50 protein-coding genes (1 of these 50 running past the window's edge) are annotated in these 55,957 nt (G+C 67.6%); 27 read left to right on the plus strand and 23 right to left on the minus strand.

Annotation, left to right across the window (positions count from 1 at the left end; genetic code table 11):
- Positions 1–32: 32 nt before the first annotated feature.
- Positions 33–2,198: a cyanophycin synthetase gene (gene cphA, locus P7644_RS03920; protein WP_404301705.1), complete on the minus strand. Its 2,166-nt coding sequence runs from the start codon at positions 2,196–2,198 to the stop codon at positions 33–35.
- 235 nt (positions 2,199–2,433) lie between these two features.
- On the opposite strand from cphA, the gene P7644_RS03925 reads away from it, so the two are divergent.
- The 3 genes from P7644_RS03925 (at position 2,434) to P7644_RS03935 (ending at position 5,832) form a co-directional block, all read left to right on the plus strand.
- A complete protein-coding gene (locus P7644_RS03925; protein WP_404301706.1) occupies positions 2,434–4,740 on the plus strand; it encodes an ABC transporter ATP-binding protein in 2,307 nt (768 codons plus the stop codon).
- A 13-nt stretch (positions 4,741–4,753) separates the two neighbouring features.
- Positions 4,754–5,236 carry a DUF1854 domain-containing protein gene (locus tag P7644_RS03930; protein ID WP_404301707.1) on the plus strand — a complete coding sequence of 161 codons (483 nt, stop codon included), beginning with the start codon at positions 4,754–4,756 and terminating at the stop codon, positions 5,234–5,236.
- A gap of 152 nt (positions 5,237–5,388) precedes the next feature.
- A complete protein-coding gene (locus P7644_RS03935) occupies positions 5,389–5,832 on the plus strand; it encodes a hypothetical protein (protein ID WP_404301708.1) in 444 nt (147 codons plus the stop codon).
- A 65-nt stretch (positions 5,833–5,897) separates the two neighbouring features.
- Here the strand turns inward: P7644_RS03935 and P7644_RS03940 are convergent, their stop codons facing one another.
- The 3 genes from P7644_RS03940 to P7644_RS03950 are packed head-to-tail and all read right to left on the minus strand — an operon-like array spanning position 5,898 to position 9,103.
- Positions 5,898–6,806, minus strand: coding sequence for a 5'-nucleotidase (locus tag P7644_RS03940; protein WP_404301709.1), 909 nt, complete (start codon positions 6,804–6,806; stop codon positions 5,898–5,900).
- Positions 6,807–6,809: 3 nt separating this feature from the next.
- Positions 6,810–8,039, minus strand: a complete 1,230-nt coding sequence (gspF, locus tag P7644_RS03945) for a type II secretion system inner membrane protein GspF (protein ID WP_404301710.1) — start codon at positions 8,037–8,039, stop codon at positions 6,810–6,812.
- 32 nt (positions 8,040–8,071) lie between these two features.
- Positions 8,072–9,103 (minus strand): LLM class flavin-dependent oxidoreductase, encoded by a 1,032-nt coding sequence (locus tag P7644_RS03950; RefSeq protein ID WP_404301712.1) that lies wholly within the window; start codon positions 9,101–9,103, stop codon positions 8,072–8,074.
- 142 nt (positions 9,104–9,245) lie between these two features.
- Here P7644_RS03950 and P7644_RS03955 point away from each other — a divergent pair, with 142 nt between their 5' ends.
- Positions 9,246–9,755 (plus strand): CZB domain-containing protein, encoded by a 510-nt coding sequence (locus P7644_RS03955; RefSeq protein WP_404301713.1) that lies wholly within the window; start codon positions 9,246–9,248, stop codon positions 9,753–9,755.
- 7 nt (positions 9,756–9,762) lie between these two features.
- On the opposite strand, the gene P7644_RS03960 is transcribed toward P7644_RS03955, so the two are convergent.
- The 10 genes from P7644_RS03960 to gspG are packed head-to-tail and all read right to left on the minus strand — an operon-like array spanning position 9,763 to position 18,963.
- Positions 9,763–11,163 (minus strand): GspE/PulE family protein, encoded by a 1,401-nt coding sequence (locus P7644_RS03960; RefSeq protein ID WP_404301715.1) that lies wholly within the window; start codon positions 11,161–11,163, stop codon positions 9,763–9,765.
- Between the two features lie 10 nt (positions 11,164–11,173).
- Positions 11,174–13,513 carry a type II secretion system secretin GspD gene (gene gspD / locus P7644_RS03965; RefSeq protein WP_404301716.1) on the minus strand — a complete coding sequence of 780 codons (2,340 nt, stop codon included), beginning with the start codon at positions 13,511–13,513 and terminating at the stop codon, positions 11,174–11,176.
- Positions 13,514–13,517: 4 nt separating this feature from the next.
- Positions 13,518–14,324 (minus strand): type II secretion system protein N, encoded by an 807-nt coding sequence (gene gspN / locus P7644_RS03970; RefSeq protein WP_404301718.1) that lies wholly within the window; start codon positions 14,322–14,324, stop codon positions 13,518–13,520.
- Positions 14,325–14,348: 24 nt separating this feature from the next.
- A complete protein-coding gene (gene gspM, locus P7644_RS03975) occupies positions 14,349–14,861 on the minus strand; it encodes a type II secretion system protein GspM (protein ID WP_404301719.1) in 513 nt (170 codons plus the stop codon).
- Positions 14,858–16,090, minus strand: a complete 1,233-nt coding sequence (gene gspL, locus P7644_RS03980) for a type II secretion system protein GspL (RefSeq protein ID WP_404301721.1) — start codon at positions 16,088–16,090, stop codon at positions 14,858–14,860. Before gspL ends, gspM begins: the two co-directional genes overlap by 4 nt.
- Before the next feature lie 34 nt (positions 16,091–16,124).
- Positions 16,125–17,108 carry a type II secretion system minor pseudopilin GspK gene (gene gspK, locus P7644_RS03985; RefSeq protein ID WP_404301723.1) on the minus strand — a complete coding sequence of 328 codons (984 nt, stop codon included), beginning with the start codon at positions 17,106–17,108 and terminating at the stop codon, positions 16,125–16,127.
- Entirely contained in the window at positions 17,105–17,785 is a 681-nt protein-coding gene (locus P7644_RS03990) for a prepilin-type N-terminal cleavage/methylation domain-containing protein (protein WP_404301725.1), read from the minus strand. The genes gspK and P7644_RS03990 overlap by 4 nt, the downstream gene beginning before the upstream one ends.
- The gene (gspI, locus tag P7644_RS03995) at positions 17,785–18,156 is read right to left on the minus strand and encodes a type II secretion system minor pseudopilin GspI (protein ID WP_404301727.1); all 372 of its coding nucleotides are present in this window, start codon (positions 18,154–18,156) and stop codon (positions 17,785–17,787) included. Before gspI ends, P7644_RS03990 begins: the two co-directional genes overlap by 1 nt.
- Positions 18,153–18,611, minus strand: coding sequence for a prepilin-type N-terminal cleavage/methylation domain-containing protein (locus P7644_RS04000; RefSeq protein WP_404301730.1), 459 nt, complete (start codon positions 18,609–18,611; stop codon positions 18,153–18,155). Before P7644_RS04000 ends, gspI begins: the two co-directional genes overlap by 4 nt.
- On the minus strand, positions 18,586–18,963 hold the full coding sequence (gene gspG, locus P7644_RS04005; protein ID WP_404303110.1) for a type II secretion system major pseudopilin GspG: 378 nt from the start codon (positions 18,961–18,963) through the stop codon (positions 18,586–18,588). Before gspG ends, P7644_RS04000 begins: the two co-directional genes overlap by 26 nt.
- A 126-nt stretch (positions 18,964–19,089) precedes the next feature.
- On the opposite strand from gspG, the gene P7644_RS04010 reads away from it, so the two are divergent.
- Complete coding sequence (locus P7644_RS04010; protein WP_404301731.1) at positions 19,090–19,536, plus strand: type II secretion system protein N; 447 nt, start codon at positions 19,090–19,092, stop codon at positions 19,534–19,536.
- A gap of 3 nt (positions 19,537–19,539) precedes the next feature.
- Here P7644_RS04010 and P7644_RS04015 read toward each other — a convergent pair whose 3' ends face one another.
- From P7644_RS04015 to ilvA, 3 genes are all read right to left on the minus strand, one after another.
- Positions 19,540–20,118 (minus strand): histidine phosphatase family protein, encoded by a 579-nt coding sequence (locus P7644_RS04015; protein ID WP_404301733.1) that lies wholly within the window; start codon positions 20,116–20,118, stop codon positions 19,540–19,542.
- Entirely contained in the window at positions 20,115–20,921 is an 807-nt protein-coding gene (locus P7644_RS04020; protein WP_404301735.1) for an adenosylcobinamide-GDP ribazoletransferase, read from the minus strand. Before P7644_RS04020 ends, P7644_RS04015 begins: the two co-directional genes overlap by 4 nt.
- A gap of 183 nt (positions 20,922–21,104) precedes the next feature.
- Positions 21,105–22,670 carry a threonine ammonia-lyase, biosynthetic gene (gene ilvA, locus P7644_RS04025; RefSeq protein ID WP_404301737.1) on the minus strand — a complete coding sequence of 522 codons (1,566 nt, stop codon included), beginning with the start codon at positions 22,668–22,670 and terminating at the stop codon, positions 21,105–21,107.
- A 277-nt stretch (positions 22,671–22,947) separates the two neighbouring features.
- On the opposite strand from ilvA, the gene P7644_RS04030 reads away from it, so the two are divergent.
- The 13 genes from P7644_RS04030 (at position 22,948) to P7644_RS04090 (ending at position 39,134) form a co-directional block, all read left to right on the plus strand.
- Positions 22,948–23,397 carry an OsmC family protein gene (locus tag P7644_RS04030; RefSeq protein ID WP_404301739.1) on the plus strand — a complete coding sequence of 150 codons (450 nt, stop codon included), beginning with the start codon at positions 22,948–22,950 and terminating at the stop codon, positions 23,395–23,397.
- A gap of 278 nt (positions 23,398–23,675) precedes the next feature.
- A complete protein-coding gene (locus tag P7644_RS04035) occupies positions 23,676–24,716 on the plus strand; it encodes a porin (RefSeq protein WP_404301741.1) in 1,041 nt (346 codons plus the stop codon).
- A 479-nt stretch (positions 24,717–25,195) separates the two neighbouring features.
- Positions 25,196–26,581 (plus strand): group II intron reverse transcriptase/maturase, encoded by a 1,386-nt coding sequence (gene ltrA, locus P7644_RS04040; RefSeq protein ID WP_404303111.1) that lies wholly within the window; start codon positions 25,196–25,198, stop codon positions 26,579–26,581.
- A gap of 234 nt (positions 26,582–26,815) precedes the next feature.
- Positions 26,816–28,030: a porin gene (locus P7644_RS04045; protein ID WP_404301743.1), complete on the plus strand. Its 1,215-nt coding sequence runs from the start codon at positions 26,816–26,818 to the stop codon at positions 28,028–28,030.
- A gap of 151 nt (positions 28,031–28,181) precedes the next feature.
- Positions 28,182–29,762 carry an ABC transporter substrate-binding protein gene (locus tag P7644_RS04050; RefSeq protein ID WP_404301745.1) on the plus strand — a complete coding sequence of 527 codons (1,581 nt, stop codon included), beginning with the start codon at positions 28,182–28,184 and terminating at the stop codon, positions 29,760–29,762.
- A gap of 132 nt (positions 29,763–29,894) precedes the next feature.
- Positions 29,895–30,878, plus strand: a complete 984-nt coding sequence (locus P7644_RS04055; RefSeq protein WP_404301746.1) for an ABC transporter permease — start codon at positions 29,895–29,897, stop codon at positions 30,876–30,878.
- Position 30,879: 1 nt separating this feature from the next.
- Positions 30,880–32,100 (plus strand): M20 aminoacylase family protein, encoded by a 1,221-nt coding sequence (locus tag P7644_RS04060; protein ID WP_404301748.1) that lies wholly within the window; start codon positions 30,880–30,882, stop codon positions 32,098–32,100.
- 79 nt (positions 32,101–32,179) lie between these two features.
- Positions 32,180–33,091: an ABC transporter permease gene (locus P7644_RS04065; protein WP_404301750.1), complete on the plus strand. Its 912-nt coding sequence runs from the start codon at positions 32,180–32,182 to the stop codon at positions 33,089–33,091.
- 6 nt (positions 33,092–33,097) lie between these two features.
- Positions 33,098–34,072, plus strand: coding sequence for an ABC transporter ATP-binding protein (locus tag P7644_RS04070; RefSeq protein ID WP_404301752.1), 975 nt, complete (start codon positions 33,098–33,100; stop codon positions 34,070–34,072).
- Positions 34,073–34,209: 137 nt separating this feature from the next.
- Positions 34,210–35,199 carry an ABC transporter ATP-binding protein gene (locus P7644_RS04075; protein WP_404303112.1) on the plus strand — a complete coding sequence of 330 codons (990 nt, stop codon included), beginning with the start codon at positions 34,210–34,212 and terminating at the stop codon, positions 35,197–35,199.
- A gap of 56 nt (positions 35,200–35,255) precedes the next feature.
- Entirely contained in the window at positions 35,256–35,750 is a 495-nt protein-coding gene (locus P7644_RS04080) for a YbhB/YbcL family Raf kinase inhibitor-like protein (protein WP_404301753.1), read from the plus strand.
- Positions 35,751–35,885: 135 nt separating this feature from the next.
- On the plus strand, positions 35,886–37,790 hold the full coding sequence (locus tag P7644_RS04085) for an MFS transporter (protein ID WP_404301755.1): 1,905 nt from the start codon (positions 35,886–35,888) through the stop codon (positions 37,788–37,790).
- A 168-nt stretch (positions 37,791–37,958) separates the two neighbouring features.
- Entirely contained in the window at positions 37,959–39,134 is a 1,176-nt protein-coding gene (locus P7644_RS04090) for a diguanylate cyclase (RefSeq protein ID WP_404301756.1), read from the plus strand.
- On the opposite strand, the gene P7644_RS04095 is transcribed toward P7644_RS04090, so the two are convergent.
- The gene (locus P7644_RS04095) at positions 39,125–39,970 is read right to left on the minus strand and encodes a MurR/RpiR family transcriptional regulator (RefSeq protein ID WP_404301757.1); all 846 of its coding nucleotides are present in this window, start codon (positions 39,968–39,970) and stop codon (positions 39,125–39,127) included. The two genes, P7644_RS04090 and P7644_RS04095, sit on opposite strands and share 10 nt — an antisense overlap.
- 102 nt (positions 39,971–40,072) lie before the next feature.
- Here P7644_RS04095 and tal point away from each other — a divergent pair, with 102 nt between their 5' ends.
- Complete coding sequence (tal, locus tag P7644_RS04100) at positions 40,073–41,023, plus strand: transaldolase (RefSeq protein ID WP_404301758.1); 951 nt, start codon at positions 40,073–40,075, stop codon at positions 41,021–41,023.
- Complete coding sequence (pgi, locus tag P7644_RS04105) at positions 41,020–42,624, plus strand: glucose-6-phosphate isomerase (protein ID WP_404301759.1); 1,605 nt, start codon at positions 41,020–41,022, stop codon at positions 42,622–42,624. The genes tal and pgi overlap by 4 nt, the downstream gene beginning before the upstream one ends.
- Before the next feature lie 133 nt (positions 42,625–42,757).
- On the opposite strand, the gene groL is transcribed toward pgi, so the two are convergent.
- The 4 genes from groL to metK all read right to left on the minus strand — a co-directional run bounded on the left by groL (position 42,758) and on the right by metK (position 47,318).
- Positions 42,758–44,404, minus strand: a complete 1,647-nt coding sequence (groL, locus tag P7644_RS04110) for a chaperonin GroEL (protein WP_404301760.1) — start codon at positions 44,402–44,404, stop codon at positions 42,758–42,760.
- A gap of 97 nt (positions 44,405–44,501) precedes the next feature.
- The gene (gene groES, locus P7644_RS04115) at positions 44,502–44,792 is read right to left on the minus strand and encodes a co-chaperone GroES (protein WP_404301761.1); all 291 of its coding nucleotides are present in this window, start codon (positions 44,790–44,792) and stop codon (positions 44,502–44,504) included.
- A gap of 150 nt (positions 44,793–44,942) precedes the next feature.
- Complete coding sequence (locus P7644_RS04120) at positions 44,943–46,019, minus strand: bifunctional nicotinamide-nucleotide adenylyltransferase/Nudix hydroxylase (protein ID WP_404301762.1); 1,077 nt, start codon at positions 46,017–46,019, stop codon at positions 44,943–44,945.
- A gap of 117 nt (positions 46,020–46,136) precedes the next feature.
- Entirely contained in the window at positions 46,137–47,318 is a 1,182-nt protein-coding gene (gene metK, locus P7644_RS04125) for a methionine adenosyltransferase (protein WP_404301763.1), read from the minus strand.
- Between the two features lie 137 nt (positions 47,319–47,455).
- On the opposite strand from metK, the gene P7644_RS04130 reads away from it, so the two are divergent.
- Positions 47,456–48,322, plus strand: a complete 867-nt coding sequence (locus P7644_RS04130) for a lysophospholipid acyltransferase family protein (protein ID WP_404301764.1) — start codon at positions 47,456–47,458, stop codon at positions 48,320–48,322.
- The gene (locus P7644_RS04135; RefSeq protein WP_404301765.1) at positions 48,319–49,188 is read left to right on the plus strand and encodes a lysophospholipid acyltransferase family protein; all 870 of its coding nucleotides are present in this window, start codon (positions 48,319–48,321) and stop codon (positions 49,186–49,188) included. The genes P7644_RS04130 and P7644_RS04135 overlap by 4 nt, the downstream gene beginning before the upstream one ends.
- 40 nt (positions 49,189–49,228) lie before the next feature.
- On the opposite strand, the gene yihA is transcribed toward P7644_RS04135, so the two are convergent.
- Positions 49,229–49,942, minus strand: a complete 714-nt coding sequence (gene yihA, locus P7644_RS04140; RefSeq protein WP_404301766.1) for a ribosome biogenesis GTP-binding protein YihA/YsxC — start codon at positions 49,940–49,942, stop codon at positions 49,229–49,231.
- An 83-nt stretch (positions 49,943–50,025) separates the two neighbouring features.
- On the opposite strand from yihA, the gene P7644_RS04145 reads away from it, so the two are divergent.
- The 5 genes from P7644_RS04145 to P7644_RS04165 form a co-directional block, all read left to right on the plus strand.
- The gene (locus P7644_RS04145) at positions 50,026–50,646 is read left to right on the plus strand and encodes a c-type cytochrome (protein WP_404301767.1); all 621 of its coding nucleotides are present in this window, start codon (positions 50,026–50,028) and stop codon (positions 50,644–50,646) included.
- Positions 50,647–50,774: 128 nt separating this feature from the next.
- Positions 50,775–52,952: a cytochrome c biogenesis protein ResB gene (locus P7644_RS04150; RefSeq protein WP_404301768.1), complete on the plus strand. Its 2,178-nt coding sequence runs from the start codon at positions 50,775–50,777 to the stop codon at positions 52,950–52,952.
- On the plus strand, positions 52,949–54,283 hold the full coding sequence (gene ccsB / locus P7644_RS04155) for a c-type cytochrome biogenesis protein CcsB (RefSeq protein ID WP_404301769.1): 1,335 nt from the start codon (positions 52,949–52,951) through the stop codon (positions 54,281–54,283). The genes P7644_RS04150 and ccsB overlap by 4 nt, the downstream gene beginning before the upstream one ends.
- A gap of 90 nt (positions 54,284–54,373) precedes the next feature.
- Positions 54,374–55,369 carry a protein-methionine-sulfoxide reductase catalytic subunit MsrP gene (gene msrP, locus P7644_RS04160; RefSeq protein ID WP_404301771.1) on the plus strand — a complete coding sequence of 332 codons (996 nt, stop codon included), beginning with the start codon at positions 54,374–54,376 and terminating at the stop codon, positions 55,367–55,369.
- On the plus strand, positions 55,369–55,957 hold the 5' portion of the coding sequence (locus P7644_RS04165) for a sulfite oxidase heme-binding subunit YedZ (RefSeq protein WP_404301772.1). It continues 35 nt past the right edge of the window; only the first 589 of its 624 coding nucleotides appear in the window; its start codon is at positions 55,369–55,371; the stop codon falls past the right edge of the window. The genes msrP and P7644_RS04165 overlap by 1 nt, the downstream gene beginning before the upstream one ends.

A 55,957-nucleotide genomic window follows, 5' to 3' on the forward strand; every position in this document is an offset into this window, starting at 1 on the left:
CAATAGCTATATTATTAATAGCAATTGTGGCGTTATGCCTGGTATTCGAAGGTCTTGATGCCGGCGGCGATCAGGTCCGGCGCTATGTCCATGGACCAGGCCGCGGCGATCGCCGCCAGCAGCGCCGGCGTATCCGGCTGCTGGCCGCCGGCCAGGCTCAAGGCGGCCAGCGTGCCCAGCACGCGCTCGCTGGTGCCCGTGGCCAGGATGACCTGACCGCCGCGCACGAACACGGCGCGGCCCTCTGCTTCGGCGCGGTGGGCGGCAATGGCTGCGTTGTCGGCGCTGGTGGAGTACAGCAGCACCTCGCCGTCGCACAGGGCGCTGAGCTCGGCCACCTGGGCGATGTCGGCGTTGAGCACGCCCGCGCCCTCGTCCAACACCACGTCGATCTGGGTACGCAGCACGCGTGTCATCCTGGCCTGCTCCAGCACGTCGTGGTCCGCCAGGCCCTCGTAGCCGTCCATGTCGGTCACCACGCCGACCAGGCAGCGGTCGTAGGCCAGGCCTTCTTCGAGGATGGAGCGCGCCGTGGTCTGGATCACCGCGGCCTGCGCCAGGCGGTTGGTCAGCAGGCGGTGCGCGCCGGCCCAGTTGGCGGTGTTGCTTTTCTGCGTCTGACGGTTGGCCAGAAACATGCCCTCGCTGCTGGCCACGCCGGTGAGCCTGCCTGACAGCTGCAACAGCCAGCCGACCAGGCGTGCGATGAAGGCGTTGTGCCGCGTGCCGACTATGCCCACCAGCGGGATGCGGCCGGCGCCCGGGCCGTCCTCGCGCGGGAACAGGTGATCTGCAATGGCCATGCCCACGGGGCGCGGCGCGCCGCTGGTGGGTTTCAGGTGCATCAGCAGGCCGGGGCCGGCGTTCACTTCCAGGATGGCGCCCTGGCCCTGCAGGGGCTTGGAGACGTCCTTCAGGATCATGTCCATGCCGGCGATGTCCAGGCCCACGATCTTTGCCGCCAGGGTGGCGTAGTAGGCCACGTCGGGGTGCACGTCGTCGGTGCAGTCGATGGCCATGTTGCCGTTGCGCTGCAGCAGCACGCTCTGGCCCTTGGCGATCACGCTGTCGGGTGTGACGCCCTGGCGCTTGAGCTCCAGCTGCACGGCGCCTTTTTCCAGGTCGATCCAGTCCAGCGGGTATTCCTGCTCGGGGCCGCGGCGCGGATCCTGGTTCAGCACGGCCACCAGCTCGGCGAGCGTGGCCTGGCCGTTGCCGTGCACGCTCACGGTCTCGCCCTTGGTGGCGGCGACCAGCTTGCCGCCCACGACCAGCAGGCGGTGCTCCACGCCGTCGATGAATTTCTCGACGATGACCTCCGAGCCCTCGGGCTCGGCCAGCGCAAACGCCGCCTTGATGTCGGCCTCCTTCGACAGCTCCAGCGTCACGCCGCGCGCGTGGTTGCCGTCGGACGGCTTGACGGTGACGGGAAAACCGATCTCCTGCGCCACCTCCCAGGCCTCCTCGGCGCTTTTCACGATCTGGCCCTCGGGCACGGGCACACCGCAGGCGGCCAGCAGGCGCTTGGTGAAGTCCTTGTCCTGGGCGATGCCCTCGGCAATGGCGCTGGTCTGGTCGCTCTCGGCCGTCCAGATGCGCCGCTGCGCCGCGCCGTACCCGAGCTGCACCAGGTTGCCGTCGTTCAGGCGGATGTGCGGGATGCGGCGCTCGCTCGCGGCGTCCACGATGCAGCCGGTGCTCGGGCCCAGGTAGCGGTCGTTGATGGCCGTCTTGATGGCGTGGATGGCGGCCTTCAGGTCGAACGGCTGGTCATTGATGGCCGCCATCAGCAGGCGGTGGCCATGTTCCAGGGCCACGCGCGCCACGGCCTCCTCGGGGCAGCGGAACACCATGCGGTACACGCCGCGCTTGGAGATCTCGCGCGTCTGGCCGAACTCGGCCGGCATGCCCGAGAGATTCAGCAGTTCGATGACGATGTGCTCCAGCACATGGCCCATCCAGGTGCCGCCCTCCAGGCGCTGGATGAAACCGCCGCGCTCGCCCACGCCGCAGGTGTGCTCCACCAGGTCGGGCAGCCAGCGCGTCAGGCGCTCGTTGAAGCCGGGCAGCTTGTTGGAGGGGTAGTCCTCCAGTTCGCCCAGGTCCAGCCAGACCTCCAGGATGGGGCGGTAGGTCCAGACACTGGGGCCGCGCAGATAGGTGGTGCGCAGCAGTTGGATATCTTTGAATGTGGCCATGAAGTGCAGCGTGGAGGATTCGGAGGCCCGCGCGGTCAGGCGGGTGTGGCGATGCCCATGGGCGATTGTGCGCCGAGAACGGGGGGTGTCACGCGGCGCCAGTGTCAGCCGCCGCGGGGCGGCGTGCGTTACTCGGGAATACCGCGCCGGCGCCCCGCTGGCCGACAATGCCGGCCATGGGCATGCGCCCACCCGCGAATTCACCGCCGGCTTGTGGGCGGACATACAAAACAAAATGCAACATCACCATTCAGTGGACGCCTCGGGTGTCTTGCCCGGCCCCTTCGGGGGCGAGCTGCGAGCCATGCTCGCTCCCGATGAAAACGTGCAGGCCGCCTTCGAGGTTGACCTGACGCCCGGGCTGCGCTTTGCGCCCGGCCTCCTCGTGCTGACCGAGCGGCGTCTGCTGGCGCGGGGCACGGATTCGCCACTCCAGGAATGGCCGCTGGCGCCGGGCCTGGTGCTGCGCATGCAGGACCATGGCGGCCTGGGCCAGCTTGCGCTGCACGACGCCGAGCGGCGCCTGGGGCTGTGGCGCTTCACGCTGGGGCGCCACCCGCAGGCGCTGCACCTGCAGCAGCGCCTGGAGCAGCAGGTCGAGCGCCTGCAAAACCCCCTGGCACCGGCCGTGTCGGACGAGGAGGCGCCGCGCTGCGCCGTGTGCGGCACGCCGCTGCCCCCCGACGCCGACGAATGCCCGGCCTGCGCACGCCAGCAGCCGCCCCAGGCCTCCACCTGGGTGCTGCTGCGCCTGTGGCGCTTCGCGCGGCCCTACAAGAAGCAGCTGGCCGCGGGCTTTGCGCTCACGCTGGCCTCCACCGCCGCCTCGCTGGTGCCGCCGTACATGACCATTCCGCTGATGGACGAAATCCTCATTCCCTACCAGAGCGGCCAGCAAATCCCGGTCTCCCTGGTGGCGATGTACCTGGGCGGCCTGCTGCTGGCGGCGCTGCTGGCCTGGGGCCTGGGCTGGGCGCGCACCTATATCCTGGCCCTGGTGTCCGAGCGCATAGGCGCCGACCTGCGCACCAGCACCTATGACCACCTGCTGCGCCTGTCGCTGGATTACTTTGGCAGTAAGCGCACGGGCGACCTGATGGCGCGCATAGGCTCGGAGACGGACCGCATCAACGTCTTCCTGTCGCTGAACGCGCTCGACTTCGCCACCGACGTGCTGATGATCGTCATGACCTCGGCCATCCTGTTTTCCATCAACCCCTGGCTGGCGCTGGTCACGCTGGTGCCGCTGCCCTTCATCGCCTGGCTCATCCACAACGTGCGCGACCGCCTGCGCACGGGTTTTGAGAAGATCGACCGCGTGTGGAGCGAGGTCACCAACGTGCTGGCCGACACCATCCCCGGCATCCGCGTGGTAAAGGCCTTCGCCCAGGAGGGGCGCGAGGCGCAGCGCTTTCGCGCCGCCAACCAGCACAACCTGGAGGTCAACGACCGCCTGAACAAGACCTGGAGCCTGTTTGCGCCCACCGTGTCGCTGATGACCGAGGTGGGGCTGCTCGTGGTCTGGGGCTTCGGCATCTGGCTCGTGGCGCACGAGCAGATCACCGTGGGCGTGCTCGCGGCCTTCATCGCCTACATCGGGCGCTTCTACACGCGGCTCGATTCCATGAGCCGCATCGTCTCGGTCACGCAAAAGGCCGCCGCCGGCGCCAAGCGCATCTTCGACATCCTGGACCATGTGAGCAACGTGCCCGATCCGGTGAACCCGGTGAAGGTGGACAAGGTGGCGGGGGCCATCGAGATGCGCGACGTGGGCTTTCGCTACGGCAGCCGCACGGTGATCAAGAACCTGTCGCTCGACATCCGCCCCGGCGAGATGATCGGCCTGGTGGGCCACAGCGGCTCGGGCAAGAGCACGCTGGTGAACCTGATCAGCCGCTTCTACGACGTGACGGGCGGTGCCATCCTCGTCGACGGCGTGGACATCCGCCGCATGGCGGTGAGCGACTTCCGCCGCCATATCGGCCTGGTGCTGCAGGAGCCGTTTTTGTTCTTCGGCACCATTGCCGAGAACATCGCCTACGGCAAGCCCGACGCCACGCGCGAGGAAATCGTCGCCGCCGCCCGCGCCGCCCATGCGCACGAGTTCATCCTGCGCCTGCCGCAGGGCTACGACAGCCTGGTGGGCGAGCGCGGCCAGGGCCTGTCGGGCGGCGAGCGCCAGCGCATCAGCATCGCGCGCGCGCTGCTCATCGACCCGCGCATATTGATATTGGACGAGGCCACCTCGGCCGTGGATACCGAGACCGAGAAGGAAATCCAGAAGGCGCTGGACAACCTGGTGCAGGGCCGCACCACGATTGCCATCGCCCACCGCCTGTCCACCCTGCGCAAGGCCGACCGCCTGGTGGTCATGGACCGTGGCGAGATCGTGGAAGTGGGTCCGCACGACGAATTGATGGCGCAGCAGGGCGCCTACTGGCGCCTGTACGAGGCCCAGGCGCGCCGCGCCGAGGAAGACGCCGAGGCCGCGGGCGTGCGCATCGAGGCGCGCGAGCATTCCGCCCACCCGGCCGGCAAGTGACGAGGACTCAGCCATGACCACCACGACAACACCGACCTTGGAACTGCGCCGCAACTCTCATGGCCGCCTGGTGCTGCGCCTGGAAGGCGGCATCGAGCACGAGGCCGTCACGCCCGTGCGCGCCTTCCCCATTGCCGCGCCGGGCGAGGGCCTGTCGCTCGTCGGCAGCGACGGCCACGAACTCGCCTGGCTGCCGCGCCTGGACGTGCTGCCCGCCGCCCAGCGTGCGCTGATCGAGGAGGAGCTGGCCGCGCGCGAGTTTGTGCCCAGCATCACGCGCATCCGCAGCGTGTCGAGTTTTTCCACCCCCAGCACCTGGGAGGTGGACACCGACCGCGGCCCCGCGCGGCTGGGGCTTAAGGGCGAGGAGGACATCCGCCGCCTGGCCGGGCGCACCAAGCTGCTCATCGCCGCCAGCGACGGATTGCATTTCCACGTGCCTGACACGACGGCGCTGGACCGCGCCTCGCGCAAGCTGTTGGAGCGCTTTTTATAGCAATTTTCATAGCGCCTGGCGCTTTATTGACGGGCGCTGCATGGCAATCGGTAAAAAAGGCCTAAATTCACCCTTTTGTTTGCCGTAATAGGTGTACGACGAGGTGGTAGCTGTGGCCGCCGCCTTTTGGTCATTCACGAGGAGCCCATGCCATGCAACTGCCACCTGTCGATCGATCGCCTGCCCAGTGGCGTCCCCAGGGCGCGGACCTGTATTCCACGGGCGCTTCCGGGACCGTGCCCGTGCGGCCCGTGAACGCGGCCAACCCCGTCGAATCCATGGACCGGCTGGGCGAGGGCGCCATCGTGCGCGAACCCACCAGGCCCACGGCGCCCGATGAGGAAAACCGCGACTGGACGCTGCCGCTGGAAAAAAAGGACAAGCCCCAGGAGGCCGAGAAGCCACCAGCGGATCCGCCGCTCTACAAGCAGTTGCTGGAGTTCATTCAGTCCATGTGGCGCGCCAGCGCCAACGCCGTGGACGTGGCGCAGGACATCCACAAGACCGCGTTGCAGGAGCGCCAGGCGCAGCAGGCGCAGGATCGGCAGTCGCCCATCTATTCCGACCCCAAGGTCAAGCGCACCGGCGGATCGTAACTATTAATTAAGTAGCTTAAAACGCTTGATGGGTAAGCGTTTCAGGCTGATTTGACCTGGTTTCCTCACGCGGCCGCCGCATTGGCGATGCCGCTGCTCACATGGCCGGCCGGCACATGGCGCGCGGCCGAGTTCACATGGCCGGTCTGGTCGTCGAAGAAGAAGTCGGGCTCGAACTCGCGCAGGAACTCGCCCTTGGGCAGGCCGCCCAGGAACATGGCCTCGTCCACGGCGATGTTCCAGTCCATCAGCGTGCGTATGGCGCGCTCGTGCGCCGGCGCGCTGCGCGCCGTGACCAGGGCCGTGCGTATGCGCATGCCGGCGCTGCCGGCCTGCTGCAGCCGGTGCAGGGCCGCCAGCAGGGGCTTGAACGGCCCCTCGGGCAGCGGCTGGGCGGCCTTGTCGAGCTCGTGGCGCTGGAAGGCCGCCAGGCCCTCGGACTGGTAGACGCGCTCGGCCTCGTCGGAAAACAGCACGGCGTCGCCGTCAAACGCGATGCGCACCTCGTGCGGATGGGCATCGCCCGCCTGCACCGATTCGGTGAGCACGCGCGCCGCCGGGTAGCCCAGGTGCAGTGCCGAGCGCACGTCGCGCTCGTTGGCCGACAGGAACAGCTGTGCACCCAGCGGCCGCAGGTAGCGGAACGGGTCGCGCCCCTGGGTGAACACGCCGCGCTGCACGCTGGGCAGGCCATGGGCTTGGCAGGAACGGAACACGCGCATGCCGCTCACCGGGTCGTTGCGCGACAGCAGCACCACCTCCACGCGCTGGTGTCCGGCGCCGTTGAAGGCCAGCAGCTTTCTCACCAGCGAGAAGGCCACGCCGGGCGGCGCGGGGATGTCCAGCCGCTGGCGCTGCAGATCCGCATAGGCGCGGTCGTCGCCATGCTCGAAGATGCGGTTCTCTTCCTCGAAGTCGAACAGCGCACGCGAGGAAATGGCGACGACGAGCTTGTCGTCCAGGGTCAGGGACATGGCTTATTTGACGAACTGGTTGAGCTCGATGATGGGCTGCAGCACCGCCAGCACAATGAGCATCACCATCAGACCCATGCCCACGATGAGCAGCGGCTCCAGGATGGTGGCCAGCTGCATGGCGCGGCGCTGCACCTCGGCGCCCAGCTGGTTGGCGGCGCGGGCCAGCATGGTGGGCAGCTGGCCGGTCTGCTCGCCCAGGCGCGCAAACATGGAGACCAGGCCGGGAAAGCGTTTTTTTTGCGCCAGTGCCGAGGCCAGCGGCGCTCCCTCGCGCACCAGCACCAGGGCCTCGAGCGCGTCGGCGCGCAGTGCGCGGTTGTTCAGGGTCTCGGCCGCGGCCTGCAGGGCACGCAGTATGGGCACGCCGGCGCCGGCCAGCATGGCCAGGGTGCCGGCAAAGCGTGCCGCGTTGTAGCCGCGCGCCAGCCTGCCCACCAGTGGTAGCCCGAGCCAGGCGGCGTCAAATTTTTCACGAAAACGGGGTCTAGACAATGCTGCGCGAGCGCTGATAGCTATCAAAACAATTGCGACCAGCATGGCCCAGCCATAGCCGCGTACAAAGTCGCTCAAGGCCAGCATGACGACGGTGAGCAGCGGCAGGGCGCGCTTGCTGCCCGCAAACACGCTGGCCACCTGCGGCACTACATAGCCCACGAGGAACAGCACGATGACGATGGCGATCACGGTGACGATGGCCGGGTACAGCGCCGCGCCTATGAGCTTGGCGCGCAGCTGCTGGCGCTGCTCCAGGTCGTCGGCCAGGCTGTCGAGCACCTGGCTCAAGGCCCCGCTGGATTCGCCCGCACCGATCACGGCGCAGTAGATGTCGGAGAACTCGCGCGGATGCTGGGCCAGGGCGCGCGCAAAGGTGCTGCCGGCGTTGACCTCGGCGCGTAGCGCCGCCACCAGGTGGCGCTGGCGTTCATCGTCGGCCTCGTCGGCCAGGGCCGTGAGCGCGCGCTCCAGCGGCAGGCCGGCGCCGACCAGGCCGGCGAGCTGGCGCGTCCAGATCGCCAGCCCGTTGGCATTGAAAACGGGGCGGGTGAACAGGCGCTGCGCCAGCGTGGGCGCGCTGCCTGGCGCCGCATCGGGGGACAGTGCCTCCACGTCCAGCGGCACCAGCGCCTGCGCGCGCAGCAGGTTGCGCGCCGCCTTGGCGCTGTCGGCATCCAGGGTGCCACGGCGAATATGGCCCTGCGCATCCAGGGCTTCGAAGGAATAGGCGGGCATGGGGCGGCGTTGGGGGAAAGACTCTCAGCCTCTCAGCCCGCCATGGTAGCCGCTGCGGGGCCGGTTGGGGCGTTAGCCTGTGCGGTGATGGTCAGCGAACGCAGGCGCAGCTCGGGGTCGAACACATCGCTGACCAGCATGAACTCGTCGGCCCCGGTGGCCTCGGCCAGCGCTCGCAGGCCCGCGCGCACGGTCTGCGGCCCACCGACCACGCCCATGGCGAGAAAGTCGGCTACGGCGGCACGCTCGGGCGCTGCCAGGCTGGCCAGGTAGTTCTCCACGGGCGGGCGCAGCAGCCCGCGCTGCCCGGTGATGATGCCCAGCACGCGCTGGTAGGTGCTGCTGGCCAGGTATTCGGCCTCCTCGTCCGTGGGCGCGGCGATCACCGGCACGCCGATCACCACGTAGGGCTTTTGCAGCACCGCCGAGGGGCGAAACAGCTCGCGGTACAGGGCTATCGCCGCCTGCAGCTGGCGCGGCGCGAAATGCGAGGCGAACGCGTAGGGCAGGCCCATGTGCGCCGCCAGCTGCGCCGAAAACAGGCTGGAACCGAGCAGCCAGATGGGCACCTGGATGCCGGCGCCCGGCATGGCGATGATGCGCTGGCCCGGCTGGGCGGGGGCCAGCAGCTGCTGCAGTTCGGCCACGTCGCGCGGGAAGTCGGCCTCGGTCTCCACGCGGTCGCGGCGCAGGGCGCGCATGGTGGCGCCGTCGGTGCCAGGCGCGCGTCCCAGTCCCAGGTCGATGCGGCCGGGATAGAGCTCGGCCAGCGTGCCGAAGGCCTCGGCCACCACCAGCGGCGCATGGTTGGGCAGCATGATGCCGCCCGAGCCCACGCGGATCGAGCGCGTGGCGCCCGCAATGTGGCCCACGAGCACGGCCGTGGCCGAGCTGGCTATGCCCGGCATGTTGTGGTGCTCGGCCAGCCAGTAGCGCTTGAAACCCAGCGACTCGGCATGCCTTGCCGTGTGTACGGCGATGTCCAGCGCCTGGGCCACCGTGCCGCCCGCGCGCACGGCCACCAGATCGAGCATGGAAAGCAGGGGAGGGGCTTGTGTCTTCATGGCGCCGATTCTGAGTGCGTGGGTGAAACCCCGTGGTCTTGCGGGAATGAATGGGTCACAGTGGTTGCTGGGCGAATCGAAATGGCCATCATTGGCGTGAGCGATAGGCCTTGGGCGGCACGGGTTCTCTGGTGGAGGGCATATGGGGTTTTTCAGCCGATTGTTTCAGCCGCAGGCTGATGGGTTGCAGGCGCCGTCGGACTGGACGCGCCTGCCAGAGAACGACGCCAGCGAACTGGTGTTGCTGGACGAGGAGGCCTACAAGCTCATGGCGCAGTTCGACATCGATGCCGCCATCGCCACGCACGAGCGTTGGCTACCATGGCTGGCCATGGTGCTGCAGGGTGCACGCGACGAACGCCTGCGCCCCGAGGTGGTGGCCGACGATAGCTGCTCGGAGCTGGGCCAGTGGCTGCATGGCAGCGGCCGCGTGGCGCTGGGGCACTTTCCGGCCTTCGACATGCTGCTGCGGCGCCACCGCTATTTCCACCAGCAGGCGGCGGCGCTGATCACCCATGCCGAGGCCGGCGAGAGCCGGCAGGCCGAGCAGGCCCACAAGGCCTGCCTGCATGCATCGCGCCAGGTGCTGCTGCTGCTCAGGGAGCTGCAGCGCGGGCTGCTGCATACGCGTCGCCCGGCTGCGCTGCGATAGGCGCGGGTCAATCGCGCGTCACGCGCAGCAGCTCCTCGCGGCTGGTGATGCCGGCGGCGATCAGGCGCTCGCCGTCGTCGCGCATCAGGCTCATGCCGCCGGCCAGGGCCTGGGCGCGTACCTCGGCCTCGGCGGCCTGGTTGTGGATCTGCGTGCGGATGGCGTCATCCACCACCAGCAGCTCGAACACGCCGGTGCGCCCCGCGTAGCCGGTGTGGCCGCAGTGCTCGCAGCCCGTGCCGTGGTCGCCGCCGTGGCAATGGCTGCAGTACTTGCGCACCAGGCGCTGCGCCAGCACGCCCAGCAGCGACGAGGACAGCAGGAAAGGCTCCACGCCCATGTCGGTCAGGCGCGTGATGGCGCTGGTGGCGTCGTTGGTGTGCAGCGTGGCCAGCACCAGGTGGCCGGTGAGCGAGGCCTGGATGGCGATCTGCGCGGTCTCGAAGTCGCGGATCTCGCCGATCATGATCACGTCCGGGTCCTGGCGCAGGATGGCGCGCAGGGCCTTGGCGAAAGTCAGGTCTATTTTTGCGTTGACCTGCGTCTGGCCCACGCCGGGCAGCTCGTATTCGATCGGGTCCTCCACCGTCATGATGTTGCTGCGCGCGGCGTCCAGCCGTGCCAGCGCCGCGTACAGCGTGGTGGTCTTGCCCGAGCCCGTGGGGCCGGTCACGAGGATGATGCCGTGCGGCTGAGCGATCAGGCCCTCCAGGCGCGCCAGCACCGCGCCCTGCATGCCCACCGATTCGAGCGTGAGCTTGGATTCGCTCTTGTCCAAGAGGCGCAGCACGGCGCGTTCGCCATGGGCGTTGGGCAGGGTGGAGACGCGCACGTCGATGGCGCGCGTGCCCAGGCGCAGGCTGATGCGGCCGTCCTGCGGCAGGCGCTTCTCGGAGATGTCCAGGTCGGCCATGATCTTCAGGCGGCTGATCAGCGCCGCGTGCAGCGCGCGGTTGGGCTGCACCACCTCGCGCAGCGTGCCGTCCACGCGAAAGCGCACGCTGGAATGGCGCTCGTAGGGCTCGATGTGGATGTCGCTGGCGCCGTCGCGCACGGCCTGCGTGAGCAGGGCGTTGAGCATGCGGATGATGGGCGCGTCGCCTGCGGATTCGAGCAGGTCCTCCACCGCGGGCAGCTCCTGCATCATGCGCGAGAGGTCGGCCTCTTCCTCGACCTCGCTGACCACCGTGGCCGCGCTCGACTCGCTTTGCGCGTAGGCCGCGCTGATGCGCTGGGCCAGCTGCGCGGCGTCGAGCGGCATGAACTGCTGCACGGCGTGCTTGCGCAGCACCTCGGACAGCGCGCCGGCATCGGGCGCCGGGCCGTGCCAGAGCACGAGCTGCTGGCCGTCGTCTTCCAGCAGCAGCTGGCTGCTGCGCGCAAAGGCATAGGGCAGGGGATGGCGCATAGCCTGTGCCTTACTGCGGGCTGTACAGCGGGTTGTCCGTCGCTGCCGGCGTGGCACGCGCGGGGGCTGGTGCGGGGGGCACGACCGGTGCCAGCGGCGCGGGCATGGCCGGGGCGTGCGGCGCAGTGCCCGCCGCGGCGCCGCCCTGCAGCGCTGGCAGCACGGGGGCTTCGGAGACGCCGCGCAGCACCGCGCTGGGCGCCGGCTGTGTGACCTGCTGCAGCGCGCGTATGGCCTCGTAGCGGTCCACCATCAGGGCGTCGCTGGTGGCGTTGTCCCGGATCACCATGGGGCGCAGGAAAACCATCAGGTTGGTTTTCTGGCGCTGGCGCTTCTCGTTGCGAAACAGCCCGCCCACCAGGGGCAGGTCGCCCATCAGCGGCACCTTGTCCTGCCCGAGCGAGTAGCTGTCTTCGAGCAGGCCGCCGATGACGATCACGCTGCCGTCGTCCACCAGCACGGTGGACTCGATGGAGCGCTTGCTCGTCGAGGGACCGTTGATGTTGGTGAGTGTCTCCGTCGCGATCTTCGACACCTCCTGGTACAGCGTCAGCTTGACGGTGCCGTTTTCGTTGATCGTGGGGCGCACGCGCAGCATCAGGCCCACGTCCTTGCGCTCCACGGTGGTGAAGGGATTCACGGCGCCGCTGTTGCCGCCGGTGTTGGCGTAGGAACCGGTGACGAAGGGCACGTTGTTGCCGATGATGATCTGCGCTTCCTCGTTGTCCAGCGTCATCAGGTTGGGCGTGGAGAGTACGTTGGCATCGCCCGTGTTCTCCAGGAAGTTCGCCAGTGCCCCCAGGTAGTACTTGCCGTTGATGCGCGGGGCGATGGCCAGGTTCATGCCCGCCGCGGGCTTGGCTGCGGCAATGGCGCTCACGTTGCCGCTGGCGGCCGCCAGGGCCAGGTCCAGGATGTTGGTGCCGGCCACGCTGGAGTTGTTGCCCAGCACGCCCAGCGTGCTGCCGTGGTTGCCTATCACGCCCTGCCATTGGATGCCGAATTCGGCCACCTTGTTGGCGCTGACCTCGACGATCAGGCTCTCGATGAGCACCTGGGCGCGGCGGCCGTCGAGCTTGTCGATCACGGTGCGCAGCTGGCGGTACTGCGGCTCGGGCGCGGTGATGATGAGCGAGTTGGTTGTCGGGTCGGCCTGGATCTGTCCGCCCGTGCTGGGCTGGTTGCTGTTGCCGCCACCGCGATTGAGCCCGGCAGCGGCGCCCGAGGCCAGGCCGCCGCCGGCGCCCATGCCGCCCGAAGCCATGCCGCTTTGCCCGATGCCCCCCGAGGCGCCGGTGGGTGTCAGGCCGCTGTTGCCGCCCGTGCCGCCAGCACCCTGTGACGCGCCGCCCGCCCCGGCGCCCAGGTTGCCTGCCTGCAGCGCGGCGCGCAGGGTGGTGGCCAGCTTCACCGCGTCGGCGTTCTTCAGGTAGACCACATGGATGTTGCCACTGGCGGCCGAGCTGCCGGCGGCCGCCGGCTGGTCCAGCTTGGCCACCAGCGAGCGCACCAGCGCCAGGCGTGCCGGATTGGCCGCGCGCACCACCAGGGCGTTGCTGCGCGGCTCGGCCATCAGCGTGGTCTTGAAGGCGGTGTCTGTCTGGCCCTGGGTGGCGACAGTGGCTCCCGCGCCGCCGGCGCCCTCGATCAGGCGCACGACCAGCGGTGCCAGGTCGGTGGCAAGCGCGTGTTGCAGCGGTATCACCTCCAGGTCGGTGGCGTTGGACACATCCATCGCCGCCACGATGCGCGCCAGGCGCTGCAGGTTGTCGGCATAGTCGGTGATCACCAGCGAGTTGTTGCCGGGGTTCACGTTGATGGTGTTGTTGGGGCTGATCAGCGGGCGCAGCACCGGCACCAGGTTGTTGGGATTCTCGAAGTTGAGCTTGAAGATCTGCGTCACGATCTGCCCGCCCGCCGGCGTGCCGCCCTGGCCGCCCTGTGACACGCTCACGCTGCCGCCCTGCAGCTTGGCGTCGGCCTCGGGCACCACCTTGTACAGCCCGCCCGACTCGACCACCGTGAAGCCCTGCAGGCGCAGCGCCGCCAGAAACTGCTGGAAGGCCGCGGCCGGGGGCACGGCGTTCTCGGTCACCAGGGTCAGCTGGCCCTTCACGCGCGGATCCACCACCACGTTTTTGCCGGTGATGGTGGCCATGGTACGGGCCACGGCCTCGATGTCTGCATTCGCAAAGTTCAGCGTCACGGGCTCGCTGGGACGCACGCTGCCGGCCTGGGTCTTGCCGGCTGCGGTTTGGGCATGAATTTGCGTTGCAAAGCATGCAAGTAAAGCGCTTGCAGCTATTGAATGAAGAGCGACGCGCAGCTGGAGTCGGGAGTAGGAAGGCATAGGGTTACCCCACGGTGATGATGGAACGCGCGCCGCTGCGCCGTCCGATGATATTCAGAAGATTGGCCAGCGCCGCCTCGCGCTCGGGCGCGGCGCTGGCCTCGCCGGTGAAGCGCAGGCGCTGCCCCACCCATTGGCCGCTGCCCGACAGCAGCAGCGCGCCGTCCAGCGTGGACAGCGAGAGCGTCGGGGCTTCGCCGCCCTGCAGCACCAGCCGGTAGCTGCCCATGGGGCGCAGCGTGGACAGGCGTGAGGACATGGCCAGCGCATCCAGCTGCGCCTGGCCCTGCAGCTGCATGCGCCCGGCGGCCCATTGCATGGTCATGCCGGTGGTGACGAGCTGCAGCCTGCCTTGTGGCTGTATGGTGTTCCAGGGCGTGCCCAGGCCGGCGAGAACGCCGGCCGGCCACTGGCTCTGGCCGTCGGTCACCTGCACGCGCAGCACCCCCAGGCCGGGCGCAGCGCGCAGCTCAAGCGGTGCCGGCGTGCAGCAATCGGCCGCAATGCGTGCGCGGGCACCGCCCCATGCGGGCCGCAGCTGCCAGTGCACGCGCCCGGGCAGGGCCGCCCGGTCATCGCTGCCGGCACCACCCGTGAGTACCAGCCGGGCCGATCCCGTCCAGACCGTACCGCGCGCCTGCTCCAGCCGCAGCTGGCCGGCGCTGGCCCGCTCCACGGTGGCCGCCAGCCAGCGAGCGGGCGCCCACAGCAGCAGCGCGGGCAGGGCGCCCAGGCACAGGCCGGCGGCGGCCCAGCGCCAGGGCGCACGCGGCGCGGCCATGGCGGGGCGGGAAGGCGGGCGGCGGGGCATGGGGCAGCGCTCTTGCAGGAGGAATCAGGTGGGCGGCAGGGCCAGCACCAGCGTGCCCTCCCACTGTGCGGGGGCGCCCGTGCCGCTGCGCAGCAGGCGCGCCTGCACGGGCACGGCGCGGGCCGTGCCGCGCACCTGGCCCAGCCACTGCGCGAGCGCCTCGGCCGGCACGGCCTTGAGCGTGATGGTGCTGCGGTCGCCCGCGGTCTGCAGCTGCGTGGCCGCGCCCAGCTGCTGCGCCAGCGTGCCCTGCAGCGCGCGCAGGGCCTCGTCGCCCTGGGGGCGCGGCACGTCGCGCAGGCGCAGGGCCTCGGCCTGCAGGGTTTGCATGTGCTGCAGCTGCGCATCCACGGCGGCATGGCGTGCGGGCGAGGCGCTCAGCTGCGCCAGCGCCGGCGCCAGCAGCAGCCACCACAGCAGGGCCAGGCCCAGCACGGCGGCGGCCGACAGCACCAGGGTCTGCTCGCGCGCCGCCAGGCTGGCCCAGTGCGTGCGCACGCTTGCCGCCAGGGCGTTGAGTTGGGGGGCGTTCTTCATGGGCGCTCCTGTGGACGCACCAGCACGGCGCCCTCTTGCATGCCGGCAGCGTAGCCGTCGGCGGCCAGGCGCTGGTTCATGGCGGCCAGCTCCTCGGGGTTCAGCTCCACGCCGCGCAGCAGCAGCGCGTCGCCCGTGTATTCGATCTGGCTGGGCAGGCGCTCGGCGGGCAGGGCGGCGCCGGCGGCGGCCATGAGCGGCTCCAGATCCTGCCGCGCCATGCTGCCGGCGGCCTGGCGCAGCTGGGCCAGCTCGCGCTCCATCTGCACTGGCGCATCGACTACTGCCTTGATATGGGGGAAGGTCTGGGTGAGTATGGCGCGCACGCCGGCCTGCTTGGCGGCCAGGGCCTGGCGGTCCTGCCAGGCCCAAAGGTTCAGGCCGATGACTTGCACGGCTACGGCCAGGCCCAGCGCCCAGCGTGCGGCGCGCCATTGCGGTGCGCGTGCAAAGCTGTTGGCGGCGCCGCCCAGGCGGCGCAGGGTGCGCGTGCGCCCGCTGCTGGCCAGGTCGAACTGCGCCAGGTCCCAGTCGCCGCGCGCGGCGGCGAGGGCCCGCTGGCTGGCGGTGTGCAGCTCTACGGGACGGCCCAGCAGGCCTTCGGCCAGGGCCGCCACGGCGGGTTCGGCGCGCACCGGGGGGGCGTCCTCGGTGGGGGCGGCCAGGGCTGCCAGTGCCTTGGCCGCAGACAGTGGCAGCACGGTCACGGCCTGCTCCGGCCCGTGGCCGGTGAGCACGGCGTAGGCATCCTCGGGGCTGCCCAGCACCTCGCATTCCTCGCGCCCGCTGGCCGTGGGTCCGGGGGCGAACTCGGGCACGATGCGATCCGCGGGGCGGCCTGCGGCCTCCAGCGCCTGCAGGGCTTCGCGCAGCCAGGCGCGGTCGCACACGGCGACCCAGGCCGCTTTGCCGGCCTGAAAGCCGGGCTGCAGGGCAAAGTGCAGTTGCGCGGGGTCGTCGAGCAGCTGCTCTTCAAGCAGGCCCTCGAGCACGGCGCGCAGCCGCGCCGCCTGGCCGGTGGCGCCCGGCGGCAGCGTCACGCGCTGCCATGACAGGGCACGCGCCGGCACCACCGCCACGACCTCGCCTGCGCGGCCCGGATCGGGCAGCAGAGCGGCGCTGGCACTGGCGTGGCGGATGGCGTTGTGGCCGTCGGCCGTGAGCGTGTAGCCGTAGTCGGCGCCGGCTACCGGCGAGCCCAGGGGCAGGGTTAGTACAAGGGTGCTCATGGAAGGGGCCTCATGAGGCATTTTAGGGGGGCATTTAGCGCACGGGTGCACCGCGTGCCAGGCCGCCGCGCTCGCGCCACAGCGTGATGACCGTGCCGGGCCGCTTGAACACCAGGGAGCGCTCCTCGACCACCGCCCCATCCAGGCGCAGGCGCCCGCGCACCTCGAAATAGCTGGAGGCCACGGCATGCGTGCCGGCCGTGATGCGGCTGGGGTCGCTGACGAGCTGCGCGGCATCGGCCTGGCTGCGAAAGTAGTGAGTCTCGCGCTGCTGCACCAGGCGCTGCGCGTCGGCCATGTCGAGGCCATCGGCGCTGGCCCATAGCACCACGGCGCTGGCGGTGTTCAGATTGACCGGGGTGCGCACGGGCAGCAGCGTGATATGGGGCTCCAGCGCCGCGATGGTGCGCTGCGGCAGGCCCCACCAGCCCAGCTGGGACACGCTTTGCGGCAGCAGCGTTGCGCCGCCCGGGTCGCCCTCGCGCACAGTGGCCAGTTGTATCTGGCGCGCCAGGGTATCGAGCTGCTCGCGCGGCAGGCCCAGGTATTCGAACAGCCGCGTGAACTGGCGCAGGGCCGTGGCGTCCACCTGCTTCTCGCCCGCCAGGTTGCGCAGGTTCAGCAGGCCCTGCTGGTCCGTGATCTGGCCCGACAGAAAGGCATCGGCGGTGTCGGTGCTGGCGTCCTCTACCTGGGCCACGTTGCGGTTGGCGGCGAGGAAGGTGGACAGGCGGGCCTCCTCCAGCGGCACGGCCCAGGGTTCGCTCAGGTTGTCTGTGCCATCGCCATCGCGGGCCAGGGAATCCTCGCGCAGGATCAGGCGCGACCAGTCCAGCGCGCCTATGAGTATCCAGGCCGACTGCATGCGGGCGCGCTCGGCGGTCTCGACCTCGATGGCGCGCCACTGCTGCCACATGGCCGCCGCGGCAAAGGTGGCCACCAGGGTCACGGTGAGCATGGCCATCAGCAATGCGGCGCCCGCCTGGCGGGCTGGCTCCATGGGCTTCATGCGCCTCATGACTTGCCCCCGCCGAGCAGTGGATTGGCCCAGTCGCGCGTGATCACGCCGGCCAGCGCGCCGCCCTCGGGCAGCGTGAGCTGCACGCGCACGCCCTCGGGAATGCTGGCGGCCGCGTTGCCCAGGCCTCCCGGGGTTTGGGGCATGCTGCCTGTGGTATTGGCGGACTGCGCGTTGGCCCAGGCACCGCCACGGTAGTAGTACAGCTGCCAGCCCGCGACCGGCATCAGCGCGGTCTCGTGCCGGCGTTCGGCCGCGCCGGGCGAGCGCGCCCATTGCGCGGCGCGTGCCCAGGCCTCGGTCCATTCGGCGTGCGTGCGCACGGGTGCGGACTGCCAGCGTAGCCAGCGGTCGCTGCCATCCACGTTGCGCAGTGTCCAGGCCACCACGAGGGCCCCTTCGTCCGGCTGGCGCATGCCGCGGCGCGTCAGCCGCAGCACCTGGCCATCCCAGGCGATGGGCTGGGTGCGCTCCACGGCTTGCAGCGCGTCCAGGTCGGCGCCCCATTGGGCCAGCACGGTCTGCAGCGCCAGCACGGCGTCGGCGCGCTCGCGCGTGATCTGCTGCGAGCGCACCATGCCGTCCAGGCCGCGCCAGCTGACGATGGCCAGCAGGGCCATGACGGCAATCGCCACCAGCAGCTCGACCAGGGTGAAACCCGAGAGATTGCGCCGCATCAGTAGCGCCCCACGATGGTCGAGAGCCGCAACACCGGCAGCTGCCCGTCGAATACCTGTGCATCCACGCGGCGGAACTGCGGGTTGGGTGTGGGCGAGACCGTCACCGCGACCTCGTAGGTCCGCCCCGCCTGCTCGCAGGCCAGGCGCGCGTCGCCCGTGGCGGGCATCTGGCGCGACAGGCGCACCTTCACCAGTTCGTTCTCGGCGCACACATGGGCCAGCACCACATCGGTCTGGCGCGCGGCGTTGCGCGTCAGGGCCGAGGTGGCCTGCAGCCCCGCCATGAGGGCGATGGCCACGATGGCCAGCGCCACCAGCACCTCCACCAGCGTGAAGCCGCCGGCCTGGCGCTGCGCGCGCGGGCTCATGGCAGCGCCTGCGCGGCAAAGGGGCGCAGCCCGTCGGTGGCCACGCGCACCGCGCGGCCGGGGTGGGCCTGGCTCACGATCACCACCTGCTGTGCGCCGATGATGGGCTCGGGCCCCAGCCACAGCTCGCCCGGCCCGCGCACGCCGGTGGCGTCGTCCAGCCAGTGGCTGGGCAAGGGGGTGCCGGGCAGGCCCTCGAAGCGAAAACCCTGGGCATCGGCACGCCAGCGCACGGCCGCGCCCGAGGCCCGCGACTGCGCGCGCGCCGACTCCAGCAGCGCCGCCAGCCGCTCGCCCTCGCGCTGCAGCGCCGTGGCGCCGCTGTCCCGCAGGGCCAGGCCCACGCCGGAGGTGGCCAGGGCCATGATGGCGATCACCACCAGCAGCTCCAGCAAGGTGAAGCCACGGGCTTTCATGGTCGGGTGGGAATTACTGCCAGCTGCCGATGTCGGCATTCTTGCCCTCGCCGCCGGACTGGCCGTCGGCACCGAAGGACATCACGTCCACCTCGCCCTTGATGCCGGGGTTCAGGTACTGGTAGGGGTGGCCCCAGGGGTCGTTCGGCAGCTTTTCCAGGTAGGGGCGCCAGTTGCCCGGAGCCGGGGCCGTTGTCGGCTTGGCGATCAGCGCCTGCAGACCCTGCTCGGCCGTGGGGTAGCGCTGGTTGTCCAGGCGGTAGAGCTTGAGCGCCTGGGAGATGTTGGCGATGTCGGTGCGCGCGGCCGTGACGCGCGCGTCGTCGGCGCGCTCCAGCACATTCGGCACGATGAGGGCGGCCAGTACGCCGATGATCACCAGCACCACCATGAGTTCGATCAGGGTGAAGCCCGCGGCCAGGTGGCGGCGGGCCCGTTGTGCAAGAGATGGGTGGTTAGAGGGCAACACGGCGCAGCGGATCGGAGTGGAAAAGGTCGGGTCAATCATAATCCCGTCATGGCGACACTCACACATTCCCGCTGGGCCCCGCGCCTTGCCACCCTGGCGCTGTCGGCGTTGGCTGGCGCCTGTGTGGTCTATTGGGGGCTCAAGCTGTCTGCCCCCGCCGGGGGGGCGTCCCCGGTCGCCAGCGCGCCCGAACAGGTGACGGCCGACCCGCTGGCGCTGGCCAAATTGCTGGGCGCCCAGGCCGCGGCCACTGCCGATGCGCCCTCTTTGGCCAGCCGCTTCGTGCTCATGGGACTGCTGGCCGGCACTACCAGCGGCGAGGGCGCCGCGCTGATCGCCATGGACGGCAAGCCCGCCCGGCCCTACCGCGTGGGGGCGAGCCTGGAGCCTGGCCTGGTGCTGCAGTCGCTCTCGCGGCGCGCGGCGCGCCTGGGGCCCGCCGTCGAAGGCGCCACCACGCTGACGCTGGAAATACCGCGTCAAAAAGACGAATAGCCTTCACCAGTCCCGGGGCAGCGGCAGCTGGATCCAGGCACCGAATGCCGGAGCGGTGGCCGGCCATTCATGGGACTGCGGCACTTGTCCCTGGCCATGGGCCAGCAGCCACTGCACGCAGCGCGCCACGCCGGCATGGGTGATCCAGACCACGTCACCGTCATGGGTCTGGGCGCTGGCCACCGCATCACGCAGGGCTTGGGCTACGCGCGCCAGCATGGCCGCCAGCGGCTCGCCGCCGCCGGGGGCGTGGCCGGCCAGATCGGCGGCCCAGGCATCGATCTGCGCGCGCGCGATGGTGTTCCAGGCGCGGCCCTCCCAGCTGCCAAAGTCCAGCTCCTGGATGCGCGGTTCAGCGTTTGATGCCAAATCGGGTCGCAGCGCCCGCAGTTCAAGCGCCAGCAGCTCACATCTTTGTAGTGGTGAATGGCGTATGGCGGCCACCTGGGGCGGGAGCGCCCTGGCCAGGACCTGGGCGGCTTCGCGGCTGGCCGCGGCGTCGACCGGCAGGTCCAGCCGGCCATAGCACAGGCCATCGGCCACCAGCGGACGCGCATGGCGCACCAGCCACAGCCGGTTCATCGCGCCAGGGCCATGGCCGCGCCCAGGTAGAAGCCGATCTCCGCCACCTGCTGCGTGGCGCCCAGGCAGTCGCCCGTGAAACCCTGCAGGCGGCGCGCAAAGCGCCACAGCATCCAGGCCGCGCCCAGCGCGCTGCAGAGTGCCGAAACTATCAATACATGAGCGCCTAACGCTTGCCACAAAAGCGCTAACGCAGGAAAACACCAAAGGGCCGCAGCGGCCAGCGCGCGGCCCGAGATCTGGTCTGCCAGCGGTTTGCTCTTGGATGTGGCCGTATCGCCCACATGGGGCAGGGCGCGCACCACGGCCAGCGGCCACAGGCGCGACAGCACATGCGCGCCCGCCAGCGCCGCCAGCGCGCAGGCCAGCCCGAGGCTGCCCAGCTGCGCCAGCAGCGCCATTTTTGCGCCCAGCGCCAGCACCAGGGCCATGGCGCCGAAGGCGCCGATGCGCGAGTCCTTCATGATCTCCAGCGCGCGCTCGCGCTGATAGGCGCCGCCCAGGCCGTCGGCCACGTCGGCCAGGCCGTCCTCGTGAAACCCGCCGGTGACTAGCACCGTGGCAATGGTGCTGCCCACGGCCGCCACCAGCGGCGCAAAGCCCTGCGGGCCGCCCAGCGCCGACCAGAGCGCCGCATGCACGGCCACGGCCACGGCCGCCACCAGCCAGCCCACGCCGGGGAAATGCGCGCTGCTGGCGCGCAGCATGGCGGGGCTGTAGCCTACCCAGGCGGCGAGGCGCCCCGTAACCGGCAGGCGGGTGAAGAACTGCACGGCCAGCAGGTAGTGGCGCAGGGCTTGCATGGAGGGATTTTTTTAATTGATAGCTGTAGACGCTTTTTCTTCAAGGGCTAGCGCAGGTTTTCTTTCTCCCTCCTCCTCTGGGGGAGGGCGGGGGTGGGGGCCGGCGGGGCTGGCGCCATCAGGCGTTGTGCCATGCGTGTCAAGCCCCCATCCCAACCTTCCCCCAAAGGGGGGAAGGAGCCATCAGCCACCATTGGCCTGCAGGAACAGCCGGTATGCCGGGTTCTGCGTTTCCTCGACATAGGGGTAGCCCAGCTGTTGCAGGAAGGCGTCGAACTGTGCGGCGTCCTCGGCCGGCACCTGCATGCCCACCAGAATGCGGCCATAGTCCGCGCCCTGGTTGCGGTAGTGGAACAGCGAGATGTTCCAAGTGGGCTGCATCAGGCTCAGGAACTTGAACAGCGCGCCGGGCCGCTCGGGGAAGGTGAAGCGCATCAGCCGCTCGTTGCGCGCGAGCTGCGAGCGCCCGCCCACCAGATGGCGCAAATGCTCCTTGGCCAGCTCGTCATGCGTCAGGTCCAGCGACTCGAAGCCGTGCTTGAGGAAGTTCTTGGCGATCTTCTCCGACTCGCCGCGCCCATGCGTGGACAGGCCCACGAACACATGGGCCAGCTTGTCATGGCTGATGCGGTAGTTGAACTCGGTCACGTTGCGCGGCCCGCCGGGCAGCGCGCCCACCACCTGGCAGAAGCGCTTGAAGCTGCCGCGTTCCTCGGGGATGGTGACGGCGAACAGCGCCTCGCGCTCCTCGCCCACGTCGGCGCGCTCGGCCACGAAGCGCAGGCGGTCGAAGTTCATGTTCGCGCCGCTCAGAATCGTGGCATAGGTCTCGCCCTTGGTCTTGTGCCGCGCCACATACTGCTTCATGGCCGCCACGCCTAAAGCGCCCGAGGGCTCGACGATGCTGCGCGTGTCCACGAACACATCCTTGATCGCGGCGCAGACGGCGTCGGTGTCTACGATCACGTAGTCGTCCACCAGGTCGTGCGCCACGCGGAAGGTTTCCTCTCCCACGAGTTTGACGGCCGTGCCGTCGGCGAACAGGCCCACGTCGGGCAGCTGCACGCGCGCATGCTCGCGCACCGACCGGGCCATGGCGTCCGAGTCGTTCATCTGCACGCCGATGACCTTGGTCTGCGGGCTCACCGCCTTCAGGTAGTTGGCCACGCCGGCAATCAGCCCGCCGCCGCCGATGGGCACGAACACGGCATGAAGCCGGTGGCTGCCCAGGGCCTGCAGCTGGCGCAGCATCTCCATGGCGATCGTGCCCTGGCCGGCGATCACGTCGGGGTCGTCGAAGGGGTGGACGAAGGTCAGGCCCTGCTCCTGCTGCAGCCGCAGGGAATGCTCGTAGGCGTCGGAATAGCTGTCACCGGCGAGCACTACCTCGCCGCCCAGGGTCTTGACGGCGTCCACCTTCACCTGGGGCGTGGTGGTCGGCATCACGATCACGGCGCGCGTGCCCAGCTTGGCCGCGCTCATGGCCACGCCCTGGGCGTGGTTGCCGGCCGAGGCGCAGATCACCCCCTTGGCCAGCTGGTCGGCGGGCAGCTGCGCCATCTTGTTGTAGGCTCCGCGCAGCTTGAAGCTGAACACCGGCTGCTGGTCCTCGCGCTTGAGCAGCACCTTGTTGTGCAGGCGGCGCGACAGCGCCCGGGCGGGCTGCAGGTCGGACTCGACGGCCACGTCGTAGACACGCGCCGTGAGGATCTTGGTCAGGTAATCGAAGGGGGTCAGGGGCTGGGTCATGGTGCAATCATGCGGCGCGTCCGCATGCGTGCGGCCGGGGCATCATCATAGGTGCCCGGCCAATCAGGTCTGCGCAAGGCAAAAAAAAGCCCCGGGCGGTAAGGCCTGGGGCTGAATCCATCCTTTGAGGAGATGGAGGAGACAATCGGTGCGAATCCGCTGTGCTTAAAGTGCGTAGCGGGTAACGCATGGGTGCATTGTATGCCTGAGAAGTTTTGCAATGCAGCAATATCCGTATTTTATTAAGGGTTCGCCCTAATTGTTGGAGAAACACAACATGGAATGCACCGTCAGCTGGACTGGCAACGCCGGCACCAAATCCGGCATGGGCTTTATCGCCGAAACCGGCAGCGGCCATGTCCTGGCCATGGATGGCGCGCCCGACGCCGATCGCCCTGAAAACGGCGGCCAGAACCTGGCGCCGCGCCCCATGGAGGCGGTGCTCGCCGGCACCGGCGGCTGCACCGCCTACGACGTGGTGCTGATCTTGAAGCGCGGGCGCCACGACGTGCGCGGCTGCAGCGTGAAGCTCACGTCCGAGCGTGCGCAGACCGATCCCAAGGTCTTCACCAAAATCCACATGCAGTTCACCGTCACCGGCCGCGGCATACCGGCCAGCGCCATCGAGCGCGCCATCGCCATGAGCCACGAGAAATACTGCTCGGCCAGCATCATGCTGGCCAAGACGGCGCAGATCACCACGGGGTTTGAGATCGTCGAGGCGTGAAGCCTCAATGCCCAGGCCTGGCGCTTGGCCGGAGGCGATTTCGGCCGTGGTTTGGATGTACATGACGGGTGTTGCTAGGTTGCAACGAAAAACCGCATTTGCCTGTCTTTTCGGTGATTAATGGGGGAATTCCTTTGCGCATCCTTACGCCCTCTGTTGCAATAAGACCAACTTCCCCACCAGGAGGTTGGCCCGGGGCGCCGGTGGCCGGGTATAGGTAATACCTTCCCAGACCCTCACGATCCGGTGCCCTCTGTTTAACCTTGGAGTAATTCGTAATGAAAAAATCCCTGATTGCCCTGGCAGTGCTGGCGGCTTCCGGCGCCGCGATGGCTCAGTCTTCCGTGACGCTGTTTGGTATCGTTGACGCCAATGTCGGCTATGTGAACCACAGTGGCGCTGCCAACAAAAGTGTGTACGGCATTGGTACCAGCGGTAATGCCACCAGCCGTCTGGGTTTCCGTGGTACGGAAGACCTGGGCGGTGGCCTGAAGGCAGGCTTCTGGCTGGAAGGCGAACTGGTCAACGACGCTGGCAACCCCGCCGGCTTCAACTTCCTGCGCGAATCCACGGTGCGCCTGAGCGGCAACTTCGGTGAAGTGCGCGTGGGTCGTGAACTGACGCCCACCTACCGTCCCTTCGTCAAGTACGACTTGTTCGGCCAGGTCGGTATTGGTCGCAATGAGTCCCTGCTCCGGAACTGGGGCGGCTCCACCACGGCAGACGCTTCCGCCGTTCGCCAGAGCAACATCATCAGCTACTACTCGCCAAACATGAGTGGTTTCACCGGTGGTCTGGGCTACGGTTTTGATGAAAAGGCCACGGGCAAGGAAGGTCGTTACGTAGGTGTTTACGGTGCCTACGACAACGGCCCCCTGAGCGCAGCCCTGGGCTTTGAGCGTCGCAATGTGAATGCAGCCGGTGCAACCGATCAGGACAAGATGACCCTCGGCGCATCCTACGACCTGAAGGTGGTTAAGCTGGTGGGCCTTGTGCAACAAACCAAGCTGAAGACCGGTTCTGTTAGCAACAAGTACAACGCGTACGCTTTGGGTGTGACTGCACCTGTCGGCGCTGGCGAAGTCAAGGCCCAGTACGCCATGTACGACCAGAAGGCCATTGACTCCAAGGCTCACCACCTGTCCCTGGGCTATGTGCATAACCTGTCCAAGCGCACCGCTCTGTACGGTACCGTGGCTTACATGAAGAACAAGGACGCTTCCGCTTTGGGTCTGAACGCTTTGGGCGTGACCGCAGGCGGCCCCGGTGCTGGTAACAACCAGACCGGCATGCAACTGGGTATCCGCCACGCCTTCTAATATCGGGCTGGCTTAAGCCAGTTGGATAAAAGATGAGAAAAACCGCCACCTTCGGGTGGCGGTTTTTTTTTATGTGCGCCCAGCATGGGCGCACACCTGCGGGTGCAAGTCCCGCTGCGAGCTGGTCACAGTGAGCAAAGCGAAGCGCAACTGTATGAGGGTGACCGATTGTGGGAAGGAAGCGTGGAGCGTAAATCGTGAGCCGATGAACAAGAACCACATAGAAGGCGCTGCCAAGCAGGGCGAGCGGGCATAAAACCGCAAAGCTCTTGTGACCAAGGCAAAGCGGCGTAGATGCGGCGGTTGTGCGATGAAGGTGTGTGACCCTTACCTGGGGAGATCTCGCCTTATGGGTGAAAGCCCGACGGCAGTGCCGGAGCGAGAAGTCAGCAGAGGCCGTAGTAGCAGGAGCCGGGGCTGATGAGGCCAGAAGGTGACAGCCAAGGGCCCAACGAGAGTGAGTGACCGAGGACGAGGAGATGTCAAAGGCCATGCGTCAGATGCTGGAGCGATCCGGGCGGGTGGGCATAGCACGCGGTGAAGCTGCGTGTGAGCCTGCCAGCGACGAAGCCTGCGGCCCGCCCCTTGCACACCAGGGCACAGGGTCGGCAAAGTCCAAGGCAGGCCCTGGTGGCCTGCTGGAGGCGGCGCTGACGAGACAGAACCTGCAAGCGGCCTGGAAACGGGTTAAAGCCAACAAGGGCGCGGCGGGGGTGGACGGGCTCGACATCGAGCAGACGGCCGAACTGCTGCGCACGAACTGGACTGAAATTCGTCACGAGCTGCTGCAGGGGTGCTACCGGCCGAGCCCGGTGCGCAAAGTCATGATTCCCAAACCGGACGGTTCCCAGCGTGAGCTGGGTATCCCGACGGTGCTGGATCGGCTGATCCAGCAAGCACTGCTGCAAGTGCTGCAACCGCTGCTCGACCCCACCTTGAGCGACCACAGCTACGGGTTTCGGCCCGGCAGACGGGCGCACGATGCGGTCAAAGCCGCGCGTAGCTACGTGCAGTCGGGCAAGCGCGTGGTGGTGGACGTGGACCTGGCCAAGTTCTTCGACCGGGTCAACCACGACATCCTGATCGACAGACTCAAAAGGCGCATCGACGACGCTGGAGTGATCCGGCTGGTGCGGGCGTACCTGAACGCTGGGATTATGGATAGCGGGGTGGTGGTCGATCGCCATCTGGGCACGCCGCAAGGCGGGCCGCTCAGTCCGCTGCTGGCCAATGTGCTGCTGGACGAAGTGGACAAGGCATTAGAGGCGCGGGGCTACCCCTTCGCACGCTACGCCGACGACTGCAACGTCTATGTGGGCAGCAAGAAGGCTGGCCAACGGGTGATGGCGCTGCTCAGGAGGCTGTACGCCAAGCTGCGGCTTCAGATCAACGAAGCCAAGAGCGCGGTGGCCAGTGCCTTCGGGCGCAAATTCCTGGGGTATGCGCTGTGGGTGGCCAAGGGCAAAGAAGCCAAATGTGCAGTGGCCAAGAAACCGCTGGACAACTTCAAAGCCCGGATCCGGCAACTCACGCGCCGCTCGGGTGGACGCAGCATGGCACAAGTGGTGGAGAAACTGCGGCCCTACCTGCTGGGCTGGAAGGCGTACTTCGGGATGGCGCAAACCCCTAAAGTCTGGCGAGCGCTGGACGAATGGCTGCGCCATCGACTCAGGGCGATCCAGCTCAGGCACTGGAAACGGCCCAAGACGATCTACCGGGAACTCAAGGCCTTGGGGGCATCGGAGGATGTGGCCAAACAGGTGGCGGGCAACTGTCACCGCTGGTGGCGTAACAGCGACGGTGTCATCAAGCGCGTGTTGACGATTGCGTACTTCGACCGGTTGGGGGTGCCACGACTGTCCTGACCTCAAGCCCTCGAACCGCCCGGTGCGGACCCGCATGCCGGGTGGTGTGGCAGGGGCGCAGCCTATGATGGCTGCCCCCTATGCCGATCACCCACTCCAAGGCAGCGAGCGTCGCCCGGGCAACATCAACCTAGGGGAAACGCCTGTGGCGCCGATGCGATAGCTGGCCGGTTCTGGCAGGGGGCTTCCTAGAATGAAACCTTCTGATACTTCCGAGAGAGAGCGAGAGAAGCCATGCACCTGTTTGCAAAGAAAAACATCGTCCTGGCCACGCTGGCCCTGTGTGGTGCGGGGGGCGTGATGGCCCAGGCAGCCAGCACTAGCAAGGTGCAGTTGTGGGGCATTGTGGATGTGGCCGTACGCCATACCAACAATGAAGGACCGACTCAGGCCGGCCTGACGAAGATGATCGGCGGCGGCATGTCGCAAAGCCGCTGGGGCATCAACGCCGAGGAAGACCTGGGTGGCGGCGCCAAGGCCCTGGTGACGCTGGAGAACCGTTTTGATGCCGATGTGGGCAGTCCTGCGGCCAATGTCCCATTTTTTCAATTGTCCCATGTGGGGCTGCAGGGCCCCTATGGCCGCCTGACGGCAGGCCGCCAGTGGAACGTGCTGTTCGACGTGGTGACCAGCACCTATGCCTCCTTCCCCTATTCGCCCTACATGGAGGCCTACAAGCCCGAGCTGGGCATGGCCATGGGGGCGCGCACCAGCAATATGCTGAAGTACATGTTCGCCACGCAGGATCGCAGCTTTGTTGGTGGGCTGCAGTATTCCTTTGATGAGAACAACGACACCAAGGCCCTGGAAGCGGGCCTGCCCGGATCCATGGCCCAGGTGCCTGCCTATGTCGCAGGTACGCTCAATGGCGGTGCATGGAAGACCATGGGTGGCTATCTGCGCTATGCCGCCAGCGGCCTGGCCGTGGGCGGCGGCTATCTGCGGACCACCCTGCCCGGCGGCACCGATGTCGATGCCTGGACGCTGGGCGGTTCGTATCGCACGGGGCCCTGGTACCTGAGCACCGGCTATGGTTTGAACAAGGCCAAATTTGCGACGGTGACCAGCCCGGTCGTGGGCTTCCGCAATGCGGTGGATGGCGCCATTTTGGGCCAGTTCTGGGGCGGTCCGACGAATGGCGGCTTCCTGCCGGGTAACGCCGACAAGCGCCAGCTGTTCAAGATTGGCGTGGGTTACCAGATGACGCCTCAGCTCAATCTGGGCATGCATTACTTCCGCGGCAAGCAGTCGGGCTCGGTCACGGGCACATCCAACGGCAATGCCAACTTCTATGTCGCCGTTGCCGATTACGCTTTCAGCAAGCGCACCGATGCCTACTTTGGCGTGGATCACACCAGCATCAGTGGCGGCAGCGCGATTGTGCTTGACGCAGCCAGCCAGGCACGTAGCCGCACCGGTATCACCATCGGCCTGCGTCATCGCTTCTGAGCCTGTTTTCAACGCCTCGCGAAAGACCTCCTGCGGGAGGTTTTTCTGTTTCGGCTGCGCAAGCCGGAGTGATATTTCGCGCTAGGGTTTCCCCTGCATGCAGGTTGACGCGGCACTGCCATAGTCGCGGGTTTATTTTTCAGAGGCTTTTATGCAAATCCGCCCCTTGATCCTGTCCCTAGCGGCCGCGTCGGTGCTGGCCGCACTGCCCGCAGCCCATGCCAAGACCTTCAAATGGGCCAGCCAGGGTGAGATCTCGACCTGGGACATCCACTCGCAGAACAATGCGCTGCAGAATGCTCTGCACTCCTATGTGTACGAAAGCCTGGTCTACTACAACAGCCGCACGTTTGCGGTGGAGCCCATGCTGGCCACGGCTTGGCGTGAGGTCAGCCCCACGCAGATACGCTTTACGCTGCGCCAGGGGGTGAGGTTCCAGGACGGCTCGGCCTTTACGGCCGACGATGCGGTGTATTCGCTGCAGCGCGCGATGGCGAAGACCTCCAACTACACGCCCTATGTGCAGGGCATCAGCAAGGTCGCCAAGGTGGACGCCGGCACCATTGACGTATTTCTGTCCGCCCCCAACCCGGTGCTGCTGCGCCAGATGACCGAGCTGCGCATGATGAGCAAGGCCTGGGCCGAGAAGAACAAGTCGGTCGAGCCCAAGGACATGAAGGGCAAGGACGAAAACTTTGCGCACCGCAACGCCATGGGCACGGGGCCGTACACGCTCGAATCCTGGCAGCCCGACGTGAAGATGGTCTTCAAGCGCAACCCGAACTGGTGGGGGCAGATGGATGGCAATGTGACGGAGATCGTCTACACGCCCATCAAGTCGGCGGCCACGCGCATTGCGGCGCTGCTGTCGGGCGAGGTGGACCTGGTGCTCGACCCCTCGCCGCAGGACCTGCCGCGCCTGCGCTCCTCGGCCGACATCAAGGTGGTGGACGGGCTGGAGAACCGCACCATCTTCCTGGGCATGGACCAGTTCCGCGACGAGCTGGTGGGCTCCAGCGTGAAGGGCAAGAACCCGCTGAAGGACCTGCGCGTGCGCAAGGCGCTGTACCAGGCGATCGACGTGAATACGCTCTCGCGCAACATCCTGCGTGGCCTGGGCAAGCCCACGGGCACGCTGGTGGCGCCGCAGGTGGCGGGCTGGACGGAGGGCGTGGGCAAGCGCATGCCCTATGACGTGGAGGGTGCCAAGAAACTGCTGGCCGAGGCCGGCTACCCCGAGGGCTTCGAGGTGGACTTTGCCTGCCCGAACAACCGCTACATCAACGACGAGGCCGTGTGCCAGGCCGTGACGGCGATGTGGGCGCGCATCGGCGTGAAGGCCAAGCTGCGCACGCTGCCGCTGGTGAGCTACTTCCCCATGATCCAGCGCAGCGAGGCCAGCATCTACATGCTGGGCTGGGGCGTGCCGACCTTCGATGCGCTCTATAGCCTGCAGTCGCTGGTGCGCAGCCCGGGCCAGGGCGGCGACGGCAACTACAACGTCGGCCGCTACAGCAACGAGCGCGTGGACTATCTGGTGGACCGCGTGAAGGCCGAGACCGACGCCCCAGTGCGAGCGCGCATGCTCACCGAGGCGCTGCAGCTGTCGAACGACACGGTGTCGCATATCCCTCTGTACGACCAGGTCATACCCTGGGCGATGAAGAAGACGGTGGAACTGGTGCACCGCGCAGACAACCGGGTGGATATGCGCAGCGTGAAGATCAACTGATGCAGGAGCGCCGGTATCTTGCCGGCCCTCCCGCCTCCACCTCAACCGTCCCCCAGCGGGTTAAGGGAGTGTCACCACTGCCTTAGGCACGCCAGGCAGGTGTAGCATCACCAGACTAACCACGACTCAACAATGCTTGCCTACATCCTGCGTCGACTCCTACAGGCCCTGATCGTCATGGTCACCGTGGCCTTTATTGCCTTCATGCTGTTTCAGTTCGTGGGCGACCCGGTGGCCATCCTGTTGGGGCAGGACGCCACGCCCGAGCAGGTGGCCGAGATGCGCGCCGCGCTCGGGCTGGACCAGCCCTTCTTCGTGCAGTTCTGGCATTTCCTGGTGAACGCCGCGCAGGGCGAGTTCGGCCTGTCCCTGCGCCAGGGTGCCAAGGTCTCGCGCCTGATTGCCGAGCGCTTTCCGGCCACGCTGGAGCTGTCGCTGGTGGCGGCCTTCATCGCGCTGGCGCTGGGCGTGCCCATGGGCGTGTATGCGGCGCTCAGGCGCGGCACGTTCACCAGCCAGCTGTTCATGACGCTGTCGCTGCTGGGCGTGTCGCTGCCCACCTTCCTGATCGGTATCCTGCTGATCCTGGTGTTTTCGGTGACGCTGGGCTGGTTCCCCAGTTTCGGGCGCGGCGAGGTGGTGCAACTGGGCTGGTGGAGCACGGGGCTGCTCACGGCCAAGGGCTGGCACCACATCGTGCTGCCGGCGATCACGCTGGCCATCTTCCAGCTCACGCTGATCATGCGCCTGGTGCGCGCCGAGATGCTGGAGGTGCTGCGCACCGACTACATCAAGTTCGCGCGTGCGCGCGGCCTGTCCGACCGGGCCATCCACTTCGGCCATGCGCTCAAGAACACGCTGGTGCCGGTGATGACCATCACCGGCCTGCAGCTCGGCGGCCTGATCGCCTTTGCCATCATCACCGAGACCGTGTTCCAGTGGCCCGGCATGGGCCTGCTGTTCATCCAGGCCGTGACCTTTGCCGACATTCCGGTGATGGCCGCCTACCTGTGCTTGATCGCGCTGATCTTCGTGGTCATCAACCTGGTGGTGGACCTGCTGTATTTTGTGGTCGATCCGCGCCTGCGCGTGGGCGGCAAGGGCGGGGGGCATTGATATGCAGCCCCCGCGCTTGAAGGCCGGCGGGCGCGCCTTTGCCCAGATCGCCCAGTACCACCCAGAGCTCACCGCCTTCAGGCGTGACCTGCATGCCCACCCCGAGTTGGGCTTCGAGGAGGTCTACACCAGCGCCCGCGTGCGCGAGGCGCTGCGCGCCGCCGGCGTGGACGAGGTGCACGAGGGCATAGGCCGCACCGGCGTCGTCGGCATCATCCATGGCCAGGGGCGCGCCAGCGGCAGCATGGTCGGCCTGCGCGCCGACATGGATGCGCTGCCCATGACCGAGCACAACGACTTCGCCTGGAAGTCCTGCAAGAGCGGCCTGATGCACGGCTGCGGGCATGACGGCCACACGGCCATGCTGGTGGGCGCGGCGCGCTACCTGGCGGCCACGCGCCAGTTCGACGGCACGGCGGTGCTGATCTTCCAGCCCGGCGAGGAGGGCATGGGCGGGGCGCGCGTGATGATCGAGGACGGCCTGTTCGAGCGCTTCCCGGTGCAGTCGGTGTACGCCATGCACAACTGGCCTGCCATGCGGCCGGGCACCGTCGGCATCAACGGCGGCGCCATGATGGCCGCGGCCGACCGCGTGACCATTGACATCACGGGCCGCGGCGGCCATGGCGCCCATGCCTACCAGACGGTGGACGTGGTGCTGGTGGCCGGGCACATCATCACTGCGGTGCAAAGCATCATTGCGCGCAATGTGCGCGCGCTCGACAGCGCGGTGATCAGCCTGTGCGCCGTGCAGGCCGGCGACCTGGGCGCCTTCAGCGTGCTGCCGGGCCAGGCCACGCTGGTGGGCACGGTGCGCGCCTTCGATCCGGCCGTGCAGGACATGGTGGAGCAGCGCATCAAGGAACTGTGCAACGCCATTGCCCTGGGGTTTGGCGCCACGGTCACGGTGCGCTACGAGCGCATCTACCCCGCCACCATCAACACCGAGGCCGAGGCCCGCTTTGCCGGCGACGTGGCCGCGGCGCTGGTGGGCGCGGACAACGTGGAGCGCGACCTGGAGCCCAGCATGGGCGCGGAGGATTTCTCCTTCATGCTGCAGTCCCGGCCCGGTGCCTACCTGCGCCTGGGCCAGGGCATGGGCGCGGGTAACAGCACGCTGCACAACAGCCGTTACGACTTCAACGACGACATCCTGCCCCTGGGAGCGGCCCTGCATGCCGGGCTGGTGGAGCAGGCCATGCCGCTTGCGAGTGGGCAGTGAAATCATTAAAAGTGGCTGTGGCGCCCTTTAATAAAGCGTCAAAAGCTATAAATTTGGAAGCAATAACCCTTTTCTAGCGATGAAAAACATCCTTTTGCGCTGGTACGACAGCGACGTGGCCCATAGCTTCCGCAGCTCGCCCGTGGCCATTCTGGCGGCGCTGATCGCGCTGGTCTGCGCGTTCTGCGCGCTGTTCGCCGGCTGGGTGGCGCCGCACAATCCGTTCGACCTGGCGACGCTGGAGCTGTCGGACGCACGCCTGCCGCCGGTGTGGATGCCGGAGGGCAGCTGGAAGTACGTGCTCGGCACGGATGACCAGGGGCGGGACATCCTCTCGGCGCTGATCTACGGCGCGCGCATCTCGCTCGTCGTGGGCCTGGCCTCGGTGCTGCTGTCGGTGGTGGTGGGCGTGGCGCTGGGGCTGGTGGCGGGCTTTCGCGGCGGCTGGGTCGATGGCGTGCTGATGCGCCTGTGCGACGTGATGCTGTCGTTCCCGGCCATCCTGATCGCGCTGCTGATTGCCGGCGTGGCGCGCGCGGTGTTTCCCAACGCGCCCGAGTCGCTGGCCTTCGGCGTGCTGATCCTGGCCATCTCGCTCACCGGCTGGGTGCAGTACGCGCGCACCGTGCGCGGCTCCACGCTGGTGGAACGCAACAAGGAATACGTGCAGGCCGCGCGCGTGACGGGCGTGGCGCCCATGCGCATCATGCGCAAGCATGTGCTGCCCAACGTGCTGGGGCCGGTGATGGTGCTGGCCACCATCCAGGTGGCCACGGCCATCATCACCGAGGCCACTCTGTCCTTCCTGGGCGTGGGCGCGCCGCCCACCTCGCCGTCGCTGGGCACCTTGATCCGCATCGGCAACGACTACCTGTTCTCGGGCGAGTGGTGGATCACCATCTTCCCCGGGGTCATGCTGGTGCTGATCGCGCTGTCGGTGAACCTGCTGGGCGACTGGCTGCGCGATGCCCTGAACCCGCGTCTGCGTTGAATGCCTATGTCGTTACTAGAAGTCCAAAACCTTGTCGTCGAGTTTCCCGGCCGCCGCGGCACGCTGCGTGCGCTGGACAATGTGTCGTTCTCCATCGCGCCGGGCGAGATCCTGGGCGTAGTGGGCGAGTCCGGCGCGGGCAAGTCGCTCACGGGCGCCTCCATCATCGGCCTGCTGGAGCCGCCGGGGCGCGTGGCCTCGGGGCAGATCAAGCTGGAGGGCCAGCGCATCGACAATCTGCCGCACGAGCAGATGCGCCACATCCGCGGGCGCAAGATCGGCGCCATCTTCCAGGACCCGCTGACTTCGCTGAACCCGCTGTACACCGTGGGCCAGCAGCTGGTGGAGACCATCCTCACCCACCTGCCCATGAACGCCGCGCAGGCGCGCCAGCGGGCCATCGATCTGCTCAAGGACACGGGCATTCCCGCTGCCGAGCAGCGCATCGACCACTATCCACACCAGTTCTCCGGCGGCATGCGCCAGCGCGTGGTGATCGCCTTGGCGCTGGCGGCCGAGCCGCAACTCATCGTGGCCGATGAGCCCACTACGGCGCTGGACGTGTCCATCCAGGCGCAGATCATTCAGTTGCTGAAAAGCATTTGCAAGACGCGCGGCGCGGCTGTTATGTTGATCACACACGACATGGGCGTGATCGCCGAGACCTGCGACCGCGTGGCCGTGATGTACGCCGGCCGCGTGGCCGAGATCGGCCCCGTGCACGAGGTCATCAACCACCCGGCCCACCCCTATACCGTGGGCCTGATGGCCTCGATTCCCGACATGGAGCAGGACCGCGAGCGCCTGAACCAGATCGACGGCGCCATGCCGCGCCTGAACGCCATTCCCCGGGGCTGCGCCTTCAACCCGCGCTGCCCGCAGGTCTTCGAGCGCTGCCGGCAGGAGCGGCCCGACCTGATGCCTGCCGGTGCCACCCAGGCCGCCTGCTGGCTGCACGCCGCAAACAAGGAGGCCGCATGAACAACCCCGCGCGTACTATCGCCTTCCCCCTCTGGGGGCAGGCCGGGATGGGGGCTGGCCTGGTCGAGCAGGGGGCGGGCGGCGCAGGCCCCCACCCCAACCCTCCCCCAAAGGGGGAGGGAGCGGGGCCGCCGCTGGTGCAGGCGCACGACCTGGCACGGACCTTCGACGTCTCCGCCCCTTGGCTGAACCGCGTCATCGAGCGCAAGCCGCGCCAGCTGCTGCACGCCGTGGATGGCGTGAGCTTCGAGATCGAGAAGGGCAAGACCCTGGCCTTGGTCGGCGAATCGGGCTGCGGCAAGAGTACTGTGGCGCGCCTGCTGGTGGGCCTGTACGAGCCCACGCGCGGCGGCCTCACCTTCGACGGCCAGGATGCGCATGCCGCCTTCAAGGGCGGTAATGCCAAGGCCATGCGCCGGCGCATACAAATGATCTTCCAGGACCCCTACGCCAGCCTGAACCCGCGCTGGCTGGTCGAGGACATCATCGCCGAGCCGCTGCGCGAGCATGGCATCTTGAGCGACAAGGCGCAGCTCAAGGAGCGCGTGGGCCAGCTGCTGCAGTCCGTGGGCCTGTCGCCGCTGGACATGGTCAAGTACCCGCACCAGTTCTCGGGCGGGCAGCGCCAGCGCATTTCCATCGCCCGTGCGCTGGCCACCGAGCCCGAGTTCCTGGTGTGCGACGAGCCCACCAGCGCGCTGGACGTATCGGTGCAGGCACAGGTGCTCAACATCATGAAGGACCTGCAGCGCAAGCAGGGCCTGACCTATCTGTTCATCAGCCACAACCTGGCCGTGGTGCGCCATGTGAGCGACCAGGTGGGCGTGATGTACCTGGGCCGCCTGGTGGAGCTGGCCGACAAGCAGCAGCTGTTCAGCCAGCCGCACCACCCCTACACGCGCATGCTGCTGGACGCCATCCCCAAGATGCACGACACCGGCCGCGCGCGCACGCCCGTGCAGGGCGAGGTGCCCAATCCCCTGAACCCGCCACCGGGCTGTGCCTTCAATCCGCGCTGCCCCTTTGCCAACGAGCGCTGCCGCAGCGAGCGCCCGCAGCTGCTGAGCGATGGCGGCACGCGCGTGGCCTGCCACGCCGTCCAGGAAGGCCGCATTCCAAGGCCGTAGCCGCACGAGGGCATACTGGCGGCTTCTGTGTCCAACAACGCCAAGGAGCAATGCGCATGACCGCCTTCATCCTCACCAGCCCCGACATCGCCGACGGCAGCACCATCGCCCAGAGCTTTGAGTTCGACAGCTTTGGCTGCAGCGGCAAGAACCAGTCGCCCGTGCTGCGCTGGAGCGGTGCCCCCGTGGGGACCAAGAGCTTTGCCGTGCATGTGTACGACCCCGATGCGCCCACGGGCTCGGGCTTCTGGCACTGGTATGTGATCGATCTGCCGCCCTCGGTGAGCGAGCTGCCGGCGAACGCCGGCGCCCAGGGCGGCACGAATCTGCCCAAGGGCGCGCGCCAGATCCGCAACGACTATGGCAGCTACGCCTGGGGCGGCATGTGCCCGCCGCCCGGCGACAAGCCGCACCGCTACATCTTTACGGTGCACGCCCTGTCGGTGGAGCGCATCGACGTGCCCGATGATGCGCCCGCCGCGCTCACCGGCTTCATGGTCAATGCCAACACGCTGGCCAAGGCATCGTTCACGGCGACCTACGGGCGCTGAGGCTGCCCAGCTCCTTGGGGCATAGGCGCCGACCTATCTTTGGGCCGGACACGGCCAGCGACTGCGCCAGGCCGGCGTAGCGCATCTGGGCCCTTTGCAGCGCCTTCTGCACTGCGTTGATCTCCAGCAATCCCTATGCGTGATTCCCGTCCCAACCAGTTTGCGCTGCTGCGCCAGCGCCGTTTCGCTCCGTTCTTCTGGACGCAGTTTGCCGGCGCGGCGAATGACAACCTGTTCAAGTTCGCCTTCACGGTGATGGTGACCTACCAGCTCGGCGTGTCCTGGCTGCCGCCGGCCATGGCGGGGCTGGTGATCGGGGCGCTGTTCATACTGCCGTTCCTGCTGTTCTCGGCCACGGCCGGGCAGATCACCGACAAGATCGAGAAGACGCGCATCATCCGCTTCGTGAAGAACCTGGAGATCGCCATCATGCTGGTGGCGGGTGCGGGCTTCATGGCGGGCAATGCCGGGGTGCTGCTGGCCTGCGTGTTCCTGATGGGCCTGCATTCCACGCTGTTCGGGCCGGTCAAGTTCGCCTACCTGCCGCAGGCCCTGTCCGAGCGCGAGCTCACGGGCGGCAACGGCATGGTGGAGATGGGAACCTTTGTCGCCATCCTGCTGGGCAACGTGGCGGGCGGCCTGCTGGTGGCGATTCCAGGCATAGGACATGCCACGGTGGCTGTGGCCTGCCTGGCCCTGGCGCTGGCCGGGCGGGCGGCGGCGCAGTTCATCCCCAGGGCGCCAGCCACCGATCCTGGCCTCACGGTGAACTGGAACCCGGTGAGCGAGACCTGGCGCAACCTGAAGCTGGCGCACGGCAACCTCGTGGTGTTCCGCTCGCTGCTGGGCATCAGCTGGATGTGGTTCTTCGGCGCGGTGTTCCTGAGCCAGTTCCCCAGCTTTGCCAAGGACGTGCTGCGCGGCGACGAGCAGGTGGCATCGGCGCTGCTGGTGGTCTTCTCGGTCGGCATTGGCACGGGCTCGCTCTTGTGCGAGGTGCTCTCGCGCCGGCATGTGGAGATCGGCCTGGTGCCGCTGGGCGCCATCGGCATGAGCGTGTGCGCCACCGAGTTGTTCCTGTCCACCTACCACCTGCCGCCGGTGCCGGCGCTTGGCCTGGCGGACTTTCTCTCCAGGCATGCCTACTGGCGCGTGATGCTGGATCTTTTCCTGCTGAGCCTGTTCGCCGGCCTGTACAGCGTGCCCATGTACGCGCTGATCCAGATGCGCAGCCAGGCCACGCACCGTGCGCGCATCATCGCCGCCAACAATATCCTGAACGCGCTGTTCATGATCGCCAGCGCGGTGCTGGCTGGCTTGCTGCTGTCGGCGGGCTTCACGGTGCCGCAGATCTTCTTGTTCACGGGCATCGCCAACGCCGTGGTGGCCTTCTACATCTTCATGCTGGTGCCCGAATACCTGCTGCGCTGCGTGGCCTGGGTGTTGTCGCGCTGCGTGTACCGCTTTCGCGTGCGTGGGGACGAACATATTCCCACCACGGGTGCGGCCATCCTCGCGTGCAACCATGTGAGCTTCGTCGACGCCGTGCTGCTCATGGCCGCCAGCCCCCGGCCCATCTACTTCCTGATGGACCAGCGCATCTTCCGCACCCCGGTGCTGGGGTGGATGTTCCGCCTGGCCAAGGCGATACCGGTCGCGCCGCAAAAGGAGGACCCCGCGACCTACGAGGCCGCCTTCGAGCGCGCCGCGCAGGTGCTGCGGGATGGCGGTCTGCTGGCCATCTTCCCCGAGGGCGGCATCACGCGCGACGGGCAGCTGCAGCCCTTCAAGGGCGGCATCATGAAGATCATCGAGCGTGCCCGTGCCGACGGTGTGGATGCGCCCGTGGTGCCCATGGCGCTGACGAACCTGTGGGGTTCGTTCTTCAGCCGCATCGAGCAGGGCGGCGCCATGGTGCGGCCGTTGCGGCGCGGCATGTGGAGTCGCGTGGGCCTGAACGTGGGCGCGCCCATGGCGGCGGCGCAGGTGCAGCCCGAGCCGCTGCGCGAGCGCGTGGCGGGTTTGCTGGCCTTGGGTTGAAAGCGCTCAGACGGCCAATCGTGAGGCCTGCCACCGGCTGCACGCTGCGCCTGCTCGGCCAGGTGGCGCGCCGTTATAGTGTGATTTCGCCATGGCGCCGGGAGTCGTCGCAAAGACAACGAGGCTTTGCCCACGGCGGCGCCCGGCGCCCCTTCAGCAGAGCCGCCCATGTCCACCCCCCGCGATCACGCCCTGTCCCGTCCCTTGTGGGCGCCCACGCCCCCTTCCGTGCATGCCGACGGTGCGGCGCACCGCCAGCGCTGGCAGCGGCGCACCTGGCAACTTCACCAGTCGGTGCTGCTGAGCCACCTGTATGCCTTCTCGCTGCTGGTGGGCTACAGCCTGGCCGGCTATGCGTCCGGGCCGGCGGTAGCCTGGTATGGCGCCTGGGTGGCGGCCGGCATGGGCTTCATCACCTGGGCCTATGCCAGCGGCTGGTGCCACACGCGGCGCGATCCCGGGCTGTTCGTGGTGCACCAGGCGGTCTCGATATTGGGCGTGCTCGGCCTGCTCGTGGCGGCGCCGCAGCTGGCGTTCCAGGCCCTGGTCATGCTGATTGCCTTCAGTGCCGACGGCTTCCTGGCGCGCAGCCGCACCAGCTTTGCCGTGACCTGGGTGCTCACGCTCGCCGCCGCCGGCTGCGCCATCGTCTGGATGGGGCCGCAGATGCGCATGCCCACCACCACCCTGGCTGGGCAGTTGCTCACCGTGGGGGTCTTGCTGGGGGCGGTGGCGCGCTGCATTGGGCTGGTGACCTTTTTTCGCGGCATGCAGTACCGGCTGAGCGAGGCGCTGGCGCAGATCGAAAACCTGGTGCGCAGCGACGAGCTGACCGGCATCGCCAACCGCCGGGGCATCATGGAAGTCCTGCAGCGCCACCAGGCGCAGGCCGGCCGCAGCGGCCGGCCGCTGTGCGTGGCGCTGCTCGATGTGGACCATTTCAAGCGCATCAACGACCAGCACGGCCACGACAGCGGCGACCGCGTGCTGCGCACGCTGGGCGCCTTGCTGACGGCCCATACGCGCGCGATCGACAGCGTGGGCCGCTATGGCGGCGAGGAATTCCTGCTCGCCATGCCCGACACCACCGCCGCCCAAGCCCGCGAGGCGCTGGAGCGCCTGCGTGCGCGCGTCGAGTCCACCGCCTGGGCCGGCATCTTCCCGGGCGCCAGCGGCGTCACGGTCACCATCGGCGCCGCCGTCTGCCAGCCCGATGAGTCGGTGGAGTCTGCCATCCGGCGCGCCGACGCCGCCCTCTACGAGGGCAAGGCCGCGGGGCGCAACCGGGTGGTGCTGGCGCTGCCCCAGGCTGCGCCCGCGGTGCCAGCCGGGGTTCAGGTGTAGCGCTTGGCACGCAGATTGTTTTTCATCTGCTGCAGCACGGGCTGCAGCGGCTCGCCTATGCGCAGCGCCACGCAGGTGGCCAGCACATCGATGATGAGCAGGTGCAGCAGGCGCGAGGCCATGGGGCTGTAGCGGTCGTAGCCCTCGGGGTTGTCGGCGGCCAGGTGAATGCGGCAGCTGTGCGCCAGGGGCGAGCCGCTGGCCGTGATGGCTATGGTTGTAGCGCCGTTCTTGCGGGCGATGTCGGCGGCGTCCATCAGGTCGCGCGTGCGGCCCGAGTTGCTGATGATCACCGCGCAGTCGCCCGGGCCCAGGAGTGTGGCGCTCATGACCTGTATGTGACCGTCGCTGCTCGCCAGGCTGGTGATGCCTAGGCGAAAGAACTTGTGCTGCGCGTCCTGCGCCACGATGCCGGAGTTGCCCGCGCCATAGAACTCGATGCGCCGCCCGGTTTTCCAGGTGGCGGCGATGGCCTCGGCCGCGCGCTCCAGGGCGTTGCTGCTGGCGGCGTTGCGGTATTGCAAAAAAGCGGCCACGGCGTTGTCCACCACCTTCACCAGCACGTCGCCGGTCTTGTCGTCGGCGTCCACGCTGCGGTGGATGAAGGGCACGCCCTCGCTCACGCTGCCCGCGAGCTTGAGCTTGAAGTCGGCCAGGCCGTCGTAGCCCATGCTGCGGCAAAAGCGCACCACCGTGGGCTTGCTGACCTGGGCGCGCGCCGCCAGCTCGCGCACCGGCAGGCGGGCAAAGGCGCGGGGGTCATCGAGCACAAGCTGCGCCACGCGCTGTTCGGCGGGGGCCAGCGATGAAAGAGAGGCGGTGATGCGATCCAGCATGGGGTGGGTGTGGGGTCAGGCACACCGAATGTAACGCGGTTTCATGCGCGCCGCGCCGCATACACTTGGCGCCTGGCGCACAGCCCCATCATGAGGACCTGCATGAACCAACTCGACGCACTCAAGCAATTCACCACCGTGGTCGCCGACACCGGCGACTTCAAGCAGCTGGCGCAGTTCCAGCCGCAGGACGCCACCACCAACCCCTCGCTGATCCTGAAGGCCGTGCAGAAGAGCGAATACGCGCCGCTGCTCAAGGACTGCGTGACGCGCTGGCATGGCCGCGGCATGGACGAGCTGATGGACCGCCTGATCGTGCGCTTTGGCTGCGAGATCCTGTCCCTGATCCCCGGGCGTGTGTCCACCGAGGTCGATGCGCGCCTGTCCTTCGACACCGCCGCCACCGTGGCCCGCGCCGAGCGCATCGTGGAGCTGTACCAGGCCGAAGGGCTGCACATCGACCGCGTGCTCATCAAGATTGCCGCCACCTGGGAGGGGATACAGGCGGCGCGCCAGCTGGAGGAGCGCGGCATCCACACCAACCTCACGCTGCTGTTCTCGTTCGCCCAGGCCGTGGCCTGCGGCCAGGCGCGGGTGCAGCTGATCTCGCCCTTCGTCGGCCGCATCTACGACTGGTACAAGAAGCAGGCGGGCAGCAGCTGGGACGAGGCCGCCATGGCCGGCGCCAACGACCCCGGCGTACAGTCGGTGCGCGCCATCTACAACCACTACCGGCATTTCGGCATCGCCACCGAGGTCATGGGCGCGAGCTTTCGCAACACGGGCCAGATCGTGGCGCTGGCGGGCTGCGACCTGCTGACCATCGCGCCCGAGCTGCTGGCCCAGCTGGCGGCCAGCGACGCGCCGGTGCAGCGCGTGCTCGACCCCGAGGCCGCGCGCCGCGTGCAGGTGCAGCCCGTGCAATACGACGAGCCGGGCTTCCGCTACGCGCTCAATGCCGACGCCATGGCCACCGAGAAGCTGGCCGAGGGCATACGCGCCTTTGCCGCCGACGCCGCCAAGCTGGAACAGCTGCTGCAAGCCGCCGCATGAGTGGCTATCACGACCCGCGCACGCGCTGCGACCGCACGAGCGCCTGGGCGCGGCTGCGCGCGCATTACGAGGGCGCGGGCCGGGGCTTCGACCTGCGCGCCGCCTTCGCGCAGGACGCAGAGCGCTTTGAACGCTTCAGCCAGCAGGCGCCGCATGTGTTTGCCGACCTGTCCAAGAACCTGATCGACGCGCCCACTGAAACCCTGTTGCTTGAGCTGGCGCGCGAATGCGGCCTGGAGGCCTACCGCGACGCCATGTTCGCCGGCGCCCCCATCAACAACACCGAGCGGCGCGCGGTGATGCACTGGTTGTTGCGTAAGCCTGAGCATTTTTCGGCTCCAACCCAATATGGAAAAGCGTTAGCAGCTACGGATACCGTAGCGAATGGCCTGCGCGAGGTGCATGCCACGCTGGACGCCATGCTCACGCTCGCCGAGCAGGTGCGCGCCGACGAGGTCATCACCGACATCGTGAACATCGGCATAGGTGGCTCGGACCTGGGGCCGGCCATGGTGGCCAAGGCGCTGGACGAGCTGCGCCCGGGGAATAAGCGCCTGCACTTCGTCTCCAACGTCGATGGCATGGAGCTCGGCAGCCTGCTGCGCCAGCTGCGGCCCGAGCGCACGTTGTTCCTGATCGCCTCCAAGACCTTTACCACGCTGGAGACGATGACCAATGCCCACGCCGCGCGCGACTGGTTTCTGGCGCAGGGTGGCAGCCAGGACGGGCTGAGGCGGCATTTCGTTGCCCTGACCACCAACCTGGAGGCGGCGGCGCAGTTCGGCATCACCACCACGCTGGGTTTCTGGGACTGGGTGGGCGGGCGCTATTCGCTCTGGTCCGCCATCGGCCTGCCCATCGCCATCGCCATCGGTGCGCAGGGCTTTCGGGAGCTGCTGGCGGGTGCGCATGCCATGGACGAGCATTTCCGCAGTGCGCCGCTGGCGGCCAACCTGCCCGTGCGCCTGGCGCTGCTGGACCTGTGGTACCGCAACTTCCACGGCTTTGCCAGCCGCAGCATGGCACCCTACAGCCACGGCCTGCGCCGCCTGCCGGCCTATCTGCAGCAGCTGGAGATGGAGAGCAACGGCAAGGGCGTGGATGCGCAGGGTGCGCCCTTGCCCTACGCCACCGCGCCCGTGATCTGGGGTGAGGCTGGCAGCAACGGCCAGCATGCGTTCTTCCAGATGATCCACCAGGGGCCGGACACCGTGCCCGTGGAATTCATCGCGCTGCGGGAGGGCGGGCGCGACCTGCCCGGGCAGCACCCGCGCCTGGTCGCCAATGCCCTGGCCCAGGCGCGCGCGCTGATGATGGGCCGTCCGGATGAGGAGGACGGCCACCGGCGCTTTTCGGGCAACCGGCCCAGCAGCTTCCTGCTGCTGGAGCGCCTGGACCCGGCCTCGCTGGGCGCGCTCATCGCCCTCTACGAGCACCGCGTGTTCGCCAGCGGCGCGCTGTGGGGCATCAACAGCTTCGACCAATGGGGCGTGGAGCTGGGCAAGACCATCGCCCGCGACCTGGAGCCGCGCCTGGCCACGGGTGATACCGAGGGGCTGGACGCTTCCACCGCGGGGCTGCTGCAGCGCCTTGCGTCGTAGGAGCGCCGGCATCTTGCCGGCATGAAAGCGACCGCTATCCCAACCCCATGAAAAAAGCCCGCAGATAAGACCTGCGGGCTTTTTGATTGGGCGCATGGTGCCTCGGCGAGGCGCCAGCGGCCGGGCTAGGCTATTACATGCCCATGCCGCCCATGCCACCCATGCCGCCCATGTCGGGCATGCCGCCTGCGGGGGCGTCATCCTTGGGGGCCTCGGCCACCATGGCTTCGGTCGTCAGCAGCAGCGAGGCCACGGAGGCGGCGTTCTGCAGGGCCGTGCGCGTCACCTTGGTGGGGTCCAGAATGCCCATCTCCAGCATGTCGCCGTAGGTGTCGTTGGCGGCGTTGAAGCCGTAGTTGCCCTTGCCGGCCAGCACGGCGTTGACGACCACGGAGGCTTCGCCACCGGCGTTGTTCACGATCTCGCGCAGGGGCGCTTCGATGGCCTTCATGATCAGTTTCACGCCGGCGTCCTGGTCGGCGTTCTCACCCTTGACCTCGCCCACGGCCTGGCGTGCGCGCAGCAGGGCCACGCCGCCACCGGCCACGATGCCTTCTTCCACCGCAGCGCGGGTGGCGTGCAGGGCGTCTTCCACGCGGGCCTTCTTTTCCTTCATCTCGACCTCGGTGGCAGCGCCGACCTTGATCACGGCCACGCCGCCGGCCAGCTTGGCCACGCGCTCCTGCAGCTTCTCGCGGTCGTAGTCGCTGGTGGCTTCCTCGATCTGGATGCGGATCTGCTTGACGCGGGCCTGGATGTCGTCGGCATTGCCGGCGCCGTCGATGATGGTGGTGTTTTCCTTGCCCACCTCGATGGTCTTGGCCTGGCCCAGGTCGGCCAGCGTCACCTTCTCCAGCGACAGGCCCACTTCCTCGGCGATGACCTTGCCGCCCGTCAGGATGGCAATGTCTTCCAGCATGGCCTTGCGGCGGTCACCGAAGCCCGGCGCCTTGACGGCCACGACCTTCAGGATGCCGCGGATGGTGTTCACCACCAGGGTCGCCAGGGCCTCGCCCTCGACTTCCTCAGCGATGATCAACAGCGGACGACCGGCCTTGGCCACGGCTTCCAGCGTGGGCAGCAGGTCGCGGATGTTGCTGATCTTCTTGTCGAACAGCAGCACGAAGGGGTTGTCCAGCAGGGCAACTTGCTTCTCGGGGTTGTTGATGAAGTAGGGCGAGAGGTAGCCGCGGTCGAACTGCATGCCTTCCACGACATCCAGCTCGTTGTTCAGGCTCTTGCCGTCTTCTACGGTGATCACGCCTTCCTTGCCGACCTTGTCCATGGCGTTGGCGATGATCTCGCCGATGCTGGAGTCGGAGTTGGCGGAGATCGAACCCACCTGGGCGATTTCCTTGGACGTGGTCGTGGCCTTGGAGGCCTTCTTCAGCTCTTCCACCAGGGCGGCCACGGCCTTGTCGATGCCGCGCTTCAGGTCCATGGGGTTCAGGCCGGCGGCCACGTACTTGCTGCCTTCGCGCACGATGGCCTGGGCCAGCACGGTGGCGGTGGTGGTGCCGTCACCAGCGTTGTCGCTGGTCTTGGAGGCCACTTCCTTCACGAGCTGGGCACCCATGTTCTGGATCTTGTCCTTGAGTTCGATTTCCTTGGCCACGGACACGCCGTCCTTGGTCACGGTGGGGGCGCCGAAGCTGCGCTCGAGCACCACGTTACGACCCTTGGGGCCCAGGGTCACCTTGACCGCGTTGGCCAGGATGTTCACGCCTTCGACCATGCGGGCGCGGGCTTCGCCGCCGAAAACTACGTCTTTTGCTGCCATGTTTGGCTCCTACAAATTTTGAATCAAATAGGCTGCTGAGGCTTGTGTGTCAAGCGCAAGCAGCTATGAAAATTGATGGATTGTGAGGCGGGAGGGATTATTTCTCGACCACGGCGAACAGGTCGTCTTCCTTCATCACCAGCAGCTCGTCGCCGTGGACCTTCACGGTCTGGCCGCTGTACTTGCCGAACAGCACGCGATCGCCCACCTTCACACTCATGGCGATGCGGTCGCCGTCTTCATCGAGCTTGCCGGGACCGACGGCCATCACCTCACCCTGGTCGGGCTTCTCTGCGGCGTTGTCGGGGATCACGATGCCCGAAGCAGTCTTGGTTTCGTTTTCCAGGCGCTTGACGATCACGCGATCGGCGAGAGGGCGCAGGTTCATAGGATCTCCTTGCGAGGTACAAACAAAGGGTGGTAACGAGGGCAGCCCGTGAGGGCCGCCTGTGGGTAGGGCGGTGCTGTTAGCACTCAACCCTTACGAGTGCTAATAATAAGGCCGTTTTTTCCCGCTTCAAGGGGCTGGCCCAGAAACTTAGGGGCTTTGGCGATCCGCGGCACCGGTGGCCAGCGGGGATGTGGCCAGGCCCAGGCCCAGCAGTTGGTCGATGATGTGCCAGTGGTCATCGTGGAACTGGTCTTCCATGGTGGCCAGCTGCTGCTCAGCCACCCAGTCGGCATGCGCCGCATCGTCGCCGCCGTGCACCTCGGGCAGGGCGTCATCGCCCAGGTCGAAGAAATACGCCTGGGTGATGACGCGTCCGCGCAGGCTGCGCTGCGGATGGTCGAACACCCGCTGGCTCTGCAGTGCCGCACGCAGGCGCGCTTCGGGCAGGGCGCAGTGGGTTTCCTCGGCCAGCTCGCGCAGGCAGGATTGCCACAGCGTGTCATGCGGCTCGACGAAACCACCCGGCAAGGCCCACAACCCCTTGCCAGGGGCATGGCCGCGGCGGATCAGCAGCACCCGGCCCTGGCAGCGCACGAGCGCGTCCACGGTCACGAACACCGGCGGATAGGGGGCGCCGGCCCAGCTGGCGCGGTAGGCGCGCAGCATGCGCCATTCTTCCTGCAGGGCGGGGTAGTGCGGTGTTTGGGCGAACTGCTTCAGCCAGGCACGCGTCGATCCGGGCAGGTGCTCGGCAAATGGGGTGAGCGCCTGATCCAGCGTGGCAGCGCTGGCGCCAAAGTAGGCGTCGCGGATGGGCGTGGCGTCGATGGCGCCCTGGCGCTGCATGCCGATCAGCGCCCAGCCGGGAAAGGCCTGCAGGTAGCCGCTGGTGTCGTCCTTGAAATAACCCACCAGTGCCATGCGCGCCCCGGCCGGGGTCACCTGGGCCACGGCCTGGCGTACCGCCTGGGCCCAGCGCGGTTCGTCGTAGTGGTCGCGCATGGGCAGCACGATGAGGCGTGCACGCTCGGCCTCGGGCAGGGCGGCGCGCAGCAGCTGGGCGCGTTCCTGCCAGGTGAAGGGGTTCTTGGGCGTGCGTGCCTGGTGCGCGGATCCCAGTATGACGATGGCCTGGCGCGAGCGCGTCAGCGCCTCGCGCAGCAGCGCCATATGTCCGTTGTGAACCGGCTGAAAGCGCCCGATCAGGACGGCGGCGTCGTACATGGGAAGATGGCGTGTCAATGGCGGAGGGGGTGCAGCGGCCTTGTGGTCTTCGCTCACATCGCTGCGCGATATGAGCTACGCCCCAAAGCCCAGGGTTGGCTGACGCAGACGCCGGGCTTACAGCCCGGCCGCAGCACGCAGCGCCGCAGCCTTGTCTGTGCGCTCCCAGGTGAACTCGGGCTCCTCGCGGCCGAAGTGGCCGTAGGCGGCGGTCTTGGCGTAGATGGGGCGCAGCAGGTCCAGCATCTGGATGATGCCCTTGGGGCGCAGGTCGAAATACTCATGCACCAGCTTGGCGATCTCGTTGTCGGGGATCACGCCCGTGCCCTCGGTGTAGACGGTGATATTCATGGGCCGGGCCACGCCGATGGCGTAGGCCACCTGGATCTGGCACTGGCGCGCCAGGCCGGCGGCGACGATGTTCTTGGCCACGTAGCGCGCGGCGTAGGCGGCGCTGCGGTCCACCTTCGTCGGGTCCTTGCCCGAGAACGCGCCGCCGCCGTGCGGGCAGGCGCCGCCGTAGGTGTCGACGATGATCTTGCGGCCCGTGAGACCGCAGTCGCCCTGCGGGCCGCCGATGACGAAGCGGCCCGTGGGGTTGATCAGGTACTTGGTGTCCTGCAGCCACTCCTTGGGCAGCACGGGCTTGATGATCTCCTCGATGATGGCCTCGGTGAAGCTGGCCTTCATCTTGGTGGCGGTCTCGCTCTGGTCCGGGCTGTGCTGGGTGGAGAGCACCACGGTGTCGATGCTGTGCGGCTTGCCGTCCACGTAGCGCATCGTCACTTGCGATTTGGCGTCGGGGCGCAGGAAGGGCAGGCGGCCGTCCTTGCGCAGCTGGGCCTGGCGCTCCACCAGGCGGTGCGCGTAGTAGATCGGCGCGGGCATCAGCTCGGGCGTCTCGTCGCAGGCGTAGCCGAACATCAGACCCTGGTCGCCGGCGCCGGTGTTCAGGTGGTCGTCGCTCGCGTGGTCCACGCCCTGGGCGATGTCGTTGCTCTGCTTGTCGTAGGCCACCAAGACCGCGCAGCCTTTGTAGTCGATGCCGTACTCGGTGTTGTCGTAGCCGATGCGCTTGATGGTGTCGCGTGCCACCTGGATGTAGTCCACATGGGCGTTGGTGGTGATCTCGCCGGCGAGCACGACCAGGCCGGTGTTGGTCAGCGTCTCTGCGGCGACGCGGCTGCGTGGGTCTTGTTCGAAAATAGCGTCCAGGATGGCATCGGAGATCTGGTCTGCCACCTTGTCGGGGTGACCCTCAGAGACCGATTCGGACGTGAAGAGGAAATCGTTCGCCATTTGAATAAACTCCGGTGTTTGCAGCATTTGGGCGTTGCCCACAGCTTTGTCAGGAGCCTAGTGGCGAACGCTTTAGCAGTTGTGTTTAACGTCGCCCTGCAAGTTGCTCATTTAACTCGGCGACGTCCGCGATTGTAATGCCAACCGTTTTTCGTCTTTTTTCAGCGTTGCCTTTGTGGTTGCTGCATGCCGTCGGCGCGCTGCTGGGCTGGGCGGCGTTCGTCGCCTCGCCCACATACCGGCGCCGATTCGTGGATAACGCCGCATGCGCCGGCTATGCGCTCGCCGATGTGCGCGCGGCCGTGGCCCATGCCGGCCGCATGGTGGCCGAGGCGCCGCGCCTCTGGCTGGCCCCCGAGCCGCCGGCCTGCGAGATCCGCAACGCCGAGTGCGTGCAGCAGGCTTGGAGTCAGGGCCGGGGCATCGTGTTCCTCACGCCGCATATCGGCTGCTTCGAGCTGTCGGTGCAGGCGGCTGCGCGGCGCTGGTCGCCGCAGCATGGGCCCATCACCATCCTGTACCGTCCCGCGCGCCAGCGCTGGCTGGCCAAGCTGATGCAGACCGCGCGCAACCGCCCGGGCATAGAGGCCGTGCCCACCACGCTGCAGGGCGTGCGCCAGATGCTCAAGGCGCTGCGCCGCGGCGAGGCCGTGGGCCTGCTGCCCGACCAGGTGCCGCCGCAGGGGCTGGGCCTGTGGTCGCCGTTCTTCGGCCGCCCGGCCTACACCATGACGCTGGCCGCGCGCCTGGTGCAGCAAACCGGCGCCAGCATCATCCTGGCGCGCTGCGAACGCCTGCCGCGCGGACGTGGTTATGTGCTGCATCTGCAGGATTTGCCCGAGCCGCTGGCGCCTGCACTCGACGCCGCCGTGCTGCAAATCAACCAAGCCATGGAGCAACTCATTCGCCAAAGCCCCGAGCAGTATCTGTGGGGCTATGCGCGCTACAAGCAGCCGCGTGCCGAGATGCATGCCAGCGTTCAGGCCGGGGAGGGCGGCGCATGACGACGCGCCTGGCCGTCGCCCTCATGGGCCTGCTGGCGCGCCTGCCGCTGCCCCTGCTGCGGGCGCTGGGCTGGTTCATAGGCCGGGTGCTGTTCGTGCTGGCCGTGCCGCGGCGCAAGGTGGCGCTACGCAATCTGGAGCTGTGCTTTCCCGATATGCCCGCGGCACAGCGCCGCGCCTGGGCGCGCGAGTCCTTCGTGGTGTTCTGCCAGACCTTCCTGGACCGCAGCTGGCTGTGGGCGGGATCCGAGGAGCTGGTGCGCAGCCGCGTGAGGCTCACGGGAGCCGTGCAGGAGCTGGAGGGCGACACGCCCACCATCGTCTTCGCCCCGCATTTCTACAGCATGGACGCGGGCGGGCTGGCGCTGCCCCTGAACACCACGCGCGAGTTCACCTCCATCTTTGCCACCAACCCCGATCCGGCGCTCGACGCCTGGTTCATGGGCGGGCGCCAGCGCTTTGGCAATGTGCGCATGCTCAACCGCGCCGACGGCGTCAAGCCCATCATCGCCTGCCTGCGCAAAGGGGGTCTCTTGTACCTGCTGCCCGATATGGACTATGGCAGGAACGACTCGGTGTTCGTGCCCTTCTTCGCCATGCCCGACACGGCCACCATTCCCTCGCTCTCGCGCTTTGCACGCCTGGGCCGCGCCAAGGTGGTGGCGCTGTACAGCCGCATGACGCCGCAGGGCTACGTGGCCGAGCTCACGCCCGCTTGGGAGAACTTCCCCACCGAGGACCCTGTGGCGGACACGGCGCGCATGAACCGCGAGCTGGAGGCCGCCATCCGCACCATGCCGGCGCAGTACTACTGGGTGCACAAGCGCTTCAAGACGCGGCCCGAGGGGCAGGCGTCGGTATATTGATGTTTTTGGCTGTTTGCGCTTTATGGATAAGCGTCAATAGCTATTGTTTTTGCTGCAAATCGGGTGCGGCGTCTGCATCAGGGGCGTCGGCCAGCGGCGGGTGCGCCCACTGCCACAGCAGCTGCGCCACGTCTTCCACGCCCTGTTTTTTCAGCGCCGAGAACATGCGCACCTCGCCCCCGCCGGCCTGTAGCCGCACGATGGACAGCGCCTTGGCCTGCTCGGCGCGCGTGAGCTTGTCCGCCTTGGTGAGCAGCACCAGGAATTTCAGGCCCTGCTCCACGCGCGGGCGCACCACTTCCAAGAGCGCCTCGTCGAGCTCCGTCAGGCCCAGGCGCGGGTCGCACAACAGCACGATGCCCGAGAGCCCCTGGCGGCTGACCAGGTAATTGGCCATCACCTGCTGCCAGCGTTGCTTGTCCGAACGCGAGACGGCGGCGTAGCCGTAGCCGGGCAGGTCGGCCAGCACGGCGTCGGTCACGCCCTGCTTGCCCAGCGCAAACAGGTTGATGTGCTGGGTGCGCCCCGGCTTCTTGGAGGCGAAGGCCAGCTGGCGCTGCTGCGTCAGGGTGTTGATGCAGGTGGATTTGCCGGCGTTGGAGCGGCCCACGAAAGCGATCTCGGGCACGGTGATGGCGGGCAGCTGGTGCAGCTGGGCGGCGGTGGTCAGAAAGCGCGCGGTGTGCATCCATCCCAGGGCGGCCTTGGCGTCGGGTGGGGTGCCGGGCGCGGGCGCTTGTGGCGTGGTTGACATAGATTTTTAGGCTCAAACTCGAACAAATCAGGGCCCATTGTAGAATTGCCGAGTTTTGCGCTCATAAGACAAGAACCCTAGCTATGAAGTTGCTCGCCTCCTTGCTCATGGCTGCCGCGCTGGCAGCCCCCGCTTTCCCAGCCTTCGCGCAGCAAAAGCCCGCCAAGCCAGACCTGGCCAAGGGCGAGGCCAGCTACAGTGCGGTGTGCGCCGCCTGCCACGCGGCCGACGGCAATTCCACCATTGCCGCTAACCCGTCGCTGGCGCAGCAGCACCCGCAGTATCTGGTCAAGCAGCTGCAGGAATTCAAGTCCGGCAAGCGCGCCGACCCGGTGATGCAGGGCATGGCCTCCATGCTGAGCGATGACGACATGCGCAACGTGGCCGCGTGGCTGGCTGCGCAAAAGGCCAAGGAAGGCTTTGCCAAAGACAAGGATCTGGTCGCCCTGGGCGAGCGCATCTACCGCGGCGGCATCCAGGATCGCAACATTGCCGCCTGCGCTGGCTGCCACAGCCCCAACGGTGCCGGCATCCCGGCGCAGTACCCGCGCCTGTCGGGTCAGCATGCCGATTACACCGTCAAGCAGCTCTCGGACTTCCGCGACGGCAAGCGCGGCAACAACGCCCAGATGCGCGACGTGGCGGCCAAGCTCAACGATCGCGAGATCAAGGCCGTGGCCGACTACATCGCCGGCCTGCGTTGATACACGTCAAGACCATAGGGGCGCTTGGGGGCATTCAAGGAACCTTGCGTCGATAATCGCACCTAACGGCGGGCGGGCACATCTGAACGGGTGGCCCGCCTTTTTCACATCCGGGTTCTCCGTTTCTCATGTCCGACACCTCCAAGCGCCCAGGCCGTGCGCCGCGCTCGCCGGCCACACGCTCACTGACCGAGCTGCTGGCCTCCATGCGCTTTGCGATTGCGCTGCTGACGGTGATTTGCATCGCCTCGGTCATCGGCACCGTGCTCAAGCAGCATGAGCCGGTGAACAACTACGTGAACCAGTTCGGGCCGTTCTGGGCCGACCTGTTCCTGGCGCTCAAGCTCAACGCCGTCTATAGCGCCTGGTGGTTCTTGCTGATTCTGGGTTTTCTGGTGGTGAGCACCTCGCTGTGCATTGCACGCCATGCGCCCAAATACCTTGCGGACCTGCGCAACTACAAGGAAAACATCCGCGCACAAAGCCTGCAGGCCTTTCGCCACAAGGCCAGCGCCACCCTGGACGGCGAGGCCGCCGAGGCGGCCGCCCAGCGCATTGGCAAGCTGCTGGTCTCGGGTGGCTGGAAGGTGCGGCTGCAGCAGCGCCAGACGCCAGCGGGCGATGGCTGGATGGTGGCTGCGAAGGCCGGCGCGGCGAACAAGCTGGGTTACATCGCGGCGCACAGCGCCATCGTGCTGGTGTGCCTGGGTGGCCTGCTCGATGGCGACCTGATGGTGCGCGCGCAGATGTGGTTTCTCGGCAAGACACCTTATGCGGGCGGCGGCCTCATTGCAGACGTCAAGCCCGAGCACCGCCTGTCCGCGCGCAACCCGACCTTCCGCGGCAACCTGCTGGTGACCGAGGGCAAGCATTCCAGCACGGCCATCCTGAACCAGTCCGACGGCCTGCTGTTGCAGGAGCTGCCGTTCTCCGTCGAACTCAAGAAGTTCGTCGTGGAGCATTACTCCAGCGGCATGCCCAAGCTGTTTGCCAGCGACATCGTGATCCACGACCTGGCCACGGGCAAGGCCACGCCGGCGCGTGTGGAGGTGAATCATCCGGTGAGCTACGGCGGGGTGGAGATCTACCAGTCCAGCTTCGATGACGGTGGCTCCGAGGTGCAGCTGCGCGCGCGCCCGCTGGTGCCGGGCATGGAGCCGTTTGACGTGCAGGGCGTGATCGGTGGCTCCACGCAGCTGAAGAATACCGGCTTGGGCGAGGCCATGACGCTGGAGTTCACCGGCCTGCGCGTGCTCAACGTGGAGAACTTTGGCGACAACGGCAGCAGCGGCTCGGGCGCCGACGTGCGCAAGGTGGATCTGCGCGCATCCATCGAATCGCGCCTGGGCGCCGGCAACAAGACCGTATCCAAGCGCGAGCTGCGCAACGTGGGGCCCAGCGTGAGCTACAAGCTGCGCGACGCCGCGGGTCAGGCGCGCGAGTTCCATAACTTCATGCTGCCCGTGGATACGGGCGATGGCCAGCCGGTGTTTCTGCTGGGCGTGCGCGAGACGCAGGCCGATCCCCTGCGCTACCTGCGCGTGCCCGTGGACGCCGAGGGCAGCATGGAGGGCTTCGTGCGCCTGCGCCTGGCGCTGGCCGACCCGGCGCTGCGCGAGCAGGCGGTGCGCCGTTACGTGGCCCAGGCCGTGGACGCCTCGCGCACCGATCTGGCCGAACAACTGGCCCAGTCCACCGGGCGGGCGCTGGCCCTGTTTGCCGGCGACACCCTGGGTGATGCGGCCCTGGAGAAGCTGGCGGCCGTCAACGGCCGTCCGCTGGCCGGCCTGCCGGCGATCTCGGAATTCATGCAGGCGAATGTGCCCGAGGCCGAGCGCGAGCGTGCCGCCGAGGTGCTGATGCGCATCATGAACGGCGCGCTGTTCGAGCTGGCGCAGATGACGCGCGAGCGCGCGCAGCTGCCACCCTTGGAGCAGGGCGAGAAGACCCAGACCTTCATGACGCAGGCCGTGCTCTCGCTCAGCGACTCCCAGGCCTATCCGGTGCCCCTGGTGTTCGAGCTGCGCGACTTCAAGCAGATCCAGGCCAGCGTCTTCGAGGTGGCGCGAGCCCCTGGCAAGAACGTGGTGTATCTGGGCTGCCTGCTGCTGATCCTGGGCATCTTTGCCATGCTCTATGTGCGCGACCGGCGCCTGTGGGTCTGGCTCGCGCCGGGCAGCGGCGGCGCGCAGGCCACGATGGCGCTATCGGCCAACCGCAAGACCCTGGATACGGATCGTGAATTTGCACAGTTGCGCACCCAGTTGCTGGGGGCGGCCCATCCCCCTGACGGAGGTACGACATGAACACTGCCACGACGACGCTGACCCTGAATGAGGGCTACTTCGCGCGCCGCAACTGGCTGGACTGGTTGTTTGCGCTGGCGGTGCTGGGCGGCGGCCTGTTTGCGCTGCAGCGTTACGGCAGCGCCATGGATGTGTACGAAAAGGGCATTCTGCTGGGCAGCATTCCCGGCGCCATCTGGCTGGGCTGGTTCTGGCGGCCGCTGCGCATCCTGATGCTGGCGGTGGCGGGCTGCTCGCTGCTGGCCATTGGCCTGTACCAGAACAATGGCGCGGGCGACCTGGCGCGCTCGGAGACGGTGTTCGGCCTGAAGTATTTCCTGTCCAGCCAGTCCGCCATCCTGTGGATGAGCATGCTGTTCTTCATGAGCACGGCGTTCTACTGGATAGGCATGTTCTCGCGCGGCCAGGGCCAGGCCATGATGCGCATAGGTTCGCGTATCGCCTGGGTGGCGGTGGCGCTGGCGCTCATCGGCACCATGGTGCGCTGGTACGAGAGCTACCAGATCGGCCCGGACATCGGCCACATTCCGGTGAGCAACCTCTACGAGGTGTTCATCATGTTCTGCTGGATGACGGCCGTGTTCTACCTGTACTACGAGCAGCAGTACCAGACACGTGCCCTGGGCGGCTTCGTGATGCTGGTGGTCAGCGCCGCCGTGGGCTTTCTGCTGTGGTACACGGTGGTGCGCGAGGCGCACGAGATCCAGCCCCTGGTGCCGGCGCTCAACAGCTGGTGGATGAAGCTGCATGTGCCGGCCAACTTCATCGGCTATGGCACCTTTGCGCTGTCGGCCATGGTGGCGTTTGCCTATCTGATCAAGCAGCAGGCGAGCGAGACGCGTTGGTGGAAGCTGGCACCCCTGTGGCTGCTGGGCGTGGTGCTGTGCTTCGAGCCCATCGTCTTCCGCCAGGGGGCGACCGAGGGCGGCGGCGCCTACTGGATGGTGTACTTCGGCGTTTCGGCGCTGATCGTGGCCGGCATCCTGCTGGCGCGCCGGCGCATCGCCGAGGGGCTGCCGGCGCTGCAGGTGCTGGACGACGTGATGTACAAGTCCATCGCCGTGGGCTTTGCCTTCTTCACCATCGCCACCGTGCTCGGCGCGCTGTGGGCGGCCGAGGCCTGGGGCGGCTACTGGAGCTGGGACCCCAAGGAAACCTGGGCGCTGATCGTCTGGCTGAACTACGCGGCCTGGCTGCACATGCGCCTGATGAAGGGCCTGCGCGGCACCATGTCCGCCTGGTGGGCCCTGGTGGGGCTGGTGGTGACCACCTTCGCCTTCCTGGGCGTGAACATGTTCCTGAGCGGCTTGCACAGCTACGGCACGCTGTAACCCTGTGCAACATGTGGGGAACCACCGGGCCCTGCGATCAGTCTCTGTTTCGTACAGACTCTGGCCGACACGGTCAACGCAAGGGTTTTCATGCTGATTCCACGCAACAACGGTTATATCCATCCGCACGCCAGCGAGGTCACGCCGCGCGCCGACTATGAACAGCGCCGCGCGCTGCTGCGCCTGCTGGCAGGGGGTGCGGCCGGAGCGGCGCTGGCGTCCTGGGCCGGGCGTTCGGCGCTGGCGCAAACCGTACAGCGCCCAGGCCGGCTTGGGGCTCTGGAGGGCATGCGCTCGGCCGTGGCCGGGGCGGTGACCATGGAAAAGCCCACCGAGTACAAGGATGCCACCGGCTACAACAACTTCTACGAATTTGGCACCGACAAGGCCGACCCCGCGCGCAACGCCCACACCCTGAAGACGCGCCCCTGGACGGTGGAGGTGGAGGGCCTGGTGCACAAGCCGCGGCGCTTCGACATCGACGAGCTGCTGAAGCTGAGCCCCCAGGAGGAGCGCATCTACCGCCTGCGCTGCGTGGAGGGCTGGTCCATGGTCATCCCCTGGGTGGGCTATTCGCTGGCCGAACTCATCCGGCGCGTGCAGCCGCAGGGCAGCGCCAAATATGTGGAGTTCGTGACCCTGGCCGACAAGGCCGTCATGCCCGGGGTGGGCAGCCGCATCCTGGACTGGCCGTATACCGAGGGCCTGCGCCTGGACGAGGCCATGCACCCGCTCACGCTGCTGGCCTTCGGCATGTATGGCGAGTTGCTGCCGAACCAGAACGGCGCCCCGGTGCGCATCGTCGTGCCCTGGAAGTACGGCTTCAAGAGCGCCAAGAGCATCGTCAAGATCCGCTTCACCGAGAAAGAGCCTGCCACGGCCTGGAACAAGGCCGCGCGCAACGAGTACGGCTTCTATTCCAACGTCAACCCGGACGTCGACCACCCGCGCTGGAGCCAGGCGACCGAGCGGCGCATCGGCGAGGATGGCCTGTTTGCCAAGAAGCGCAAGACGCTGCTGTTCAACGGCTACGAGGCCCAGGTGGGGCAGCTCTACGCCGGCATGGATTTGCGCAAGAACTATTGATGGCGCGCGTCCTGTTGCACCCGGCGGCCAAGCCGCTGCTGCATGTGCTGTGCCTGCTGCCGCTGGCCTGGCTGGTGTATGCGGCGGCGCTGGACCGCCTGGGCGCAAACCCGGCCGAGGCGCTGATCCGCTCCCTGGGCGACTGGACGCTGCGCCTGCTGTGCCTGACCCTGGCCGTGACCCCGCTGCGCCTGGCCCTGGGCCTGCCCGCGCTGGCGCGCTTTCGGCGCATGCTGGGCGTCTACACCTTCGGCTATGCCGCGCTGCACCTGCTGTGTTACGCCGGGTTTGACATGGGGCTGGATTGGGGCGAGATTGCGCGCGACGTGGTCAAGCGGCCCTTCATCCTCGTCGGCATGTGCGGCTTCGTGCTGCTGCTGCTGCTGGCCGCCACCTCGTTCAACCGCGCCATACGCTGGCTGGGCGCGCGCCGCTGGCAGCAATTGCACCGCAGCGTGTACCTGATTGCAGGCCTGGCGATCCTGCATTTTTTCTGGATGCGCGCCGGCAAGAACGACTTCGCCGAGGTGGCGCTGTATGCCGCCATCCTCGCCGCGCTGCTGCTGGCGCGGCTGCTCAGGTACCTAC

Origin of the sequence: Alicycliphilus denitrificans (genome assembly GCF_044792555.1) — a bacterium.
GTDB lineage: Bacteria > Pseudomonadota > Gammaproteobacteria > Burkholderiales > Burkholderiaceae_C > Alicycliphilus > Alicycliphilus denitrificans_A.

What these genes read in the sequence shown, in the direction of transcription:
- cphA (WP_404301705.1), bottom strand. Translation starts at nt 2,198, where the DNA reads ATGGCCACATTCAAAGATATCCAACTGCTGCGCACCACCTATCTGCGC.
- P7644_RS03925 (WP_404301706.1), top strand. Translation starts at nt 2,434, where the DNA reads ATGCAACATCACCATTCAGTGGACGCCTCGGGTGTCTTGCCCGGCCCC.
- P7644_RS03930 (WP_404301707.1), top strand. Translation starts at nt 4,754, where the DNA reads ATGACCACCACGACAACACCGACCTTGGAACTGCGCCGCAACTCTCAT.
- P7644_RS03935 (WP_404301708.1), top strand. Translation starts at nt 5,389, where the DNA reads ATGCAACTGCCACCTGTCGATCGATCGCCTGCCCAGTGGCGTCCCCAG.
- P7644_RS03940 (WP_404301709.1), bottom strand. Translation starts at nt 6,806, where the DNA reads ATGTCCCTGACCCTGGACGACAAGCTCGTCGTCGCCATTTCCTCGCGT.
- gspF (WP_404301710.1), bottom strand. Translation starts at nt 8,039, where the DNA reads ATGCCCGCCTATTCCTTCGAAGCCCTGGATGCGCAGGGCCATATTCGC.
- P7644_RS03950 (WP_404301712.1), bottom strand. Translation starts at nt 9,103, where the DNA reads ATGAAGACACAAGCCCCTCCCCTGCTTTCCATGCTCGATCTGGTGGCC.
- P7644_RS03955 (WP_404301713.1), top strand. Translation starts at nt 9,246, where the DNA reads ATGGGGTTTTTCAGCCGATTGTTTCAGCCGCAGGCTGATGGGTTGCAG.
- P7644_RS03960 (WP_404301715.1), bottom strand. Translation starts at nt 11,163, where the DNA reads ATGCGCCATCCCCTGCCCTATGCCTTTGCGCGCAGCAGCCAGCTGCTG.
- gspD (WP_404301716.1), bottom strand. Translation starts at nt 13,513, where the DNA reads ATGCCTTCCTACTCCCGACTCCAGCTGCGCGTCGCTCTTCATTCAATA.
- gspN (WP_404301718.1), bottom strand. Translation starts at nt 14,324, where the DNA reads ATGCCCCGCCGCCCGCCTTCCCGCCCCGCCATGGCCGCGCCGCGTGCG.
- gspM (WP_404301719.1), bottom strand. Translation starts at nt 14,861, where the DNA reads ATGAAGAACGCCCCCCAACTCAACGCCCTGGCGGCAAGCGTGCGCACG.
- gspL (WP_404301721.1), bottom strand. Translation starts at nt 16,090, where the DNA reads ATGAGCACCCTTGTACTAACCCTGCCCCTGGGCTCGCCGGTAGCCGGC.
- gspK (WP_404301723.1), bottom strand. Translation starts at nt 17,108, where the DNA reads ATGAGGCGCATGAAGCCCATGGAGCCAGCCCGCCAGGCGGGCGCCGCA.
- P7644_RS03990 (WP_404301725.1), bottom strand. Translation starts at nt 17,785, where the DNA reads ATGCGGCGCAATCTCTCGGGTTTCACCCTGGTCGAGCTGCTGGTGGCG.
- gspI (WP_404301727.1), bottom strand. Translation starts at nt 18,156, where the DNA reads ATGAGCCCGCGCGCGCAGCGCCAGGCCGGCGGCTTCACGCTGGTGGAG.
- P7644_RS04000 (WP_404301730.1), bottom strand. Translation starts at nt 18,611, where the DNA reads ATGCCGACATCGGCAGCTGGCAGTAATTCCCACCCGACCATGAAAGCC.
- gspG (WP_404303110.1), bottom strand. Translation starts at nt 18,963, where the DNA reads ATGGTGGTGCTGGTGATCATCGGCGTACTGGCCGCCCTCATCGTGCCG.
- P7644_RS04010 (WP_404301731.1), top strand. Translation starts at nt 19,090, where the DNA reads ATGGCGACACTCACACATTCCCGCTGGGCCCCGCGCCTTGCCACCCTG.
- P7644_RS04015 (WP_404301733.1), bottom strand. Translation starts at nt 20,118, where the DNA reads ATGAACCGGCTGTGGCTGGTGCGCCATGCGCGTCCGCTGGTGGCCGAT.
- P7644_RS04020 (WP_404301735.1), bottom strand. Translation starts at nt 20,921, where the DNA reads ATGCAAGCCCTGCGCCACTACCTGCTGGCCGTGCAGTTCTTCACCCGC.
- ilvA (WP_404301737.1), bottom strand. Translation starts at nt 22,670, where the DNA reads ATGACCCAGCCCCTGACCCCCTTCGATTACCTGACCAAGATCCTCACG.
- P7644_RS04030 (WP_404301739.1), top strand. Translation starts at nt 22,948, where the DNA reads ATGGAATGCACCGTCAGCTGGACTGGCAACGCCGGCACCAAATCCGGC.
- P7644_RS04035 (WP_404301741.1), top strand. Translation starts at nt 23,676, where the DNA reads ATGAAAAAATCCCTGATTGCCCTGGCAGTGCTGGCGGCTTCCGGCGCC.
- ltrA (WP_404303111.1), top strand. Translation starts at nt 25,196, where the DNA reads ATGTCAAAGGCCATGCGTCAGATGCTGGAGCGATCCGGGCGGGTGGGC.
- P7644_RS04045 (WP_404301743.1), top strand. Translation starts at nt 26,816, where the DNA reads ATGCACCTGTTTGCAAAGAAAAACATCGTCCTGGCCACGCTGGCCCTG.
- P7644_RS04050 (WP_404301745.1), top strand. Translation starts at nt 28,182, where the DNA reads ATGCAAATCCGCCCCTTGATCCTGTCCCTAGCGGCCGCGTCGGTGCTG.
- P7644_RS04055 (WP_404301746.1), top strand. Translation starts at nt 29,895, where the DNA reads ATGCTTGCCTACATCCTGCGTCGACTCCTACAGGCCCTGATCGTCATG.
- P7644_RS04060 (WP_404301748.1), top strand. Translation starts at nt 30,880, where the DNA reads ATGCAGCCCCCGCGCTTGAAGGCCGGCGGGCGCGCCTTTGCCCAGATC.
- P7644_RS04065 (WP_404301750.1), top strand. Translation starts at nt 32,180, where the DNA reads ATGAAAAACATCCTTTTGCGCTGGTACGACAGCGACGTGGCCCATAGC.
- P7644_RS04070 (WP_404301752.1), top strand. Translation starts at nt 33,098, where the DNA reads ATGTCGTTACTAGAAGTCCAAAACCTTGTCGTCGAGTTTCCCGGCCGC.
- P7644_RS04080 (WP_404301753.1), top strand. Translation starts at nt 35,256, where the DNA reads ATGACCGCCTTCATCCTCACCAGCCCCGACATCGCCGACGGCAGCACC.
- P7644_RS04085 (WP_404301755.1), top strand. Translation starts at nt 35,886, where the DNA reads ATGCGTGATTCCCGTCCCAACCAGTTTGCGCTGCTGCGCCAGCGCCGT.
- P7644_RS04090 (WP_404301756.1), top strand. Translation starts at nt 37,959, where the DNA reads ATGTCCACCCCCCGCGATCACGCCCTGTCCCGTCCCTTGTGGGCGCCC.
- P7644_RS04095 (WP_404301757.1), bottom strand. Translation starts at nt 39,970, where the DNA reads ATGCTGGATCGCATCACCGCCTCTCTTTCATCGCTGGCCCCCGCCGAA.
- tal (WP_404301758.1), top strand. Translation starts at nt 40,073, where the DNA reads ATGAACCAACTCGACGCACTCAAGCAATTCACCACCGTGGTCGCCGAC.
- pgi (WP_404301759.1), top strand. Translation starts at nt 41,020, where the DNA reads ATGAGTGGCTATCACGACCCGCGCACGCGCTGCGACCGCACGAGCGCC.
- groL (WP_404301760.1), bottom strand. Translation starts at nt 44,404, where the DNA reads ATGGCAGCAAAAGACGTAGTTTTCGGCGGCGAAGCCCGCGCCCGCATG.
- groES (WP_404301761.1), bottom strand. Translation starts at nt 44,792, where the DNA reads ATGAACCTGCGCCCTCTCGCCGATCGCGTGATCGTCAAGCGCCTGGAA.
- P7644_RS04120 (WP_404301762.1), bottom strand. Translation starts at nt 46,019, where the DNA reads ATGTACGACGCCGCCGTCCTGATCGGGCGCTTTCAGCCGGTTCACAAC.
- metK (WP_404301763.1), bottom strand. Translation starts at nt 47,318, where the DNA reads ATGGCGAACGATTTCCTCTTCACGTCCGAATCGGTCTCTGAGGGTCAC.
- P7644_RS04130 (WP_404301764.1), top strand. Translation starts at nt 47,456, where the DNA reads ATGCCAACCGTTTTTCGTCTTTTTTCAGCGTTGCCTTTGTGGTTGCTG.
- P7644_RS04135 (WP_404301765.1), top strand. Translation starts at nt 48,319, where the DNA reads ATGACGACGCGCCTGGCCGTCGCCCTCATGGGCCTGCTGGCGCGCCTG.
- yihA (WP_404301766.1), bottom strand. Translation starts at nt 49,942, where the DNA reads ATGTCAACCACGCCACAAGCGCCCGCGCCCGGCACCCCACCCGACGCC.
- P7644_RS04145 (WP_404301767.1), top strand. Translation starts at nt 50,026, where the DNA reads ATGAAGTTGCTCGCCTCCTTGCTCATGGCTGCCGCGCTGGCAGCCCCC.
- P7644_RS04150 (WP_404301768.1), top strand. Translation starts at nt 50,775, where the DNA reads ATGTCCGACACCTCCAAGCGCCCAGGCCGTGCGCCGCGCTCGCCGGCC.
- ccsB (WP_404301769.1), top strand. Translation starts at nt 52,949, where the DNA reads ATGAACACTGCCACGACGACGCTGACCCTGAATGAGGGCTACTTCGCG.
- msrP (WP_404301771.1), top strand. Translation starts at nt 54,374, where the DNA reads ATGCTGATTCCACGCAACAACGGTTATATCCATCCGCACGCCAGCGAG.